This is a genomic window from Bradyrhizobium diversitatis, from assembly GCF_016031635.1.
Taxonomy (GTDB): Bacteria; Pseudomonadota; Alphaproteobacteria; order Rhizobiales; family Xanthobacteraceae; genus Bradyrhizobium; species Bradyrhizobium diversitatis.
In genome coordinates, this window is sequence record NZ_JACEGD010000043.1 from 1 (window position 1) to 55,419 (window position 55,419).

Consider the following 55,419-nt stretch of genomic DNA (forward strand, 5'->3'; position numbering starts at 1 on the left):
CCGTCGATCCAGTCCCAATCGACCTTGCCGGCAAGCTGAACCAGCTCGTGCTTCATATTGATGATCTGGTCCAGCCTGGCCCGGAACAGATCGCCCGATTCCGTCGTCCTGTGCTTCTTCGGTCGCATCGCCACCTCCGATGCGACGACGGAATCATGACTGGCGATTCGACGGAATCCTGAAAATGAAATTGCAAGGTTCCGATGCCCCAAGCATCAAAACCCTGCAATCGCAAAACAGCCCACAAAGACAAATGCGATTCTAGCTCAATCGCTTAGCCGCTCTTCACGGACGACTCTGCAGACCAAGCTCAACCGCATCGTCGTGGTCGAGAATAAATCGGGCGCAGCCGGCGCGCTCGGCGCGGCGCAGGTCGCCAAGAGCCCGGCGGACGGCTCGACCTTCCTGGTCACGTTCGATTCCCATGCGGTGATCCCGGCAATCCTCGACAAGCCGCCGGTCGATGTCGAGCGCGAACTGATGCCGGTGCTGCTGATCGGCACCGCGCCTTACGTGATTGCCGCGGGCGCCGGCCGTCCCTACAAGAGTTTTGCCGACGTGGTCGCGGCCTGCAAGGCGACGCCGGGCGCGGTGAAATATGCCTCGGTCGGCATCGGCACGCTCGGCCATCTCGCCATGACCGTGCTCGGCAGCAAGGCCGGGGTCGAGATCATGCACGTGCCCTATCGCGGCGGTGGCCCTGCGATGAACGACGTGCTCGGCGGCCATGTCGATCTCATCGCGGGCTCGGCCGCGCTGGTCGCCGCCCAGCTCGGCACCAACATGCTGCGTCCGATCCTGCAGCTCGGCCGCGAGCGGCTGCCGGCGCTGCCTGATACTCAGACCGCGATCGAGGCCGGCTTTCCCGACTTCGAGACGCTCGCCTGGTGGGGCATCTTCGTCCCCACGGGCACGCCGCCGGATGTCGTCGCGGCCTTCGCGGCGGCGTCCAAGGAGATCCTGAGCGAGCCCGCGACCGCTGCCCAGCTCAAGGACACCCAGCACATGACGCTGCTGCTCCAGGACGGCGCGGCCTTCAAGACCTTCTTCGACAAGCAAGTCGCCACTTGGGGCAAGGTGGTGAAGGACAACAATATCAGAGCATGAGATGCCTCTGCCCGGGATTGCCATCCCGGGTCCGATGTCAGGTCCGGTGCGCTCGCGCGGGCCTGAGCCTCAGAGCATCCTGCCAACGATCTTTGTCATATCCGCTGCCGAAAACGCGCGCAGCGTTTCGGTGCGGACGTTGCCGAGTGCGCTGATACTAAGGCTGAGCGACATCGCGGCAGCCTCATCTGGAGCCTCGAGAACGGTCACAACGTCATATCGTCCCTGCGTCCAGACGATCTCTTTCACAGTCACGCCGAACGTTTTGGCCATCTCCTTGAAGGCGTCGGCCCGCTTCGGCGAGTCCTTGACGTTGCGGGCTCCCTGATCCGTGAAGTTTCCCAGCACAACATAGGTTACCATGGTCGTCCTCCCTGGTTAGAGCATGAGGAAACCGCGCGGAGCTTGCCACGGCGGCTGAGACAGCGCTAGCTGCGCGTTGGAACGTCAGCAGATGCGACTTATTCGGTCAGGACAACGGCCGTGCGAAACTGAGCTCATGGCCGTCGGGGTCGGTGAGATGGAAGTAGCGCTCACCCCATTCGGCATCACGGGGCGTGGTCGACGGCTGCCATCCCGCAGCGCGCGCCTGCTGATAGGTCGCGTCCACGTCGGCGACATGGAAGATGACGCGGCCCCACCAGGACCAGCGCTTGTCGTCCGGCTGCGCCGTCAGGTTGAGATAGCCGCTGCCGGCGCGAAAGCTCGTGAATGCCGCGGCCTCGCCGCCATAGAGAAGCTCGAACCCGAGCGAGCGGTAGAAGTGCACGGCGCACGCCATGTCATGGGTGCCGAGCGTGATGGCGCTGATGCTCTCGATCATGTGGGCTGCTCCGCCGAGAGGGACCTGGAGGCGATTGTATAGCCGCCCTGTTCAGGTTGACGATGGCTTGGCCCGCCTGACGGCTGGCGAACCGCATTTTGCTCTGCTATGAGGGGGCCGAACCCGCTCCTCCGGGTTCCGCGGTCCCGTAGCTCAGCCGGATAGAGCGACGGTTTCCTAAACCGTAGGTCGGAAGTTCGAGTCTTCCCGGGATCGCCATTCTCATTTTTCCCTCGTATCGCGTATCAGGCGGGGATCCGCGCAAAGCGCTTGCGATATTCGGCTGGCGTCACGCCGACATGGCGGGCGAATGCGCGGCGCAGCGTGTCCGCGTCGGCAAAGCCGCAATGCAGGGCCACCTGCTTGGGCGCTTCGTTTCCAAGCTCCAGCAGGCGTCTCGCGGCGTTGACGCGGGCCTCCTCGACCCAGGTTGCGGGGGTGATTCCGACTTCGGCACGGAATAGCCGCGCAAAGTGACGCGGGCTGATGTCCATGCGCGCCGCGAGGCTCGCGACGCTGTGGTCCAGTCCAGGATTGGCGGCAACCCAGCGCTGTAGTTCCTGCAGTGCGGCACGGCCAGCGGGGACGGTCTCGCCCTTGCGGCTGAACTGCATCTGTCCGCCCGGGCGCTTGAAGAACATGACCAGCTGGCTCGCAACCTTCATCGCCGTCTCGCGCCCGAGATCCTCCTCGACGAGAGCGAGCGCGAGATCGAGCCCCGCAGTGACGCCGGCAGCCGTGCGAAGCTTGCCGTCGGTGACGTAGATCGCGTCCCTGTCCACGGTGACTGACGGGTATTTTTCGGCAAGTCGGTCGGCGACTGCCCAGTGTGTCGTGACTCGTCTGCCGTCGAGGAGGCCCGCCGCTGCAAGGAAGAAGGCGCCGCTGCAAACCGATCCGAAGCGCCGGGTCCTGGTCGCCCGCCGGCGGAGCCAATCGGTCATCACGCCGCCTGCCGGCACGTCGGCGGCGTGCGGGCATCCCGCGATCAGCAACGTGTCGATACTCTCCTGGAAACCGCGATCGATGATCCGGTCCGGCATCAGTCGCACGCCTGAAGAGCTGTGGATCGGGCCGGGCGCCGCCCCCGCCACCAAAAGCACATAGGCCTGATGGCCGGCCTGCACGTTGGCCTCGGCGAAAACGTCGAGCGGCCCCGCCACGTCGAGAAGCTGCACCCCGGGCAACGCTACGATCACAACTGTCCTCGGTTTCGGCTTCCCGCTCATGTCCGCCTCGGTCGGTATTTGTCCGCTTTAGACGTATTACGTCAATTGAAGACAGAATAGCGCGGATTTAGCTTGCGGGCGACCAGAGATTTTCAGGAGACCCTCATGCCGCAGATTGCCAAAGCCGCCGCCATTCCCGACAGCAAGCTCGCGCGCGCCATCACCGACTACATCCGTGACACCGAGACGGACCTGCTCTTCAATCATTCCAGCCGCGTCTATCATTTCGGCGCGCTGGCCGGCATTCGCCGCGGGCTGAAATTCGACCGCGAGCTGCTCTACGCAGGTGCGATGTTCCACGACATCGGCCTGATGCCGGGCCATGGCAGCAAGCACGAACGGTTCGAAGTGGACGGCGCGCACGCCGCTCGTGACTTCCTGCGCAGCCATGGCATCTCCGAAGCCGACGCCTACACGGTCTGGACCGCGATCGCGTTGCACACGACGCCGGGCGTGCCGCAGTATATGCATCCCGTCGTCGCTCTGGTGACCGCCGGCGTCGAGATGGACGTTCTCGGCCTCAGCTACGAGGATTATTCCAACGACGAACGCGAGGCGGTGGTGAAGGCGTTTCCGCGAACGCCGCACTTCAAGGAGGACATCATCCAGGCGTTCTACGACGGCATCAAGCACAGGCCGGAAACCACCTTCGGCAACGTCAAGGCCGACGTCATCGCCGACAAGGAGCCGCATTTCCATCGCGGCAATTTCTGCAGCGTCATCCGCGGCTCGCATTGGCACGGTTGAGCCGGCGCTCGGCGCTGCCGCGCGGCCCCACCGCCTCTTTCTCCAAATCACCGATCGGGAATCATCACATGAGCGACAAGCCACCCCATCTCACGCACGCGACCGGCGCTCCCGTCAGCGACAACCTGAACATCATGACCGCGGGCCGTCGTGGCCCCGCTCTTCTCCAGGACATCTGGCTGATCGAGAAGCTGGCTCATTTCGACCGCGAAGTGATCCCCGAGCGGCGGATGCATGCCAAGGGATCGGGTGCCTTCGGCAGCTTCACCGTAACCCATGACATCACCCGCTACACCAAGGCGAAGATCTTCTCGAAAGTCGGCAAGCAGACGCCGATGTTCGCGCGGTTCTCGACCGTCGCCGGCGAGCGCGGCGCGGCCGACGCCGAGCGCGACATCCGTGGCTTTGCGTTGAAATTCTACACCGAGGAAGGCAACTGGGACATGGTGGGCAACAACACCCCCGTATTCTTCTTCCGCGATCCCTTGCGCTTCCCCGATCTCAATCACGCAATCAAGCGCGACCCGCGGACGGGGATGCGCAGCGCCGACAACAACTGGGATTTCTGGACGTTGCTGCCGGAGGCGCTGCATCAAGTCACCATCGTCATGAGCGAGCGCGGCATTCCCAAGAGCTATCGTCACATGCACGGGTTCGGCAGCCATACCTACAGTTTCCTCAACGCTGCCAATGAGCGGACCTGGGTGAAGTTTCACTTCCGCACGCAGCAGGGCATCGAGAACCTGACGGATGCCGAGGCCGAGGCGCTCGTCGGCAAGGACCGCGAGTCTCATCAACGCGACCTGTTCGGGAGCATAGAACGTGGCGATTTTCCGCGCTGGACCATGTTCGTGCAGGTCATGACGGATGACGAAGCCAAAGCGTTTCCGTTCAACCCGTTCGATCTGACCAAGGTCTGGCCCAAGGCGGATTTTCCGTTGATCGAGGTCGGATATTTCGAGTTGAACCGGAATCCGGAAAACGTCTTCGCCGAGGTCGAGCAGGCGTCCTTCTCGCCGGCCCATGTCGTTCCCGGCATCGGCTTCTCGCCCGACAAGATGCTGCAGGCTCGTCTGTTCTCCTATGGAGACGCGGCGCGCTATCGCCTCGGCGTCAACCATCACCTGATTCCAGTCAATGCCCCGAAATGTCCGTATCACAGTTACCACCGCGACGGCGCAATGCGGACGGACGGCAATCTGGGGAGAACGCCGACCTATTTCCCCAACAGTCACGGCGAGTGGACCGATCAGCCCGATCTCAACGAGCCTCCGCTGGAGATCGACGGCGCCGCCGCCCACTGGGATCATCGGGTCGACGACGACCACTATCAGCAGCCCGGAGACTTGTTCCGCAAGATGAACGCGGCGCAGCGGCAGGTCCTGTTCGACAATACGGCACGTGCCGTCGGCGGTGCAGCCATCCACATCCAGGAGCGCCACATCGCGAATTGCACGAAAGCCGATCCGGCCTATGGCGCCGGCGTCCGCAAAGCGTTGATGCGTCTTGCCACGGTTCGCTCTGAATAGGTGCATCGACAGCATCCCCGGGGTTGCTGATTTGTCATGGGTCTCGTCTCGATTTGCCAAGGGACTTCGGCGCAAAAATTGCTAGAGGTGTGGGGATTCCTTCCTCTCGGCTGACCAGTCGGCCGCCCCTTAGCCACATCCCGGAGACCACGATGCCTTTCGACTTGATCCTGCGCGGGGGGCGGGTGATCGACCCGTCCCAGAAGCTCGATGCCGTGACCGATGTCGCCTTTGCCGGCGGCAAGGTCGCTGCGATCGGCAGTGGGCTCAAGGCCGATCCTGCCACGCAGGTGCGCGACGTTTCTCAGTTCATCGTGACGCCGGGGCTGATCGATCTGCACACCCATGTCTATTGGGGCGGCACCTCGCTCGGCATCGATGCCGAGGAATTCTGCCGTCTCTCCGGCGTCACCACGGCGGTCGATACCGGCAGCGCCGGGCCCGGCAATTTCGCCGGCTTCCGCAAGCACGTGATCGAGCCGAGCCAGGTCCGCATTCTCGCTTATCTGCACGTCTCGCATGCCGGCATCTTCGGCTTCTCGCACCGGATCATGGTCGGCGAGAGCGAGGAGCTGCGGCTGATGAATCCGATCGAGGCGGCCAGGGTGGCCGATGCCAACCGCGATCTCATCGTCGGCATCAAGGTGCGCGTCGGCTTGCACTCCTCGGGCACCTCAGGGGCCGTGCCGCTCGACATCGCGCTGGAGGTTGCCAACGAGGTCGGCATGCCCCTGATGGCGCATATCGACCACCCGCCGCCGAGCTATGAGGACGTGCTCGCCCGCCTGCGCCCCGGCGACGTGCTGACCCACGCGTTCCGTCCCTTCCCCAACACGCCCGCGACCGCGCAGGGCACGGTGAAGAAGGCGGTGCTGGATGCGCGCGAGCGCGGCGTGCTGTTCGACATCGGCCACGGCAAGGGCTCGTTCGCCTTCAAGACCGCGCGCGCGATGCTCGCCAACGGCTTCTATCCCGACACCATCTCCTCCGACATCCATCAGCTCTGCATCGACGGCCCGGCCTATGACCAGGTCACGACCATGTCGAAATTCCTGTGCATGGGCATGGAGCTGCCGGATGTGATCGCGGCCTCGACGGTGAACGCGGCGATGGCGCTGCGCCGCCCCGAGCTCGGCAGCCTCAAGCCGGGCAGCGTCGGCGACGCCACGCTTGTTACGGTGAAGCAAGGTCAGTTCGACTACGAGGACGTCGTCGGCGAGCACCTGATCGGTGACCGCAAGATCGTCTCCGAGGGCGTCGTCATCGGCGGCCGCTGGTGGCATCCGAATTGAGCGCCAGGGATCGAGAGGTGCATCAGGGCGCGCTGTCAGTCGCGTCCCGCTTCCATGATCGCCTTGGCGAGCCGTGCCGGATCGGAGAAGCACAGCTCATGGCTTCCCGGCACCTGCACCAGGCGGAACAGGCCGAGCTTTTCCGACAGCCGCGGATGCCAGGGATGGCTGTGCGGCATCGCGACGTCCTCGGTGCAGTTGATGTAGGATTTGGCCAGCGGCATCTCGGCCGGATTGGCCTTGAGCGCGATCTTGTCGGTGAACGTCGCGAGCGGATGCGGGTTGAGGACGTCGTAGGCGCGCTGTGCCATCTCCAGATCGGCATCGTTGATGAACGCCTCGCGCCAGATCGGGAACGGCAAGACCACCGAGCCGTCGCCGCGTTCGGCCGCGATTGCGTCGAACAGCCCGATATAGTGCGGCGGCACCATGTCGTTGAGGCATTCGCCGTTGTTGGGCACGAAGGCATTCCAGTAGACCAGGCGGCGGATGCGCTCGGGCGCGAGATCGGCGACGCCCGTGATGATCATGCCGCCATAGGAATGGCCGAGCAGGATGACGTCCTTGAGATTGTTTTCGGCGAGATAGTCGGCGATCGACTGGATCGCCTCCTTCAGCCCGGTCGTCTTGGCATCGCCCGGGCGGTTGCCCTTGATGGTGGGGGTGTGAACCTGATGGCCGGCCGCACGGATCGGTGCGGCGACGGGCTCGAACTCGGCACCGGTGTGCCAGGCGCCATGGACGAGAACATAGGTCGACATGTTGTGACTCCTCCCGAGGGTGTGATTAGATCGGCGCATAATGGCCTTGGCTGGGCAGCGTGGCCGCGCGGCAAATCTGGACCGGTCACGAATTCGTTGCTTGGCTGGGAGTGAACCGGATTGGTCTCGGAGTGAACCGATGCAGCAGATCGAGCGCGCCATTCCGTCACGCCAATCCGCCTGGAATACTGCGGGTGTGCGGCCAACCGAGCAATTCGCCTATTATCGCGAGGCGATCTGCCAGGCCTTCATGAATCTGACGCCGGAGCCGGCGGCCGCAGCCGGCTTTCCGGCCAGCGTCGAGCACATCCGCCTCGGCGATGCCGCGATCAATCGCGTCAGCTTTCCCGAACACGTGGTGCGGCGCTCTGCGGCCGACATCGCGGCATCCGACCGCAGCTGCTTCTACCTCAACCTGAAGCTGGCGGGCCGCTGTCGCATCCAGCAAGGGGATCGCGAGATCAGCCTTTCGTCGGGACAGGTCGGCATCTTCGACAGCGATCGGCAGTTCGCGCTTCTGCACGACCGCGGACCACAGTTGCGCGTTGCCTCGTTCTGGGTGCCGGCAGAAGCCTTGCGCGAGCGCTTGCCGGCCTCCTTCGACGTCGGAGCAGCGCGCGTCTCCGACGATCCCTTCGTCGGCCATCTCATCGTCGAGACCGCGCGCACGCTCAGCGAGAGCGCGCTGCGCATGACCGAAGACGAGGGCGTGCGGCTGTTCCGGGTTCTGATCGAGCTGGTCGCCGTGAGCCTGTCGCGGCGCAGCCGGGCAGGCGCTGCGGAGTCCGAGAGTCTTGCCGATGCAACCACGCTGGCGCTGAAGCGCGCCATCCGCCGGCGGCTCCGCGAGCCCGGCCTTGCGGTTGCCGATGTCGCCGAGGCCGTCGGCATCAGCGAACGCTACGTCCACAAGCTGCTGGCGCGATCAGGCTCCAGCTTCACCGACTACGTCATTGACCACCGGCTCGACGGCGCGGCCAGGGATCTCGGGGATCCCGCGATGGCGGATCGTGCGATCGGCGCCATCGCGTTCGACTGGGGCTTCTCGGACCTCTCCCACTTCACCCGACGCTTCAAGCAGCGCTTCGGCTGCCGGCCGCGCGACTGGCGCGCGCGGTGAGGAAGTTCGCGTGCGGGCCGCTCATGGCAACGCCGCAGCCCCGATCTCCGCTCGTCGTCCCGGATCGGCGCTCCGCTTCGCTTGTCCGGGACGACGGGTTGGGATTGCCGTGCAAGCGTGCGTGCCTCTCCCCGACAGCAATCTGATTACAGCGATCTCGCGATCAAGAGCTTCATGATCTCGTTGGTGCCGCCATAGATCTTCTGGATGCGGGAGTCGATGAAGATGCGCGAGATCGGGTATTCCTGCATGTAGCCGTAGCCGCCGAACAGCTGCAGGCATTCGTCGGCGGTCTCGACCTGCTTCTCCGAGCACCAGTATTTCGCCATCGACGCCGTGACGGTGTCGAGATCCCCGGCGATCAGGCGCTCGATGCACCAGTCGACGAAGACGCGCGCGATCATCGCCTCGGTCTTGCGCTCGGCCAGCGTGAAGGCGGTGTTCTGGAAATCCATCAGTGGCTTGCCGAACGCCTTCCGCTCCTTGGTGTACTCCGTCGTGAGCTTGACTGCCCGCTCCATCGAGGCGACGGCGCCGACCGCGAGCGCGAGCCGTTCCTGCGGCAATTGCTGCATCAGCTGGACGAAGCCCTGGCCTTCCTCCTTGCCGAGCAGGTTGTCCGGCGGAACGGTCACGTTGTCGAAAAACAGCTCCGACGTATCGGACGCATGCAGGCCGATCTTGTCGAGGTTGCGCCCGCGCTTGTAGCCGTCCGCGCCCGCGGTCTCGACCACGATCAGCGAGATGCCCTTGGCACCGGCGTCGCCGGTGCGCGTGACTACGATGACGAGGTCGGCGGCCTGGCCGTTGGTGATGAACGTCTTCTGGCCGTTGATGACGTAGGAATTGCCCTGCTTCTTCGCCGTGGTCTTCACGGCCTGCAGGTCCGAGCCGGTACCGGGCTCGGTCATGGCGATGGCGCCGACCATCTCGCCGGAGGCCATCTTCGGCAGCCAGCGCTTCTTCTGCTCCTCCGAGCCGTAGTTGAGGATGTAATGCGCGACGATGGCGCTGTGCACGGAGACGCCGGTGGTCAGTTCCGGCACCGTGCTTTCGAGATCGTCCAGTACGGCCGCGTCATAGGCGAAGGTGGCACCCAGGCCGCCATATTCCTCCGGCACGCTCGCCAGCAGCGCGCCCATCTCACCGAGCCCGCGCCAGGCGAAGCGGTCGACCATCTTCTGCTCGCGCCATTTCTCGGCATGCGGCGCCAGGTCCTTGGCGAGATATTTCCGGAACTGGTCGCGGAAGGTGTCCAGCTCTTCGGTCATCCACGACGATCGGTATTGCATCAGCGCCTCGCTCTCAGACAATCAGGCCGCCGCCGGCGACGACCACCTGGCCGCTGATATAATTGGATTCCGGGCTGCAGAACAGATAGACGGCGTCGGCTGCCTCTTCCGGCGTGCCACCGCGGCCGAGCGGGATCATGCGCGACATGGCCTCCAGCATGTGCGGCTGCACACCCACCTTGATGTCGCGGCCGGCGACGTCGATGGTCTTCTGCTGCGCCTCGATCGGCTGGGTCAGACGGGTGTTGATGAGACCGAAGGCAACGCAATTGACGTTGACCTTGTAGCGGCCCCACTCCTTGCACATGGTCCGGGTCAGCCCGATCAGCGAGGCCTTGGCCGACGAATAGCTCGCCTGTCCGGCGTTGCCGTAGAGGCCCGCGATCGAGGAGATGTTCACGACCTTGCGGAACACCTCGCGCCCTTCCTCGGCTTCCTTCCTGGCAAAGACGCGGATCGGCTCGGCGGCCGCACGCAGGATGCGGAACGGGGCCACCAGATGGACGTCGAGCATGGCCTGGAACTGCTCGTCCGTCATTTTCTGGATGGTGGAGTCCCAAGTGTAGCCGGCATTGTTGACGATGATGTCGAGCCCGCCGAACTTGTCCAGCGCGGCGCCGACGAAGCGGTCGGCGAAACCCGCCTCCGCGACGCTGCCGTTCACGGCGGCGGCGGCGCCACCGAGCGCCTTGATCTCCGCCACCACGGCGTTGCCCGGTTCGGCATCGAGGTCGTTGACGACGACCCTGGCGCCTTCGCGCGCGAGCTTGAGTGCGATCGCACGTCCGATACCGCGGCCCGAGCCGGTGACGAGCGCGACCTTTCCTTGTAGCTTTGCCATGTGGTCTCCCTGGATTCTGTTACAGCGCGATGACGGCGCTGCCGTCGAGCTTGACCTCGCCGCGTTCGTCCCTGGTGGTGAGCGCGAGCCTTGCGCGCCGCTCGCCGGCTTCGGCGAAGAGCTCGGTCACGGTGCCTTCGCAAGTCAGCCTGGCGCCGAGCTGAGTTATCGAGACGAAGCGGGTCGCAAAGCTGCGGAGCTTCGGCGGCGGCACCGCGTCCGTGAGCGCCTGTCCGAGATAGGCCATGACCAGCATGCCGTGGGCGAACACGTCAGGAAATCCGGCCGCCTTGGCAAAGTCGATATCGACGTGGATCGGATTGTGATCGCCCGATGCGCCGCAATAGAGCGCGAGGGTGTGGCGGGTGATCGGCGGAAAGACCTTTTGGACGATGCGGTCGCCAGGCTTGATGTCTCCGGACGCCGTCATGACGCCACCTCGTTGCGGACGACGATGGTGCGCGCGGTATCGGCGACGTGCACGCCGTCCTGGTTGGTCACCTCGCACCGGATGCCGATCAGCGTCATTGCGCCGCCCTTCTTCTCCGTCACGCTGGCCACGCGTGGCCGGAACGTCAGGGTGTCGCCGACCAGAACCGGCGCGTGATAGACGAAGCTCTGCTCGCCATGCAGCACGCGGGCGAGATCGATGCCGAGCGCGCTGAACATCTCGAAGGGGTCGTCGACGTCCATCATCTCCAGGCAGAACAAATAGGTCGGCGGCACCGGCATGCCGGCAAATCCGGCCGCGCGCGCAGCATCTGCGTTGCGGTAGACCGGATTCTGTTCACCCAGCGTATTCAGGAAGTAGCGAAGACGACCCGGCTCCACGCGCGCGGTGACGGGCGTGAAGCTGCGCCCTACGGCGGACTGATCGACCATGCGGATATCAGTGCCGCTTGTAGAGCGTGACGACGCAGGCGCCGCCGAGGCCCAGATTGTGCTGGAGCGCGACCTTGGCACCCTCGACCTGCGTGGAACCGGCCGTGCCGCGCAGCTGCCGCGTCAGCTCGTAGCACTGCGCAAGCCCGGTGGCGCCGAGCGGATGTCCCTTCGACAGCAATCCGCCGGACGGATTGGTCACGATCCGGCCGCCATAGGTGTTGTCGCCGTCATTGATGAACTTGCGCGATACGCACTTGCTTGCCGATGCCATGCTGGTCCGCAAACCGCTCGGACACCAGCACGGCGGCAGCGCCGCCGCAGGTCGGCGGGCACGCCATCAGGCGCGTCATCACGCCCGGCCAGATCACCTGGTCGTTCATCACGTCCTCCGCGCTGACTTCCTTGCGGAAGAGTGCGAGTGGATTGTTCCTGGCATGGCGGCTCGCCTTGGCGCGCACCTTGGCGAAGGCGTCGAGCGGCGTGCCGTATTTCTTCATGTGGCTGAGCCCGGCGCCGCCGAAATAGCGTAGCGCCAACGGAATACCGGGAGCGTCGATCAGCTGGTCCGCAGCCGCGTCGAACTCCTCGAACGCGCTCGGGCGATCGGTATAGACGCTGCCGAGCGCGCCCGGCTTCATCTGCTCGAAGCCGACCGCCAGCACGCAGTCCAGTGCGCCGCTCGCGATCATTTGCCGCGCCATGAACAGTGCGGTCGAACCGGTCGAGCAGTTGTTGTTGACGTTGACGATCGGGATGCCGGTCATCCCGACAGGGTAGAGCGCGCGCTGCCCGCAGGTGGAATCGCCGTAGACGTAGCCAGCATAGGCCTGCTGCACCTTGTCGTAACCGAGGCCGGCATCGGCGAGCGCCAGCTTGACCGCCTCCGTCCCCATCTCGTGATAGGGCGCGCTGGCGCCCGGCTTGGCGAAGGGGATCATGCCGACCCCTGCGACGATCACCTCAGACATGGCTTCCTCCAGAAAATTACCCATTGGACTTTTTCTTACCCGTGGGTAACATATCGGTCGATGCCCACGAGAGTCAACCGACCGAGCATGGATTCAGCGCCGCCCGCTCCGCCCTCATCGCCGTCGCCCTGGCTGCCGTTCGAGAGCCGCCGCCGCGCCCGGGACGAGAAGCGCGAGGCGGTGCTGCGCGCCGCCGTGCAGCTGTTCCTGGAGCAGGGCTATCATCGCGTGACGCTGAACGAGGTCGCCGAGCGGCTGAACATCACCAAGCCCGCGCTCTATAATTACTTCCGGGGCAAGGACGAGATCCTGTTCGAATGCTGGTCGATGGGCGCCGAGCTCGTCGACAGCGTCATCACTGAGATCAACGCCGGCGGTGGTTCGGGCCTCGCCAAGCTGCGCAAGCTGGTGCACGCCTATGCCGGGCTGATGGCGACCGATTTCGGCGCGAGCCTGGTGCGTTTCGATCTGCGCGACCTGACCGAGCGGAACGCTGGTGTCGCGCGCGCCGCCAAGAAGCGCATCGATACCACGTTCCGGAAGTATATCTCCGGGGGCATCGACGACGGCTCGATCAGGCCTTGCGATCCCAAGCTTGCAGCGTTCGCGATCGCGGGCGCGCTCAACTGGATCGGCCATTGGTATCGCCGTGACGGCGGACTGTCGCCGAGCGAAATCGCCGACGAGTTCACGGTTCGGCTGACGGAAGGCCTGGCGACCGAGGGCCGGCAGCAGATGACAAAGAAGACGCCGAGAGCGCCGCAACGGCGCAACTCAGGTCGCGCCACGACAGGGAAGAAGCGCACAGGAGGAGGAACGCGATGAACATCACGCACGGGCTGCGGCGCGCGCTGCAGATCAACCCGAACGGGCTCGCCACCGTCTATGGCCAGCGGCGGCGCAGCTGGGGCGAGCTCGGCGAACGCGTTGCCAGGCTGGCCGGCGGCCTGCGCATGCGCGGTGTCAAGGATGGCGATCGCGTCGCCGTGCTGTCCTTCAACTCGGACCGCTATCTCGAGCTTTATCTGGCGACCGGCTGGGCCGGCGGCGTGATCGTGCCGCTCAACATCCGCTGGAGCGCCCTCGAAAACGAAGATGCGCTGCGCGACTGCCGTGCCTCCGTGCTGCTGGTCGACAAGGCCTTTGCGCAGGTCGGCGCGCAGCTCGCCGGCGCCATTCCGGGGCTGAAGCTGGTCTATGCCGACGACGGCGAGGTGCCGGCCGGAATGGAAAGCTATGAGGATCTGGTCGCGGGCAACGCTCCGGTCGCCGATGCTATGCGCAAGGGCGAGGATCTCGCCGGCATCTTCTACACCGGCGGCACCACCGGGCGTTCCAAGGGCGTGATGCTCAGCCACCAGAACCTGATGGCCAACGCGCTCAATGCTCTCGGCGAAGGACTGTTTCCGGTGAGCACGACCTATCTGCATGCTGCGCCGATGTTTCACCTCGCCAACGGTGCGGCGATGTATTCGCTGCTGCTCTCCGGCGGCTCAAACGTGATCGTTCAGGGCTTCACCCCTGAAGGGGTGATGGCCGCGATGCAAAACGAGCGCGTGACCGACGTGCTGCTGGTGCCCACGATGATCCAGATGTTCGTCGATCACCCCGCGATCGGCAACTACGATCTGTCTTCGCTCAAGCACATCATCTACGGGGCCTCGCCGATCAGCGAGGCGGTGCTCGACCGTGCCGCGCGCGCACTGCCGCATGTGCGTTTCACCCAGGCTTATGGCATGACCGAATTGTCGCCGATCGCGACGCTGCTGCACGCCGGTGAGCATGTCGGGGAGGGGCGCCGAAAGGGACGTCATCGCGGTGCCGGCCGTGCCACGCTCGGTTGCGAGGTCCGGATCGTCGACGAGAACGACCGGCCGGTGCCGGCAGGGGCCGTCGGCGAGATCGTGGTGCGCGGCGACACCGTGATGATGGGCTATTGGGAGCGGCCGGAGGAGACCGCGCGTGCCGTCGTCGATGGCTGGATGCACACGGGCGATGGCGGCTACATGGACGAGGACGGGTTCATCTATGTCGTCGACCGCGTGAAGGACATGATCATCTCGGGCGGCGAGAATGTGTACTCGGTCGACGTCGAGAACGCGCTGGCGCAGCATCCGTCGGTGCTGCAATGCGCCGTCATCGGGATTCCCAATGAGCAATGGGGAGAGCAGGTCCATGCCGTCGTGGTCAGACGCAGCGGCGTGGAAGTTTCGGCCGGCGAGCTCATCGAGTTCACGAAGACGTTGATTGCCGGCTACAAATGTCCCCGCAGTATCGAGATCACGGAGACACCGCTGCCGCTGTCGGGCGCGGGCAAGGTGCTGAAGCGCGAGCTGCGCCGGCCGTTCTGGGAGGGGAGGGAACGGCGGGTCAGCTGACGGCTTCCGCGCGTTACGGCATGCGCGTCGAGGACGCGTGAAGATTGATGTTTCCAGATCGCGGTCGCGCGAGTATCTCTTGCAGGACTCATCGGGAACATCCAATCTTGATCCAGAGGCGAGAGCTCAAGTTCGACATCGAGCGCATCGGTACGGTCTCGGCGATCCTGACTCAGCCGGGCCGTGCCCGCGCCTGTTACGTGCTGGCGCACGGTGCGGGCGCCGATATGCGGCACTCCTTCATGGAGAAGGTCGCAGAAGGTCTCGCGAGCCGCGGCATCGCGACCTTCCGCTTCAATTTCCCGTACATGGAAAAGAAGCAGGGGCGCCCGGACCAGCCCGCGGTCGCGCACGCCGCCATCCGCGCGGCGGTCGAGGAGGCGGCGCGACTGTGCCCCGGGCTAAAGCTCGTCGCCGGCGGAAAGTCGTTCGGCGGGCGCATGACCTCGCAGGCGCAGTCCAAGGCTGCATTGCCTGATGTCAAAGGGCTCGCCTTCCTCGGCTTCCCCCTGCATGCCGACAAGAAACCGTCGAGCGAGCGCGCCGAGCATCTCGCCGGCATCGTAATCCCCATGCTGTTCCTGCAAGGCACGCGCGATGGCCTTGCCGATCTCGGTCACCTCAAGCCCGTGATCGAGAGGCTCGGCGCGAGGGCAACGCTGCATGAAATCGCAGGCGGCGATCACTCCTTCGCGGTCCTGAGAAAGTCGGGCCGCAGCAACGACGAAGCGCTGACGGAAGTGCTGGACGTGCTTGCGGCCTGGATCGACGAGCTCGCCTGAGCTTCACGCCGCATAAAGCCCCTTGTCGCGCGCCTTCTGAATCGCCAGCGCGGCGATCAGGTCGAGCGTCGGCGTCGACAGGCCGGCGGTGCGCGCGAAGGCTTGGGGCGCCCTTACCAGTACGTCGATCTCCATGGCGCGGCCAAGCTCGTAGTCCTGGAGCAGCGACGGCTTGTGGTTGGGGGCGGGGCCGCTGCGGGTCACGCGCTTGACCTCGGGAATGAAGTGCTGGGCGATCTCGTTGGCCTCGTTGAGCATGCGCGGAATCACCTCCGCGAAGGCGGGGTCGTCGCGCACGCCGCGCGCGGTCTGGCCGGTGAGCAGGCACAGCACCGAGAGCGACATGTTGGTCAGCAGCTTTGACCAGATCGCTTCGCGGATCTCGGCCACCGGCGGCGATTCCAGCCTGGCATCGTTGAGGACGTTGCGGAGCCTCGTGATGCGCTCGCAATTGCGATCGTCGCATTCGCCGATCAAGACGCGATTGCGGTCCGGCGTCAGGTTCTGCACCACACCCGGCGCGGTCACTTCGTTCGAGGAGAAGATCACGCCGCCGATGATCCGCTCTTTCGGGATGCAGGCGCGCAAGCGTCCGCCGGGATCGAGGAAGGAAATGTCCGGCGGCGTCGGGTGCCGCGGCGGCAGGCCGATGCCATACCACCAGGGAATGCCGTTCTGCGCGAACACGATCGCGGTGTCGTCCTGGAGCAACGGCTTGATGCTGCCGACCAGCCCCGGAAGCGCGGTGGCCTTCAGCGTCGAGATCACGACATCCTGCGGGCCGAGCTGGGCCGGATCGCCGGATGCGTTCACCCTGGCGCCGACCTCGGAATCGCCGACGCGCAGCTTGAGCCCGCCTGCGCGAGCCGCCTCCAGATGCGCCCCCCGCATGACGCACGAGACCTCGTGGCCGGCGCGCGCCAGCCGGACCGCAATGTGGCTGCCGACGGCGCCCGCGCCGAAAATGCAGATGCGCATGATGAGTCCTGTCCCTTGATGCCGCCCCGGCGCCAGCATGACACAAGCCGCCATGCGATGGGCGCGGCCGCCCCACGCCGGAAAGCTATGGATCAAGCGACGCGGCCTCGGCCATAGTGCGGGGCAAACAAACGACCGGAGGGACCGCCGATGACTGCAAACCCCGTGCTATGGGCCCTCGATGAGCGTGGGGTCGCGACCGTCACGTTGAACCGGCCGGAGGTCAACAACGCCTATGACGGCGCGCTGATCGCGGGCGTGCTCGCGGCCATGGACGATCTCGGCAGAAAGCCGGCGTTGCGCGTCGTCGTGCTCAGGGGCAACGGCAGGCATTTCCAGGCCGGCGCCGACCTCAAATGGATCAACGGCGTGCGGCCGCAATCGGCTGAAGCGAACGAAGCGGCGTCGCGGGCCACCTTCGAGGCGGTGCAACGGCTCAACACGCTGCCGATCCCGACCGTCGCGTTGGTGCAGGGCGGCTGCTTTGGCGGCGGCACCGGCGTGATCGCGGCCTGCGATGTCGTGATCGCCGCGGACAACGCCCTGTTCTCGATCACCGAAGTGCGCTGGGGCCTGACCGCGGCGATCATCATCCCGCAGCTCTGCGACGCCATCGGCGTCCGGCAGGTGCGCCGCTACGCGCTGACCGGCGAGCGCTTCGGTGCCGAGGACGCCCGTCGCATCGGCCTCGTCCACGAGGTGGTGCCGCTCGCCGATCTCGAGGCCGCAGGCAGCAAGGTGGTCGAGCAACTGCTCGCCAACGGGCCCGAGGCGATGGCCGAGACCAAGAAGCTCGCGCTGGAGAGCTCGTTCGGCGGCATGGCGGTGGACGATGCCGCTTACACCCGGCTCGTGCAACTGCACTCGCTCAAGCGCCAGAGTGCGGAGGCGGCGGAGGGGCTGGCATCGTTCGCGGAGAAGCGCGCGGCGAATTGGAACGGCGGCTAGGCCGCCCGCTCTTTCGTCTGAAGCGACTGACGAGCTTTCATGAGCGCAAAACCCAGCAGATTGAGCCCGGGCCAAGCATGCGGGTCTCCGGCTCGCTTGTCGTCGGCGGCAAGACCAATTCCCCAAATGCTGTCGACGGGACTGGCTTCCACAAGGACGGTCTCGCCGGTCGCGAGCAGCCAGTCTCTGAGTTCGGGATTTTGGCCGAACTTCGCCAGATTCCCGCGCACTGCCACATCGAAGCGATGAGCGATCCAGCGCTCATCGTCGTAGTTTTTCACCAATCGACCGAGCTTTTTCGCCTGCGATGGAGCAGGTGCAGCAAGGATGGCGTCGAGGGTGTCTCGATCCCCAAAGAGTTCGGCTTTCTGCGCCATCATGTAGTGTTCGGCCGTTGCATAGGCCTGGCCATCAATGATGAACGTCGCTGGCCACCACTGGCTGAGCACGTGCTTGTCGACCCTGTGATCCTTGGGCGTGTGTCCCCAGAAGAAAAGAAACTCCGCAACCCATCCAGAGCTGACGGCACTCTTCAGTGCGTCCAACCCGTCGATTTCCATTCATCCTCTCCTTCCATCATCATGGTACGCTCAGCAGCCGCGGCAGATGTTGTTGATGCTGCGGTAGACTGCGTCGTCATCCTGCCGCAGCTGGCGCATCGTTTCGAGTGTCTTGCTCTCGTCCGCCGCAGGTGCAGGTTTGCGCTTTGTAGCCAGCTCTTCCTCCTGACGCTTGTAGCAGGCCTCGCGATCAGGCTTGGCCTGGATGAAGCGGCAGTTCTGCTCGAGGGCTGCGGCGGGTGTGGTTGAGAGCGCGAGGACGACGACGGCGGGCAGGGCATGTTTCAAGAGCATCGAATCCGTTCGTTGAGATGAGCGCGGCACATGTAGCCCGGATGAGCGAAGCGACATCCGGGAATGCAGCGGGCGGTCCCGCATATCGCTTCGCTCATGCGGGCTACGGCCTCCGCCTACATGGTGTACCTTCTCTCAGGTCCATTCTGCGAGAGCAACCGCCATCTTGTGACACCTTCGCGACGCAGCCTACAGCGACCGCGCCAGTAACGTTTTCAGGAGGGTGAGCAGCGCCTGCACCGCGGCGGCATTGCGCCGCCGCTCGGGAATCGCGGCCTTCACCCACAATTCGGGAATCGGAAAGTCGCGCAGCACCGGCTTGAGCGTGCCGTCGCGTAATGAGTCCGCGACGAGATAATGCGAGAGCAGCGCGATCCCGTTGCCAGCGATGGCGCTGCGCGCCAATACATGGCCCTCGTTGGACGACAGCAGCGGGCTGACCTGGACGCTGATGCGGCCGCGCGGTCCGTCGAAGACCCATTCGGGGCCGGTCGGCATGAAACTGAGGCAGCGATGCTCGACGAGGTCGCGCGGATGTTTTGGTGTGCCGTGCTTCTTCAGGTAAGCCGGCGAGGCGCAGAGCAGCCGCTTCAGCGGGCACAATGGCTCGTCGATGACGCCGCCGAAGGAATGCGGGAAGGCGCCGATGGCGATGTCAAAACCTTCGGCCACAGGATCGACCGGACGATCGATCAGCACGATCTCGAGTTTTAGCCGCGGGTTCTGGGTCTGGAAGGCGCTGAAGGCATCGGCGAGGCGCGCCACGGTCAACGAGGTCGGCGCCTTGATGCGCAGGTGATCGACGAGGTCGTGGCCCTTCTCGCCCATGCGCGAGAGCAGGTCGGTGGCGTCGGCCACGACGCCACGCGCGCGATGCACATAGCGCTGCCCGGCTTCGGTGAGCCGCAATTGCCGCGTCGAACGATGAAACAGCGGCGTGCCGATTCGGGCCTCCAGTTGCGTGACGCGCTTGGCGACGACCGAGGTCGAAACATTGAGCTTTCGTGCAGCGGCGGAGAAGCCGGCCGCATCCGCGGTGGCGAGGAAGGCCTGAAGGTTCACCAGGATGTCCATATCCACCTTTCTCGATTCGCGAAAGCTGATCGCGTATTTTGGTAGATTGTAGCTTGCTGCGCGTTAATTCATAGTCGCCCTCAAGCAAGAGATTTCGGGAGCGGACGCGCCATGCGGGCCACGATGATCGAAGAGCCGGCACGACAAGTGCCGCTCTATGGCGAATACGAAGTTGTCGTGCTCGGCGGCGGACCGGCCGGCATCGTGGCGGCAGCGTCAGCGGCGCGCGCGGGACGGAAGACGCTGCTGATCGAGCGTTACGGCTTCCTCGGCGGCATGGGCACCGCGGCCGGCGTCACCAATTTCTGCGGCCTGCATGGCAATGTCCATGGCGAGCACCGGCGGCTGGTGCAGGGCATGGCGTCGGATCTGTTGGCGCGGATTGATCGGCTGAACGGCCTCAACACGCCGCATCTGATCCTCGGCAAGGTCTTCGCGCAGGCCTATGACACCGCCGCGTACAAGATCGCCGCTGACCAGCTTCTCGCCAGTCACAAGGTGCACATCCTCTTTCATGCGCTCGGTGCCGGCGTCGTGATGGGCGATGACCGCCGCGTTGACGCTCTGCTGGTGGAGACCAAGGGCGGCCGGCAGGCGGTGCGATCAGAAATCTTCATCGACTGCTCGGGCGATGGCGATCTCGCCGTGTGGGCCGGCGCGCCGTTCGAGATCGGCGACGAGCAGGGGCATCCGCTCTATCCCTCGATGATGCTCCGCCTCAACGGCATCGATCCCGGGAAGGCGGGCGAGGCCTGGCGGACCATCCCGCAACTGATGGAGAAGGCGCTCGCGGCCGGCACGCACACATTCCCGCGCAAGAGCGCCATCGTGCGGCCGCAAAAATCCGGCATCGAATGGCGCGTGAACTTTACGCAGGTTGCGCGCGAGGACGGCCACGCCATCAACGGCATCGAGCCCGACGATCTCACCCGCGGTGAGATCGAGGGCCGCAAGCAGGCGCTCGCCGCGTTCGAATTCCTGCGCAGCACCGTACCGGGCTTTGAAAAATCCTACATCGTCGACCTGCCGCCGCAGCTCGGCATCCGCGAGACCCGCCGCATCGAGGGCGGTTATCAGCTCAGCGGCGAGGACGTGCTCGGCTGCGCCTCGTTCGAGGATTCGATTGGCGTTAACGGCTGGCCGATCGAGGCCCATGTTCCCGGCGACGTCGTCTTCACATTTCCGCCAATTCCGGAATCGCGCGGCTACAATGAGCTGCCCTACCGGATGCTGGTGCCCCAGGGCGTCGACAATCTCCTGGTCGCCGGCCGTTGTGCCTCGATGACACATGAAGGCCAGTCGGCGGCGCGTGTCTCCGGTGCCTGTTTCGTGATGGGCGAGGCTGCCGGTTCCGCCGCCGCGCTGGCGCTCTCCGGAAACCGAATCCCGCGTGACATCCCCATTGAAAAGCTGCAGGAAACGTTGAAGCAACAGGGCGCCTTCATCGGGCGGGACCAGGCCGTCTCCGAAGGGCTGTAGCGGACTGCAGGACAGCGGCGGCGGAGGAAATTGAATGATCGGGATGGCGCGGCTCGCGATAGCGGGCCTGGTGGCGATCATGGCGATGGGCACGGCGCGGGCCGAGGATGTGCTGAAGGCCAGGATCGGCGTGCTCCGCCTGTCCTCCTCCGCGCCCGTTTTCATCGCGCAGGACAAGGGCTATTTCCGCGACGCCGGCCTGGAGGTCGAGCTGAAATTCTTCGACGCGGCGCAGCCGATCGCGGTAGCGACGACCTCGGGCGATGTCGATTTCGGCGTCACCGCCTTCACCGCGGGCCTCTACAATCTCGCCGGCAAGGGCGTGCTGAAGGTGATCGGCGGCATGAGCCGTGAGAAGCCCGGCTATCCCCTGATCGGCTATTTCGCCAGCAACAACGCCTATGCCGCCGGGCTGAAGACGCCGAAGGACCTCGCCGGCAAGCGCGTGGCGGTAACCCAGGTCGGATCGAGCTTTCACTATTCGCTCGGCCTGCTCGCCGATAAATACGGCTTCAAGCTCTCTGAGGTGAAGATCGTTCCGCTGCAATCGCTGTCGAATGCGGCGGCTGCGCTGAAGGGCGAGACTGTCGACGCCGCGCTGCTTCCGATCTCCACGGCGCGAAAGCTGATGGACGAGGGCGGCGCGAAGTTCCTGGGCTGGGTCGGCGACGAGACGCCGTGGCAGCTGGGGGCGGTGTTCGCCTCGCCGAAGACGCTGGCCAGCAAGACGCTGGTGACGAAGCTGCTCGGCGCGCTCGCCAAGGCCGATCGCGAATATCACTATGTCATCCTTGCCGCGATGAAGGACGGTGTCGCCCCGATCAACGAGCAGACAAAGCCGCTGCTGGAGATCATCGCCAAGTACACCAATTTGCCGGTCGAGCAGGTGGTCGGCAATTGCGCCTATGTCGATCCCGACGGCAAGCTGGACGTCAAGAATGTCGACAACCAGATCAAATGGCTCCAGGAGCAGGGCTTTGCCGACAAGGGTTTTGACGTGAATGCGATCATCGCCAAGGACTATGTGAGGGCGGATTGATCGATGCGAGCACGTCTCTCTCCCCGTCATCCTGAGGTGCGAGCAGCGCAGTGCATCGGCTCGACTTGCGGCGCGCCGCAAGTCGAGCACCTCAGGATGACGGAGATAGAGTGAGAGGACGCAGCTCATGGACCTGATTGCCAACCACATCTCCCATCGCTTCGGCGATCTCGCCGTGCTCGACGACGTCTCCTTCACCGTCAGCGCCGGCGAGGTGGTGGCGATCGTGGGGCCATCGGGATGCGGCAAGAGCACGCTGCTGTCGATCCTGGGCGGCCTCTTGCTGCCGACCTCCGGCGCGGCGGAGCTGCGCGGGGCGCCGCCGGCGGACAGTCTCAATCCGCTGACCTTCGTGTTCCAGGATTTTGCGCTGCTGCCCTGGGCCACGGTGGAGGAGAACGTCGAATTCCCGCTGCTGCATGCCCAGCTTGGCGCTGCGCAACGCCGTGCGCTGGTCGAGGACGCGCTGCGCCGCACCGGCCTGACCGATTTCCGCACCACCTATCCAAAGCAGCTCTCCGGCGGCATGCGCCAGCGCGTCGGCATCTCACGCGCGCTTGCGGTGAGACCTGCGATCCTGCTGATGGACGAGCCGCTCTCGGCGCTGGATTCGCAGACCCGCGAGCTCCTCATGGAAGACTTTGTCCGCCTGCTCGCCGATGGCGGCATGGGCGCGGTCTACGTCACCCACAATCTCGAGGAAGCCGCACGGCTTGCCGACCGCATCGTGGTGCTGTCGCGGCGGCCGGGACGCATCCGCGAGGTCGTAACCGTGCCGATGACGCGCGCGGCCCGCGGCGAAATTGCTGCGCGTGAACGGCTGCTCGCGCTTCAGAACCAGATCTGGTCGCTGATCCGCAACGAGGCGATCGATGCCGAGCGCGAGGTCCAGCATGCTTGACCGCGCGCCGGCGGAGATTGCGAAGGACACTGCGACGCGCCGCGTCCGCTTCCGCGGCGCGGGCTTCGTGCCGGACTCGAGCCGCCACGGCGGTTGGATCGCGCTCGCCCTCGTCATCGCGATCTGGCAGGTCGCGGGCAGCGACGGCCTCGTCAATCCGTTGTTTCTGCCGCCGCCTTCCGCCATCGCCCGCGCGATCTACCAACTCGCGGTGTCGGGCGCGCTCTGGCAGCACGTCTCGGCCTCGCTGCTGCGCATCGGCGTCGGCTGGCTGCTCGGCACCGCGGCCGGTGTCGCCGTCGGCTTTGCCATCGGCCTGTCGCGGCTGGCGCGTAGCGTCGGCATCACCTTCATCTCGGCGCTGTTCCCGATTCCCAAGATCGCGCTGTTGCCGCTGTTGATCCTCTGGCTCGGCATCGGCGAAGAGCCGAAGATCGCGACCATTGCGCTCGGCGTCTTCTTCTCGACTGCGATCTCGGTCTATAGCGGCGTCGATGCGGTACCGCGCAACCTCATCCGCATGGCGCAGAGCTTCAACGTTCCATTTGCCACCATCGTGCGCAAGGTGATCTGGCCGGGCGCGCTGCCCGCGATCCTCGCCGGCTTCCGCATCACCGCCTCCGTGGCGCTGCTGCTCGTCGTCAGCGCCGAGATGATCGGCGCGCAATACGGCATCGGCGCCTTCGTGCTGCAGGCCGGAAATCTGATGCAGACCGATCAGCTGCTCGCGGGCGTGGTGATCCTGTCGGTGTTCGGGCTCGCAGTCGGCAAGGTGATCGGCTGGCTGGAGACGCGGCTGTTGCACTGGCGATAGCTACCGTCACAACCGTCGTCCCGGGCAAGCGCAAGCGCAGACCCGGGACCCATAACCACAGGCAATCGTGATTAAGGGGACTCGGAGTTATTCGCTTGGCGCCCTCATTACTCCCTATGGCTATGGATCCCGGATCGGCGCGCGCTTAGGGCGCGCTTGTCCGGGACGACACCGGGTATTGCTCAATACCCGCCTCACGCGTTCCCGCGATCTTCCCTGAACAAATCCAGCTTCTGCTGCACGGGCCGGTCCGAGAAGCTGAACAGCACGGCGTCGTCGTCGGCCTCGTGCGTCACCCAGTGCCAGCTCGGCACCACGAACAGATCGCGCGGGCCCCACTCGAAAACGGCATCGCCGATCCGGCTGCAGCCCTTGCCTTCGATCGGGCAGAACACCGTCGCGTCGGTCGCGCGATAGCGCGCGGTCTTGAATCCCCTGGGCAACAGCTGAATGAAGGTGCCGATGGTCGGCATGGCGAAATCGCCGGTCTCGGGGTTGCTGAACTTCAGCTTGAGCCCGTGACAGGCGTCCCACTCCTGGCTCGCGCGGGCCTTCTCCAGCGCCTCGCGGGTGTAGGCATAGGGATAGCTGAAGATCGGCGAGGTCTTCGAGCTCCGCTTCAAATCGACCGGCAAGAGGTTGTGGCCGTAGCGCGCAAAGCTGTCGCCGGCAGGTTTCGTGATCTTCTGCTGGTCTTCCTTCGATCCTTCCGCGAAGGAGCAGTCGAAGAACTGCACCAAGGGGATATCGAGGCCGTCGAGCCAGAACATCGGCTGGTCGGTCTCGTTGGAATGATCGTGCCAGGTCATGGACGGCGTGATGATGAAATCGCCGGGCTCCATCGCGGTGCGTTCGCCATCGACGGCGGTGTGGGCGCCCTTGCCTTCGAGCACGAAGCGCAGCGCGGACTGGCTGTGCCGGTGCGCAGGGGCGACGTCGCCGGGCACCACCATCTGCACCCCCGCGTAGAGCGAGGTCGTGATCTTGGATTGGCCGCGCAACCCCGGGTTCTCCAGCACCAGCACGCGCCGCTCGGCTTCCTTGGCGGTGATGAGCTTGCCGGCCTCCGTCATGTAATCGCGGATGACGTCGAACTTCCAAAGGTGCGGCCGGCAGGCGCTCTTCGGCTCCGGCGTGATCAGGTCGCTCATCACCGTCCACAGCGCGGTGAGATTCTCGCCGTCGATCTTCTTGTAGAACGCCTCGCGTTCCGGCGTCTTGGTCACGGCTTCCATGGTTGCTGCTCCCGATCGTTTGTTGATTGACAGTATACTGACGATCTGGCTAGCGTCAACGTGACGGATGACATACAAGGTCGTCATTCCGGGGCGACGGGACCGCGCAAACGCGCGGCCCGGAGAGCCCGGAATCCATAACCACGATCGGGAGTATGGATTCCGGGCTCTCGCTGCGCGAGCCCCGGAATGACAGAAATAACAGGGAGGCCCAATGAAGCTGCACGGCTATTTCCGCTCCAGCGCCGCCTATCGGGTGCGGATCGCGCTGAACCTCAAGGGGCTCGGCGCCGAGCATCTGCCGCATCATCTTCGCAAGGGCGAACAATGCGCGCCCGCTTATCTGGCCATCAACCCGCAGGGCCTGGTGCCGGCGCTGGAGGATGATGCGGGTACGGTGCTGACCCAATCGGTCGCCATCATCGAATGGCTCGACGAGACCCACCCCAATCCGCCGCTGCTGCCGAAGGATCCGCTTCGCCGCGCCAGCCTGGGTCAATCGCGAGGGCCTGTCAGCCTGCGAGACCCTGATCCGAGACGAGAAGGGGCCGTTCTGCTTCGGAAATGCGCCGACGCTGGCCGATCTCTGCCTCGTACCGCAGCTTACCAATGCGCGCCGCTTCGGCGTCGACGTCCCCGCCTATCCGCGCCTGCTCGAAGCCGAGGCTGCCGCCAAGGCGCTGCCCGCCTTCGCCGACGCCGCACCGGAGAAGCAGCCCGATGCCGAGTAAGCCTGCCGCTCCGATCACCATGGACGCGGTCTATGCCGCGCCGGGCTATCTGTTCCGGCGCATGCAGCAGATCGCGGTCTCGATCTTCATGGAGGAGTGCAAGGCGTTCGATCTCACCCCGGTGCAATATGCCGCTTTGGTCGCGATCCATACCCATCCCGGCATCGACGCGACGCGGCTGTCGGCGGTGATCGCCTTCGACCGCTCTACGCTCGGCAGCGTGATCGAGCGGCTTCAAGCCAAGGGCTATATCGAGCGCAAGCCGGCGCCGGAAGACAGGCGGATCAAGTTGCTCCACCTGACAAAATCGGGCGGCGCGATCCTGCGCGACATCATCCCCGCCGTCGAACGCGCCCAGGCGCGGATGCTGGAGCCGCTGAAGCCCGCCGACCGCAAGGCGCTGATGGGGCTGTTGGTGCAGCTCGTCGATCTCAACAACGAGGCCTCGCGCGTGCCGCTGCGGGCGGAGGATGCACTGGAGCATCTGGGGAAGAGCGGCTGAGGGGATGTGAGTGAGCGGGTCTCCGCTCGCGCCTCATTCATCGCCGTCGTCCCGGATCGGCGCGCGCTTAAGGCGCGCTTGTCCGGGACGACAGCGAATGTGTGGCGGCGCCGTCGCCTCACATCCGCAGCAATGCCTGCCGCTCGATCTTGCCCGTGCCCGTCTTCGGCGGCTCGTCGATGAAGATCACCTCGCGCGGATATTTGTAGGGAAGCAGCTCTCCGCTCGCGCCTCATTCATCGCCGTCGTCCCGGACAAGCGGAGCGCAGATCCGGGACCCATTACCACAGGAAGGAGTTGGGCGCGAGCAGATAACTCCGCGTCCCCGTAACCACGTTCGCCTGTGGCTATGGGTCCCGGATCGGCGCGCGCTTAAGGCGCGCTTGTCCGGGACGACACCGAATGTGGGCAGCATCCTCGCCTCAGATCCGCAGCAATGCCTGCCGGTCGATCTTGCCCGTGCCCGTCTTCGGCAACTCGTCGATGAAGATCACCTCGCGCGGATATTTGTAGGGCAAGAGCTTGCCCTTCACATAGTCCTGCAGCCTGCGCGTCGCCTCACCCTGGTCGACGGCGCGGTTGTTCATCACCACGACTGCCTTCAGCGTCATGCGCCGGTCCGGCAGTTCGGCAGCGAACACCGCGCATTCGCGAATGTCGGGGTGGTCGGCCAGACACAGCTCGACTTCGAGCGGATAGACCCACTGGCCTGAGATCTTGATGAGATCGTCGGCGCGGCCGCGGAAGAAGTGGAAGCCGTCGGCATCGCGGATGAAGCGGTCGCCGGTGTAGATCCAGCCGCCCTCGCGAATCGTTTCCGCGGACTTGTCCGGCCGGTTCCAGTACAGCGGCGTGTTGGAATCGCCGCGCACCCACAGGATGCCTTCCTCGCCGTCGCCGACCTCGTTCCCGTCCTTGTCGCGCAGGGCAACCTCGTAGCCGGGCACGCGCAGGCCGGCGGCGCCGAGCTTCTTCTGCTCGGGCCTGTTGGAGAGATAGATGTGCAGCACCTCGGTCGAGCCGAGGCCTTCGACGATTTCGAGCCCCGTGAGCGTCTTCCAGCCGTTGAAGACCTCCGCCGAGAGCACCTCGGCGGCGGAGAGCGCCATGCGCAGCGACGAGAAGTCCGTCCTGTCCGCGCCGTCGGCCTTGGTCAGCGATGTATAAAGCGTCGGCAGGCCGAAGAAGAGCGTCGGCTTGTATCGCGCGATCGCCGCGAAGATCGACGCAGGCTTGGGTTGGCCCGGCAACAGCAGCGTCGCGGCGCCGGCCGAGAACGGGAAGGTGACGGAGTTGCCGAAGCCGTAGGCAAAGAAGATCTTCGGCACCGAGAAGCAGATGTCGTCAGGCGTCAGCTTCAGCACGTTCTGCGCAAAGGCGGCATCGCTATAGGCCATGTCGTGCTGCAGATGCACGATGCCCTTGGGCCTGCCGGTCGAGCCGGAGGAGTACATCCAGAACGCCATCTCGTTGCGATGCGTGTCGGCTTCGGCGAGATCAGCCGGGAATTGCGCGAGCCAGTCCGCTGCCGCCAGCGCCGCAGGCGCGGCATGCTCGCCCGCTGCCCCATTGACGACGATCAGCGTATGGAGCGTCGTATCCTTGCACGCCTCCGCGTTGAAGCGCGCCGCGAACTCGGCATCCGCGACCGCGACAGCCGCGCCGGAATCGGCCAGATAGAATTGCAGGAGGTCCGGCGGCGTCAACGTGTTGATCAGGAGCGGCACGAAGCCGGCCCGCACCGCGCCGAAGAAGGCGGCCGGGTAGGCCGGCGTGTCGTCGAGGAACAGGAGCACGCGATCGCCGCGCTTCAGGCCAAGCGAGGCAAGACCGTTGCCCCAGCGGCAGGCTTCGCCGCACAGCTCGGCATAGGTCCGCGTGCCTGCCGGGCCCATGAGCGCGATCTTGTCGCCGCGGCCCTTGCCGAGATTGTCGAACAGCACGCGGCTGGCATTGTAGATTTCAGGAACGGCAAAGCCGATTTCGCGTGCGCCCGGGCTGTCCGCGGGCACCTGGTCGCGGATCTCGTCGCTCATGCCGCATCCCCGCCGTTCTTGGCCGCCTCGTAGCGGGCCATGAAGGCCGGCGACATCGCGCGCAGCCGCGAATCGTCGATGCGGCCGGAGCGGGTGATGTAGCTGTAGGCGAAGTCCATCAGGGGAAGCTTCATGTGTTCGGCGAAGTGCTCGTACCAGAACGCGCTCGTGCGCGCGGCATCGACGAGCTTCTGCACGATGGGCTTGCGAACGGCCTGATAGCGATGCAGCGCGGTCGCAAGATGCGCATCCGACTCCAGCGCCTTGACCAGCGCGATCGCGTCCTCGATCGCGAGCCGCGTGCCCGAGCCGATCGAGAAATGTGCCGAATGCAGGGCGTCGCCGAGCAGCACCATGTTCTTGAACGACCAGTGCTCGTTCCAGACCCAGGGAAAGTTGCGCCAGACCGATTTGTTGGAGACGAGGCAGTGGCCGCCAAGCGTGTCGGCGAAGACCTCCTCGCAGACACCCTTGGACTGCTCGACGTCCTTGTAGGCGAAGCCATAGGCCTGCCAGGTTGCGTGATCGCATTCGACCAGGAACGTGCTCATGCCCGGCGAATAGCGGTAGTGATGGGCGTTGAAGGCACCGCGGTCGGTCTTCACGAAGGTCTGCGACAGCGTGTCGAAGCGTTTCGAGGTGCCGTACCAGACGAACTTGTTGGAGGAGTAGGACAGCGACGTCCCGAAATCGCCTTCGAAGGCGCGGCGGACCAGCGAGTTCAGGCCATCAGCGGCGACGATCAGATCGTGGCCGTTGAGCTGGTCGATGCCCTGGATCGGCGTGTCGAAGCGCGGCGTGGCGCCGACATCGAGCGCACGCTGCTGCAGGAACCTGAGCAGCTCGAGGCGCCCGATCGAGGAGAAGCCGACCCCGTCGATGGCGACGCTGTCGCCGTGCAGGTTCAGCGTGATGTTCTCCCAGCTCTCCATATGCGGGGCGATCGCATCGACCGTCTCGGGGTCGTCGGCTCGCAGGAATTCCAGCGCCTGGTCGGAGAACACGACGCCAAAGCCCCAGGTCGCGTCGGCCGGGTTCTGTTCGAACAGGTCGACCTGATCCTCGGGATGACGCTTGTTCCAAAGATAGGCGAAGTAGAGCCCACCGGGCCCCCCGCCAATCACGGCGATCCGCAACGTCTGCCTCCCTGATTGACAGTATACTTACTATCTAGGGATAGACTAATGTGCTCCGGCGCTCGGCGCCAGCGGAATTATCGGCAAGGCCGGCACGCGAAAGCTCGCCTTCGAACACCCGTTTCGCCGGTGTCCGAAACCTCAGGTGCGAACCATAGCCAAACCGGGGCGAATTGGCCACCGGGGGCGTCAGACGCAGCGCTTCACATAGACCCCGTTCACCAGCACCCTGGTGCAACGGACCGCGGGCACGGGCTTGCGGACCACGACGGCCGCGTTCGGACCGGCGCAGCCGGCGCGATACACGCCGCGGGCGCATACCACCGCATTGGCATCGGTGGCCTCGAACGTCATGGTCGCGGCGAAGGCGAAGAGAGCAGAACCAACGAGCAGCAATGAACGCATGTTGTCCTCCCGATCTTGTCGTTATCGAAATGGTGCTTGCAAAAGGCTTGTCGTTGCGGGCGTGCAGCAGCTCATTTTCGCACGCCGACCATCATCGCCGCGCGGCGCGCCGCCTCATCGTGCCGCGAACGGGGCGAGCACGTCCTTGCACGCGGGCGACAGCGAGGCGGCCCTGTTGGAAATGCATTGTATGATGCGGCCGCCGCCGGGCGCGACACCGGCGCAGAGCGTGCGGATGTCGGCGCCGCAGGCGGACCTCACGATGAACAGCTCCTCTCGCGGCAGCAAGGGGCGCAAGACGATGACGGCTGGCGCGGCCGTTGCCGCCGCTGCAGCCGGCGTTGTGCCCGCAGGCGCTGTCGTTGCTGCTGCGCCGCCGCCGGCTGCGGCGCTCACGGCCTTCTCGCAGGCCGGCGAGACCTTGGCCTTGTTCTTCTCCAGGCATTCGAGCGCCGCCGCGCCGCCCGGCGTCACGCTGGCGCAGACCTTGGAATAGTCGGCGCGGCACGCGCTCTTGACGGCCGCAACCTGCGCGCTGCTGGGCTGCTTGGCGGCAGCGGCCTTCGGCGTCGGTGCAGCGGCGGGCTGCGCTGCGGGCGCGGGCTCAGCCTTGGACGCAGCAGGCGGCGCCGTTTCCACCTTGGGAGCGGCTTCCTTGGGCGCAGCCTCGGTCTTCGGCGCGGCGGGCGCGGCTTCGGTCTTCGGAGCCGCAGCGGGCTCGACGGCGCGAACCGCGGTCTGGCATCCCGATGACAGGCTGGACATGTTTTTCGCCAGGCATTGAAACGCTTCCGTGCCGCCGGGCGTCACGCTCGCGCAGTGCGCGATGAAATCCGAGCGGCAAGCGGAGCGAATGGCGCTCTTCTGGGCCTCGGTCGGCGCTTGCGCGGCTGCCGATGTCGCGGCTGCAAGGAGTGCCGCCGCCAGCAGCGCCTTGCGCCGCGATGCATGCTTCAACGTGTTGAACATCTGAATGATTTCCTGCCCGTCGGGTGAGCCGAGGATTCTTGAAATGTAATGTAATCGCAATCGTCGCGAGTAACGCCTCGCAAGGCAGCATCATTCGCCGCTTTGACCTCACCCGCAAGTCAATTGTGCCAGCGCCGACCGCGTCTCAGAGCCTGACCATGCGCTTGCCGCGGTTCTCGCCCGCGAGCAGCCCGATCAGCGCCTTCGGTGTGTTCTCGAAGCCGTCGATGATGTCCTCCTGCACGCTCAGCTTGCCGGACTTGACCCACCTCTGGAGGTCGGCGAGCGCACGCTGGCTCTCCTTCATGTAGTCCATCACGATGAAGCCCTGCATGACGAGCCGCTTCACCACGATCAGCCCGGGCACGCCGCGCGGGCCGTGCGCGGCAGGAGCGCCGTCATACTGCGAGATCGCGCCGCAGCAGGCGATGCGGCCGTAATTGTTCATCTGTGGCAGGCAGGCTTCGAGGATGTCGCCGCCGACATTGTCGAAATAGACGTCGATGCCCTTCGGCGCCGCTGCGCGCAGCGCCTTGAACACCGCGCCGTCCTTGTAGTCCACCGCGGCATCGAAGCCGAGCTCGGAGGTCAGCCATCTGCACTTGTCCGCGCCGCCGGCGATGCCGATGACGCGGCATCCCTTGATCTTCGCGATCTGTCCGACGATCGAGCCGACCGAGCCCGCAGCGGCGGAGACCACGACCGTCTCGCCTTCCCTGGGCTTGCCGATCTCCAGCAGGCCGAAATAGGCGGTGAGGCCCGCGATGCCGAACACGCTGAGCAGGTGCGTCATCGGCTCGAGCTTGGGCATCTTGGTGAGATGCTTGGCCGGCACCGCGGCAAATTCCTGCCAGCCGGTGTCGCCAAACACGATGTCGCCAGGCGCAAGATCCGGCGCCTTCGAGCTGACGACCTCGGCGATGGAACCGCCGGCCATCACGCTGTTGGCCTCGACCGCGGAACGATAGGTCGCGCCGTGCATCCAGGCGCGGTTGGCGGCATCGAGCGAGATGTAGCGCACGCGCAGCAACGCCTCGCCGTCCTTCGGCTCCGGCATTGTGCCCTCGACCATCTTGAAATGCTCGGGGCCGAGCTTGCCGCTGGGCTTCTCCACCAGCAGAATCTGGCGATTAACGTTGCCGTTCATGGCGTTCCCCTCTTTGATTCCTTGACGACCATTAATGCAGCCGCCGCGAACAAGACCTGCAGGCCGCATTTGCTGTGCGCGGCTCAAGGCTAGAGCGCTGCGTTCCATTTCACAACTGGAACATCCGCTCATCTTCCCCGAACACCCGGTCCAGCGCCGCGTCATATGTTGCCTGCACCAATTCCGGATGCAGCTTGCCCAGCGCTTCCATCATCACGCCGGAATTGATCTCGAGCACTTTCCATTCGCCGTCGACACGCACCACGTCGATCGACGCGAAGACGATGCCGATGGCGCTCGCGGCATCGGCCGCGAGCTTCACGCAAGCCGTTCGAACCTCGCCGTCCTCCAGCAGCACGGGTTTTGCGGTGGCATCGAGATTGTGCCGCCAATCCGAGCCACGCTGCTTGCTGTAGACGACGAGGGGCAGATCGCCGAGTTGCACGACACGGACCTCGTCCTCGATCGCCAGATAGGGCGAGATCGCAAGTCCGGCGCTCATCGAGAAAACGTCGTCAACCGCGTGATCGAGTTCCGCCTCGGTCGACACCTTGAACACCGACCGTCCCGACGTTCCCTCGTTCGGCTTCACCACCACGCCTTGCGGATGGTCGCGAAGCAGTTCGAGCATGGCATCGCGCCAGGTGGGGCCAACGACATTCCTGCCGAGCCTCGGGTTGAGGAATAGCCGATGGGGAACGCATGGCACACCGGCCATCTCCAGCGCCTCGGCGGTGGCCGATTTGTCGTTGGCGAGGCGGTGGGCGATGGCGCTGTTGAGGCCGATGTCATAGCCGAAGGCGAGGTGGCGCCTGTCGTCCCGGCGCATCGCGATCAGCCAGCCGCCGGGGCGGACATCGACCGTGATCCCGTGCTGGGCGCAATAGCGCCTGATCGCCTGGACGAAGATCCGCTCGCCGTCTGCCATCTGCTCCCGTCGCTCTTCAGTCGCCCCTGCGCCAAAAGCCGCAAAAATGCGGGAATCGGCGCCACACCGGGGTAAAAATCAGAGCTATTCTTAATGAAATTCTCGCGAGCGCGACGGAAATTAAGTGCTGCCATCGAGCCCCACAGGGAAAAGAAATTGCCTGCCTCCCGCCGCCGGCAGCAGATTCATTGATGATCTGACCAGTTCTGCTGCAAATGCCGGTTTGACCGGCATCAATTGCATCCGAAACGAGGTTGATTATTGGTCTCAATGGCGTAGATCACACACGCGAAATCCTCCGCCATGGCAGATGGTGCCCGCCCAGCGTCAGGGGCCGGGCAGTGCTTTTGCCCTAAAACCGCAGTTATTCGGAATATCGAAAATCATGAGCGCGTTTTACCGAGAGAAGGTTCTTTCCGTCCACCACTGGACCGACACGCTGTTCAGCTTCCGCGCCACCCGCGATACCGGCTTCCGCTTCCAGAACGGCCAGTTCGCCATGATCGGCCTCGAGGTCGACGGCCGTCCGCTGCTGCGCGCCTACAGCATGGCGAGCGCCAACCACGAGGAAGAACTCGAGTTCTTCTCGATCAAGGTTCAGGACGGCCCGCTCACCTCGCGCCTCCAGAAGATCAAGGAAGGCGACACCATCCTGGTCGGCCGCAAGGCGACCGGCACTCTGATCACCGACAATTTGCTTCCCGGCAAGCGGCTGATGCTGCTCTCGACCGGCACGGGCCTCGCGCCCTTCGCGAGCCTGATCAAGGATCCCGAGGTCTACGACCAGTTCGAGTCGATCGTCCTGGTGCACGGCTGCCGCCAGGTCTCCGAGCTCGCCTATGGCGAGAAGCTCGTCGCGACCTTGCGCGAGGATGAGCTGTTCGGCGAGCTGCTCGCGGACAAGCTCGTCTATTATCCGACCGTGACCCGTGAGCCGTTCAAGAACCGCGGCCGCATCACCGACCTCATCAGCTCCGAGCAGATCTTCAACGACATCGGCCAGGGCCCGCTCGATATCGAGACCGATCGCATCATGATGTGCGGCAGCCCGGCGATGCTCGAAGAGCTCAAGGCGATGTTCGAGAGCCGCGACTTCGTCGAGGGAAGCGGCAACAAGCCTGGCCATTTCGTGATCGAGAAGGCCTTCGTCGAGCGGTAAGCTCTGTCGAGGAAGTGGCGTGATCGCGCGCCACACCCAACTCGTCGTCCCGGACAAGCGCGCCTAAGCGCGCGTAGATCCGGGACCCATAACCACAGGCCGTGATTATGCGACGAGTCGGAGCGGACAGCTTTCCCAGCCCCAAAATCTCGTGGTTATGGATCCCGGGTCTGCGCTGACGCTTGCCCGGGACGACGGCTGAGCTTGTGGATCCAGTCTGGCCCGCTCGCGGCCTCCTAGGAGCCTTGCGGCCTGCGGTCTCTTCCCCCAACCCTTCTGTTGCGGTGCAGCAGCCCGCGATCGAGGCTGATTGATTTGTCTCCGCCGAATTCGCTAGCCTGAAACAAGGGCCACGTCATATCCGTATGACAGGCGCAGGCGTATCGTACCGCCTTCTGCTGGCGAGAGGATGGGAATCGTGGCCGACGACAACAAGACGCGGGAATCGCCCGAACACTCATCCCCCAAACGCCTGCCGCTGGCGGAAGAAGGGATCATGGAAACCCTGCTGCTGCCCTTCTCGCCGCGCTACATCGTGCTGACGATTTGCGCGGTGGTCACCGCTCTCCTGATCGGCATCGGCCTCGCGGATCGCAAGATCTTCGACATCATGCTGGTCCCGATCCTGATCTTCGGCGCGCTGACGCTGCTCGGTGTCCGCGATCTCCTGCAGAAGAGCCACGCGGTGCTGCGCAATTACCCGATCTCCGCGCATATCCGCTTCCTGCTGGAAGAAATCCGGCCCGAGATGCGGCAATATTTCTTCGAGAGCGAGAAGGACGGCATGCCGTTCTCGCGCGACACCCGCGCGGTGGTCTATCAGCGCGCCAAGATGGAGCTCGACAAGCGTCCCTTCGGCACGCAGGAGGACGTCTACCGCGACGGCTACGAGTGGATGCATCACTCGGTCGCGCCGAAGACGCATGCCACGGAGAAATTCCGCATCACCATCGGCGGCCCCGATTGCACCAAGCCCTATTCGGCTTCGGTGTTCAACATTTCGGCGATGAGCTTTGGCGCGCTCAGCCCGAACGCGGTGCGGGCGCTGAATGCCGGCGCCAGGAAGGGCGGCTTCGCGCACGACACCGGCGAGGGCGGTGTCAGCCCCTATCACCGCGAGATGGGCGGCGACATCATCTGGGAGATCGGCTCGGGCTATTTCGGCTGCCGTCGTCTCGACGGCACGTTTGATCCCGAGGCGTTCGCGCGCGTCGCCGGCGACGACCAGATCAAGATGGTCGAGCTCAAGATCAGCCAGGGCGCCAAGCCCGGCCATGGCGGCGTGCTGCCGGCGGCCAAGGTCTCTGAGGAGATCTCCAAGATCCGCGGCGTCGCCATGGGCGAGGATTGCATCTCGCCGGCCTCGCACCGCGTCTTCTCCACGCCTGTGGGCATGATGCAGTTCATCGCCGAGATGCGCCGCCTGTCCGGCGGCAAGCCGGCCGGCTTCAAGCTGTGCATCGGCCATCCCTGGGAGTTTCTGGCGATCTGCAAGGCGATGATCGAGACCGGCATCTACCCTGATTTCATCGTCGTCGACGGCAATGAGGGCGGCACCGGCGCCGCACCGCTGGAGTTTATGGATCATCTGGGCATGCCGATGCGCGAGGGCGTCAACTTCGTCCACAATGCGCTGGTCGGCATCAACGCGCGCGATCGCATCAAGATCGGCGCCTCCGGCAAGATCGCGACCGCGTTCGACATGGCGCGCGCCATGGCGATCGGCGCCGACTGGTGCAATTCGGCGCGCGGATTCATGTTCTCGCTCGGCTGCATCCAGTCGCTGAGCTGCCACACCGACCGCTGCCCGACCGGGGTTGCGACGCAGGACCCGACGCGGGCGCGCGCGCTCTATGTGCCGCTCAAGATCGACCGCGTACAAAATTACCATCATGCGACGCTGCACTCGCTGACGGAGCTCATTGCCGCCGCCGGCCTCGAACATCCGCAGCAGCTGCGCCCGATTCACTTCAGCCAGCGGACGTCGACGACCCAGGTGCAATCCTTTGCGCAGCTCTATCCGGCACTGCGCCCGGGCGAGCTGCTCGAAGGTACGGAAGACCCGCGCTTCCGCGACGCCTGGCGCATGGCGCGCGCCGAGACGTTCCAGCCGGCGCTGTAGAATTCTGGTCGCGTAATTTCATCGCGATCGCGGCTGGTGCGGATCGGGGTGAGGTTCGGGTGACGCTCGCTGTGTGACGCGCGCTCGAGCCACAACTCAGCTGTCGTCCCGGACAAGCACCAGCGCAGATCCGGGATCCATACCGCGTGATCTGGCGTGCGGCTGGTGGCAGTACCGAACTGCGGGTCTTCGCCAAACCCCTCCCTGTGGTTATGGGTCCTGGATCGGCGCGCGCTTGAGGCGCGCTTGTCCGGGACGACAGCTTGCTATTGCTCAATTCACCCCGTCTCGACCTCACTCAACCGGCTCGCCAGGATCTTGTCGATCCTCCGCCCGTCGAGATCGACCACCTCGATGTGCCAGCCGCGGAAATCGAAGGCGTCGCCGGGGCTGGGGAGCGCGTTGAACTGTTGCAGCACCAGCCCCGCCACCGTGTTGTAGCGGTGCGGCGGCAGTTCGACGCCGAGCAGCTCGCCGAATTCGTCGGCCGGCATCCAGCCGGAGATCAGGAGCGAATCGTCGGCGCGCCTGACATAGGCCGGTTCCGGCGGCCCCGCCTCGGAATGGAAGGCGCCGACGATCGACTCGAGGATGTCGGTGGCGGTCACCACGCCTTCGAAGGCACCGTATTCGTCGTAGACGAAGCCGACGTGAACCGGAGCCGCTTTCAGGATGGTCAGCACGTCGCGCGCATCGGCCGACACCGGGATGCCGGGTGCCTCGCGCACGAGCGCGCGCAGATCCGGCGTGCGTTCGTTCATATAGGCCACCAGCAGGTCCTTGGCCTGGAGCACGCCGATCGGCTTGTCGCGGTCGCCGTCGGAAACGGGAAAGCGCGAATGCGGGCTGCCCGCAATGATCTCCTGGATGGTGGCGGGATCGTCGTTCAGGTCGATCTCGTCGACCTCCGTGCGCGGCGTCATGACGGCGCCGACAGGACGATCGCCGAGCCGCATCACGCCCGCGATCATCTCCTTCTCGCCCGGCTCGAGCACGCCCGCGCTCTCGGCCTCGCTGACGAGGTGATGGATCTCGTCCTCCGACACCTTCTCCTCGGCCTTGCCGCCGCGGCCGAGCAGCGTGAGGATCAGCCTTCCGGAGACGTCGAGCAGAAAGACGAGCGGCAGCGATATCTTCGCCAAGACATGCATCGCCGGCGCGACGCGGACCGCGATGCTTTCGGGATCGCGCAGCGCCACCTGCTTCGGCACCAGCTCGCCGACGATGAGGGTGGCGTAGGTGATGAGCGTGACCACGATGCCGACGCCGACGATGTCGGCAATGCCCTTGGAGAGGCCGAGCTCGAGCAGCCATTGCGTCAGCCGCTGCCCGAGCGTCGCGCCCGAGAACGCGCCGGAGAGCACACCGACCAGCGTGATCCCGATCTGCACCGTCGACAGGAACTTGCCGGGATCGGCGGCCAGCGTCAGCGCCCGCTCGGCGCCGCGCACGCCCTTGGCCGCGAGCAGCGACAGCCGCGCCGGACGCGACGAGACCACGGCCAGCTCGGACATGGAGAGCAGGCCGTTGATGACGATCAGGATGACGACGATGACGAGTTCGAGCGAGAGCATTGACCTTCCGGAGGTAAGCAAGTGTGGCGCAGATGACAGCGCAAGCCATCGATATAGGTATTCGGTGAGGAGATGCTGGCGATTCCGCGCATTCGAGCACTGAAGGAACTGGCGTCCGGCAGTGTTCCCGAGGCCTCCGCGACGACCTGACACTCCGCGGAACTACGGATCGTTGCTTAACGCCCCCTTAGTGGCCGCCCGCTAGATTTTCGACATTGCAGAAATCAATTGGGGGAAATCAGGATGCGGATCGGGAAGCTCTTCGCGCTGTCGATGCTGACGGTGACGGTATTTGCGGTCATCCTTGGCGCCGAGGTGCTGATACCCCAGACGCGCATCTTCGCGAACCGCTCCGACGCGATCAAGACCGTCGATGCCTTTGGTGCGACCCTGATGGCCAGCCAGCACGTCGCCAGCCTTCGCGCACCCTATATCGGACCGATCTTCCAGGAGGGCGCCGCGACCCAGGCGCAGCTCGACGCTGCCACGAAGGCTACGAAAACGGCCGAGGCGGGCTTCGAGGCGGCAAGGCGGGCCGTGATGGTGCTGGATGACGGCGGCGCGATTGCGGAGAATCTCGATCGTGCTGCGCGGCGTCTGAAAGACATCACCGCCGCTGCCGATCGTGCGATGAGCGTTCCCCTCGCGATGCGCGATAGCGCCGCGACAAAGGGCTTCCTGCCCGGCGTTGCCGAGGTCCTCGCCAATCTCGAGCCTGTCATGAACCGGCTCGAGGCGAAGGTGATCAACGCCGATTCCTCGCTTGCGGCGCTGTTGAACCTGGCGCGGACGGCGCAGGATCTGCGCGTGTCGGCCGGCAGCCGTGCGGCCACGCTGTCCCCGGCGCTCTCCGCGCGCCGCCCGCTCACCGCTGCTGAACTGACGCTGATGGACCGGATGCAGGGACGCGTGGAGGCCGACCGCGAGCGTATCGAGGCCGGGATCGACCAGCTCGGAAAGCCCGCCCGTATCGCTGCCGCGTTCAAGGCGGCAACGGACTCCTATTTTGGGCAAGCAGCGGTTGCCGTGGACAAGGAGCTTCCTGCGGCCCGGAGTGACGGCAAGTACGGTGGCACCGCGGACGAGCTGGCGAAGGTCATCGTGCCGGCCATCCAGATGTTCTACGGCGTGCGCGACGCCGCGCTGGCGGAAGCCGCCGAGCGTGCCTCGGCCGCGCGCGACGGCGCGCTGGCGATGCTCGCGCTCGCCGGCGTCGCCGTGTTGGCCCTGCTCGGCACGCTGGGTGGCGTGACCATGATGCTGCGCAGGCGCGTGGTGACGCCGCTCGGCCGGATCGCCGACGTGATCGGCGCCCTCGCCGCCGGGCAGCACGAGGTCGAGATCCCGGCGACGGGCCGCAACGACGAGATCGGCCAGGTCGCAGGCTCGCTCCAGCACTTCAAGGATTCGCTGCTTGCCAAGAAGGCCGCCGACGAGGCTGCCGCGGTCGAAGCGGAAGCGAAGCTCAAACGCAGCCAGCGCATGGACCAGATCGCGCGCGAGTTCGAAGCCATGATCGGCGACGTGATCAACACCGTCTCGTCGGCCTCCTCGGAGCTGGAAGCGTCCGCGGGAACGCTGACGAGCACCGCCGCGCAATCCGAAACGGTCACCGCGACCGTCGCGGCCGCCTCCGAACAGGCCTCCACCAACGTGCAGACCGTTGCAGCGGCGGCCGAGGAGATGGCCTCGTCGGTCGACGAGATCAGCCGTCAGGTCCAGGATTCCGCGCGCATCGCCGGCGAGGCGGTGCAGCAGGCCGGACGCACCAACGACCATGTCGGCGAGCTCGCCAGGGCCGCGGGCCGGATCGGCGACGTCGTCGAGCTCATCAGCCAGATCGCGGGCCAGACCAATCTTCTGGCGCTCAATGCCACCATCGAGGCGGCGCGCGCCGGCGAGGCCGGTCGCGGCTTCGCCGTCGTCGCTTCCGAGGTCAAGGCACTGGCCGAGCAGACCGCCAAGGCCACCGGCGAGATCAGCCAGCAGATCGCAGGGATTCAAGCTGCGACCGAAGATTCCGTCGGCGCCATCAAGGCGATCGGCGACACCATCTCCCGCATGTCCGAGATCGCGTCGGCCATCGCCGCGGCGGTCGAGGAGCAGGGCGCGGCGACGCGGGAGATCTCCCGCAACGTGCAGCAGGCCGCGCGCGGCACCCAGCAGGTCTCCGCCAGCATCGTCGACGTGCAGCGCGGCGCGAGCCAGACCGGATCGGCTTCCTCCAACGTGCTCGCGTCGGCAAGGTCGCTCTCGGGCGAAAGCAGCCGTCTCAAGACCGAGGTCGGAAAATTCCTGGACGCGATCCGTGCGGCGTAGAGGTCCATTGCGAATGGAAGCAGCTTCACCTAGACTTGCATCACGGGGATGTCGCAGCCTCCCCGTCAAGTGGTGATCCCACGCAAGCGCTGCTCGCTGACGTATGGAGCGAGCAATGGACGGGATCGCTGTCGAGCTTCCAATCTTCCTGTTGGCCACTTTTGCCGGCGCATTCGTGGCCGGACTTTCCGGCTTCGCCTTCGGCCTGGTCGCAGCGTCGCTGTGGCTCTATGTGCTGACGCCGTTGCAAAGCGCCAGCCTCATCGTCGGTTTCGGTCTTCTGGTGCAAGGCTACTCGGTCTGGAAGCTGCGCGCCGCAATCGATTGGCGCAGGCTGCTGCCCTTTTTGCTCGGCGGCGCCGCGGGAGTGCCGGTCGGCGTGTCGTTCCTGACCTGGGCCGACCCGAAGAGCGTCCGCATCGCGGTTGGCGCGATCCTCATCGCCTACAGCCTCTATGCCTCCTTCAGACCGCAGCTCAACGTGGCGACCGTCGTGCCGCCGGCCGCGGAGACGACGGTCGGCTTCCTCAACGGCCTGCTCGGCGGGCTGACCGGCCTTGCCGGCATCGTCATCACCATCTGGTGCAATCTGCGAGGCCTGCCCAAGGACATCCAGCGCGCGACATTCCAGCCGGTCGCAGTCGCGGTGTTCGCCATGGCGGCATTGCTGCTGGGTACGACGGGGGCGCTCACGCTGGACACGGCAAGGCTCTTTGCGCTCGGCCTGCCGTTTCTGTTTGCCGGGACGTGGCTCGGGCTGAAGCTGTTCGGCCGGATCGACGAGACCACGTTCCGCCGGATCGTGCTCGTATTGCTGTTCGTCTCGGGCGTCGCGCTGCTGTTCTGAGCCGCGGTCACCCGGATCATGGCAGGCGGAAATCAGGCGCTTTCGCCCGGATTCTCCAGGCTGAACGTCTCGGACTGCTCGTCGTAGGCGAACAGCTCGGCGTAGCGTCCCCAGGACACGACCGTCTTCAGCGTCTCGTCCGCATAGTCCTCGGACATGTAGTCCTCGAGTTCGTTGCGGAAACGCGCGGCCGGTGCGGTGTGCGAGGGACGTTCGTCGAGCACACGGCGGATCAATCCGATGACCGGCACATAGGAAACCAGATGCTCCGCGAACAATCGCTTGCGTGCGTCGGTCTCGAGATAGGCGAAGCGCCGGCCGGCATCGGTGAGCATCAAATCGCCCTCGCTGAGCTGGGCGAAGCGCAGCAGCTGCAAGGACTCGCCGAGATGCAGGATCTCGTCGGCCTCGAACTGGAGCTGGCTTGCGAGCACGGGCAGATCGGCGTGTCCGTGATAGGGTGGGCTCGCCAGGGCCTCGATCAGACCGGACAACACGTTCGACGACACGTGGTGCAGCGTCATGCCGACGCCGGTGCCCGGGATCCCGTCATGGGAGGGCATTTTGGGCTCGGCGCGCTGGGTCATGCGCGCGTAGATGTTGTCGACGAGCTGCCGGAAGGAGGGGTCGAGCCGGTTGCGCGGATGCGGCATGTCGACCTTGATCTCGGCGGCAACGCGGCCCGGATTGGACGAGAACACCAGGATGCGATCGCACATCAGAACCGCTTCCTCGATATTGTGCGTCACCATCAGGACCGACTTGATCGGCAACCGGCCCTCGGTCCAGAGGTCGATCAGGTCCGTGCGCAGCGTCTCGGCGGTGAGGACGTCGAGTGCGGAGAATGGCTCGTCCATCAGCAAGAGATCGGGGTGGACGACCAGCGCACGGGCAAAGCCGACGCGCTGGCGCATGCCGCCCGACAATTCCTTGGGGTAGGCGGATTCGAAGCCGTCGAGGCCGATCAGGTCGATCGCGGCGAGCGCGCGCTTGCGCCGCACGGCGGAATCGACACCGAGTGCCTCCAGTCCGAGCTCGACGTTCTGGAGCACCGTCAGCCAGGGAAACAGCGCGAACGACTGGAATACCATGGCGACGCCGTTCGGCGGACCGACGATGGTCTCGCCGCGGCATGCCGCGCTGCCCGAGGAGGGTGTGACGAGGCCCGCGATGATCCGCAGCAAGGTGGACTTGCCGGATCCGGAGCGGCCGAGCAGGCCGACGATCTCACCGGAATGGATGGTGAGGTCGACCTGTTCGAGCACCAGCAGCTGCTCGCCGCTGCCCTTCGGAAACGACCGGCAGACGTTCCGGATGTCGATGAGGGCGGATGGCTTTGGCTGGTCAAGCATGTATTCCTCCTCATCAGCCGAGACGAAGGCGGCGCTCGCCGTAGGCATAGAGTGGCCGCCAGAGCAGTCGATTGAAAAGCGTCACCATGATACACATCGTGGCGACGCCGAGCACGACCCGCGGAAAGTCGCCGGCCTCCGTCGCCGCGGCGATATAGGCTCCCAGCCCGGTGGCCTGCAGATGCGTGTCGCCCCAGCTGGCGACCTCCGCGACGATGGACGCGTTCCAAGAGCCGCCGGACGCCGTGATCGCGCCGGTGATGTAGTAGGGGAAAATGCCGGGCAGGATCACCTTGAACCACCAGCGCCATCCGCCGAGATGGAAGCTGCTCGCGGCCTCGCGCAAATCGCCTGGAAAGGCGCTCGCACCCGCGATCACGTTGAACAGGATGTACCACTGCGTGCCCAGGATCATCAGCGGGCTCAGCCAGACATTGGCGCTCAACCCGTAGTGGACGATGAGGGAGACGAAGACCGGAAAGGCGAGGTTGGCCGGGAAGGCGGCGAAGAACTGCGCGAGCGGCTGCACACGCTCGGCAAGCTTCGGGCGGAGCCCGATCCACACGCCGACGGGCACCCAGATCAGCGTGGCGAGGCTGATCAGCACGACGACGCGCAACAACGTGACGAGCCCGTCCCCGATCACGACGAGAACGTCGGACATTCCGAGGCTGGCCGAGAGGTAGCGATAGGTCAGCCAGGCGGCATAGGCCGTGCCGGCGAGGATCAGCACGATCCACAGCGCGTCGACGAGGCGAGACGGGCGGCCCTTGCCGCTTCCCGCAGGAGACAGTCTCGGCAGGGGGATGCGCAAATTCGAAATCATCCTGTTCGCCGCGGCGAAGGGGCGCGTGAGGGCGCGCAGCGCGCGGGTGCGACGGAACAGGTCGAGCATCCAGGAGGTCGGCGCGTCGCCGGAGGCGGTCTGCTCGAAGCGGAATTTGTCCGCCCAGGCGACGATCGGGCGGAACAGCAGCTGATCATAGGCGATGATCACGAGCAGCATGGCCAGGATGGCATAGAGGATTGCGGACAGGTTCTGCTGCTGGATGGCCAGCGCAACGTAAGAGCCGACACCCGGCAGCGTCACCGTGGTGTTGCCGACGGTGATCGCCTCCGAGGCCACCACGAAGAACCAGCCGCCCGACATCGACATCATCGCGTTCCAAATCAGGCCCGGCATCGCGAAGGGCACGTCGAGGCGCCAGAAGCGCTGCCAGCCGGAGAGGTGGAAGCTCCGCGTGGCCTCCTCGAGATCCTTCGGCACGTTGCGCATCGACTGGTACATACTGAAGGTCATGTTCCAGGCCTGGCTGGTGAAGATCGCAAACACGGACGCGAGCTCGGCGCCGAGCACCTGGCCAGGAAACAGGTTCATGAAGAACACGACGGTGAAGGTCAGAAAGCCCAGGATCGGCACCGATTGCAGGATGTCGAGCAGCGGGATCAACACCATCTCGGCGCGCCGGCTCTTGGCGGCGATCGCCGCATAGACGAAGGTGAAGATGGTGGAGCAGACGATCGCGAGCAGCATCCGCAACGTCGTGCGCAGCGCGTAAAGCGGCAGGTTCGACGGGTCGAGCGATACCGGCATCAGCTCGAGCTCCGACAGCGGCGCCGTGGTCTGCTCGCCGCCATAGACGATCAGCACCAGGGCGCCGACCACCAGGATCAGCGCGGCGATGTCCCAGACATTGGGACGTAGCGCCTGCCCGATCGCGGCGCCACGAAAATCCTGGAGTCTCATGCGGCCTGCCGTTCTGGAAGGTTGGGCTGAAGTGCTGGGCTAGAACTCGGCGTGCAGGCGGCCCGAGAAGATCGAGACCGGGCCGCGGTCGGCGTTATAGGCCGGGTTCGTGATGAACTGGTAATCGAACGTCATCGTCGTCCAGGAATTGAGCTTCCAGGCATAGTAGGCTTCGAGGATGCGTTCCGGACTGTAGTTGAGCCGCCCGTCGCCGATCAGCAGGCCGGTGCCGCCGGCGGCGAGAAAATCGCGATGCGCGTCGGAAAGTCCGTTGACGGCGCCGCCGATGCCGATCGTATCGTCCGGCCGCCCCCAATGGCTGCCCTTGATCGACAGGCCGCCCGATACGCTGCGGTCGATGTCGGTGAAGGACAGGATCTGGTTCTGGCCGTCATTCCAGCTTGCGCGCGCGAACAGCCCGACGTCCTTGACGATCTGCTGCTCGAGGTTGACGTAGAAGCCGTATTTCGAACGGTCGCGCTGGTTGGCGATCGTGATGTCGTTGATGTCGAGCGCAGGGTTGGCAGCGGCGATCGCGACCACCTGGCGGTAGTTGGCGGTATTGCCGCTGTTGTAGAACGTGCCGACCCGCAACTTGCCGGGTTGGTCGAAGATCGAATGGCGCTCTTCGAGCTCGACGACGGCGCCGCCGGTCTTGAAGACCAGCACGTCGCTGTTGGGCGCATCGGGGACCTGGAACAGCCCGGCGCGCACCGCCCAGTCCTTGCGGTTGAGCTCGACCACGGCGCCACGGGTGTAGCCGGGCAGATCGGCGGGGAAGTCGTAAGCGGCCGACGACCACATCGCCCAGTTCATGAAGTCGGCGCGCGGATCCTTGGCGTAGGCATTGCCGTCGAAGAAATCGCCGACGGCGAAGCGGCCGACGATCAGAGTGACGCGGTCGATGTCGCGCTTGCCCGCGAGCTGGTTCGGGGCGTCGGGCACTTCCTCCTGCTCGCCGCCGAGGCCAAATGTCTGCCTCAAATAGTAGCGCTGTGCACGGATCTTCGGGAATGGCGCGCCGGCCTTTTGTGCCTCGCCGTTGGAGAAGCCGGCGAGACCGAGCGTGCCGTTGAGGCCGGAACCCTGCGCCAGTTCGGGATTGAAGTAGAACTCGCCGCCGTCCCACAGCCGTGCGCCGAGAAAGGCCGTGGTCGTCCAGGTCGCCTGAAACTGGCCACGGCCGGGAAGGCTCAGCGGGCTCGCATAGGGCGAGCGGATCGGCCCGTAGCCCTGCGGCAGCATGGTGGTCTGGGCGTGGACGTTCCAGTCGCCGGACTCCGGGAGCTTCGTCTTGCCGTTGACCGGCGCCATCCAGGGCGTGTCGCCGAAATTGTAGTTGAGGCCGAGCTTGAACAGATGGATGCGCGGATCGACGTCGACGTTGGCCATGCCGAAGGTGCCGAGATCGTAGGTCCGGCGCGACAATGCGACGTAGTCGTATTCGGCCTTCGCGCTCCAATTGCCGCTGACGGCGAATTCGAGGCCAAGTCCCGCCGTCCATCCGGTCTGGTAGTGGCCGACCGGAGAAAGCTCGGTGACGCCATCGGCGTCGTTGACGTTGATATGCGTGTGACCCCAGGCGAAACCGCCGGTGACGAAGGGCATGAAGCGATCGAAGGCATAGCCCAGACGGCCGCGCACGGTGCCGACATAGTCGATGGTGGTGTTGAACGGAGCCGGTGCGCGCTCGTGCGCGGGAAAATCGAGCGGACTGGTGAACGTGGCGTCCGCTTCGACGCCGAGAACGACGCGGTTCGCAAGCTGGCGGTTGTAGCCGAGCTGGTAGCCGCCGGTCAGGCCGGTGGCGCTGTGCGGCAGGCCCGCGCCCTGCAAGGGCAGCGGGTTGGTGCCCGGTCCGAAGCCGGCGTCGCCATAGCCGAAATGACCGCCCACATAGAACCCGGTCCAGTCATAGACGGTTTTCGCCGCGCGCGCCTTCAGCGGCAGGTCGGCTGCCAAGCTTGCACACGGCAGTGCCAGTACGCCCGTGGCAATTGCCGCGGCCGTCCGCAAGTACCGGTGTCGGTAACCCCTCAACGTCAAACGCACGCCCCCAAACGCGAATGTCCAACTCGCCGCACGATCCCTGCCGATTCGCAACGGCTTTGTCTCAGGTCTCGCCTGCTCCCACGCAAGATGATTTCGATCCCGCGTGACCACTTCCTTATTGCAATTAATTCGCAATAGCAACTAGTGCGCTGTCGTTGAGAATAGTTGGCATTGCTCTGTGACGGGACTGTTACATGGCAGGGACGTCTGGAATCCGGGGCAGCCGAGCGGATGCTTGGGACCGATCCAAGGCAGGGACGAGCGCGGGAGGCGGCGGAATTGCGTAAATCGACGGTCGGTTGCCCGCCAGCGGAAGCACTTAGCAGCCGTGGCAGATGCCCTTGATCTTCTTGTTGAGCAACGCGTCATCATTGCTGGCCGCACTGCTCTTGTCCTTGGCTGGCGTGTTCGTTTCCGAGCCGGGACCGTTCGTGGCCTTGGTCGCTGGACTGGCCGAGCCCAACCGTTGCTGCCAGAGCTTCTCGCCGATCATGGATGACCCCGCCCGGGGGGACAGCCGGGCGGGGTCGGGGGCACGACACGGGGTGGATGAGGCGCCCGTGTCGGACGCAGGAGCCAGGAGAGATCGGCCTCAGATACCCAGATCAGTAGCAGGTACGAACGCGGCCGACGTACTGGCCGAAGGCGTTGTACTGGGCGACCCAGCCGCAGCGGTGATAGCCGTGGTAATAGGGGTCGTTGCTGGCGGCGATTGCGGAGCCGACGACGGCGGCGGTGGCGATGCCGGCGCCGACACCCCAGACCCAGCCGGGCTGCTTGGCTTCGGCAGAAGAGGTGGTGGACACGATGCTGCCGGTGACGGCGAGGGCAGCGAGAGCTGCGGCGGCAATCCTGGTCTTGATCGACATGTGTGAAACTCCATCCGGGTTGAGGCGGTCCGTTGTGGCCCGCATGCCCAGTTGGACGGAGGCTCTTCGCATCCGGTTCGAAGATCGCAGATGTGGCCGCGAAGACTCGACCTTTCCCGAATGAATCCAGGAGGATGCCGGCTAGCCGAGGGGGCCCTTGGCGAGCCTGTTCACGTCGAAGTTATCGACTTCACTCAGCAGCTCGCAGAAGGCGCGCGCACCCTGGTCGATCAGCCGCTCGCCCTTCTCGGCCACGGCCAGCGTCGCATTGCCGACCGCGCCGCTGGGGTTGAGATCCTGCGCCTGCCAAGCGAATGGCGCGGGGCGCTGCGTCGAGAGCCAGCGATACTGCTGCTCCATCGCGACGCTGCTCGCAGGGAAATCCGCGATCGCATCCATGCGCACCTGATCGGGATAGCGCGCCAGCATGATCGAGGTCTCGACCGCACCGCCGTGAATGCCGTGGCGCACTTCCTCGGCCGGGAACAATCCGTCCGCGCCGGAGAGCCGCGACCATGACGTCGTCACCACGAAAAGCTTGTGATGCGCGCGCAGATCTTGCGCGACCAGCATCATGGCCGCGCTGTTGCCGCCATGGCTGGTGACGATGACGAGCTTCTTCACGCCGCGGCGTGCAACGTCCTCGCCGATCCCTGTCCATTTCTTCAGCGCAATTTCGGTCGGCAGCGTCTGCGTGCCCGGATAGTCGATATGCTCGGTGGAAATCCCGACCGGTTCAACCGGCAGAAATCCGGCGGGAATGCTCTCAGGCAGCAGCTCGCGCACGCGCGCGAGATAGGCCTCCGCGATCAGTATGTCGGTCGTGAGCGGCAGATGCGGACCGTGCTGCTCGGTCGCCGCCAGCGGCAGCACCGCGATCCAGCGCGACACCTCCGCAGGACCCGCATCGGGCCAGTTGATATCGATCCAGTCGCGGGAGGGCGTCTTCAAGGTTTCTTTGCCCGAATTTGTCACGTAATTTGGAGTATGAGGGGGCGCGGGCCTGGCCGGTTCGCGTCCCCTCATGTCATGCGGTTCTATCGCGTTGCCTTCCCTTGAGCCAGACACGATTGGGCCAGCCACGATCGACGGAGTGCCATCATGACCCCCTCTCATCTGCGGCGAGCGCTAATTGCGGGCTTGCTGGCCGCTTTCGCCTCCCTTGCACCGGCGCGCGCCGAAACGCTCGACAAGGTCACCTTCGGCACCAACTGGGTCGCCGAGGCCGAGCATGGTGGCTTCTTTCAGGCGGTCGCCGACGGCACCTACAGGAAATACGGGCTCGACGTGACCATCGTCCCCGGCGGTCCCAACGAGAACAACCGCATGCTGCTGATTGCCGGCAAGATCGATTTCTTCATGGCCGCGAACACGCTGATGTCGTTCGACGCCGTCGCCAACAACGTCCCCGTCGTGACCATCGCTGCGATCTTCCAGAAGGATCCGCAGGTGATGCTGACGCATCCCGACGCCAAGGTCACGAAGATCGAGGATCTCAAGCCGCTGACGCTGTTCGTCTCCAAGGAGGGCATGGGCAGCTACTTCCAATGGCTGAAGTCCGAATACGGTTTCAACGAGAAGAACGTCCGCCCCTATAATTTCAATCCGCAGCCCTTCATCGCGAACCCGAAGAGCGCCATGCAGGGCTACGTCACCTCCGAGCCGTTCGCGGTCGAGAAGGCCGCCGGCTTCAAGCCCAACGTGCTGCTGCTCGCCGATTACGGCTTCAACACCTATTCGACCCTGATCGAGACGCGCCGCGACATCGTCGAGAAGAAGCCCGATCTGGTCCAGCGCTTCGTCGATGCCTCCATGATCGGCTGGTACAATTACATCTACCGCGACAATTCCGCCGGCAATGCCCTGATCAAGAAGCTGAATCCGGAGATGACCGACGATCTGCTCGCCTATTCCGTCGCCAAGATGAAGGAACACGGCATCGTCGATTCCGGCGACAGCTTGAAGAACGGCATCGGCGCGATGAGCGACGAGCGCTACACCTCCTTCTTCAACAAGATGGTGAAGGCCGGCGTCGTGAAGGCGGATCTCGACTTCCGCAAGTCCTATACGCTGCGCTTCGTCAACAAGGGCGTCGGCATCGAGCTGCGCCCGAACAAGCCGTAACGGATGTTGAGATCAGGCACTGCGGTGCGGCTGGGGCCTACCCCCTCTCCCCGTCGGGGACAGGGCTATCGCATATTAGATGTAGCCATGGGCACCGACTGTATCCACGGCGTCATGGCCGGGCTTGACCCGGCCATCCACGCCTTTTCACGCAGCACAAAGAACGTGGATGCCCGGGACAAGCCCGGGCATGACGACCTCTGCAAAATTCAAACGCGATTGCCCTGCCGTCGGGGAGAGATGAAGGGGGCCCGAAACACAGCAGCCCGCTCTCAATGGTAGAGCGCAACACCCCGCCCACCGTCGAGGCCAGCCTGACGGCTCTTGCCGTCAGTCTGCGCGGCGTGACGAAAGCCTATGACAACGGCATCACGGCACTCGGCCCGTTCGACCTCACTGTGCGCAAGGGCGAGTTCATCTCGCTGCTCGGCCCGTCCGGCTGCGGCAAGTCGACCGCGCTGCGCATCATCGCCGGGCTCAGTGCGCCGTCATCGGGCACTGTGCGGGTGGCGCGTCACAAGGGCTCGGTGCAGCCCGGCCATGTTCAACCAGGTCATGTTCAACCAGGTCATGTTCAACCAGGTCATGGCATCGGCTTCGTGTTTCAGGAGCCGACCCTGATGCCCTGGACCAGCGTCCGCGAGAACGTGCGGCTGCCCTTGAGGCTCGCACGCGTGCCGAAGGCAGACGCGCGCGCGCGTGCCGACGAGGCGCTGGCGAGCGTCGGGCTCGCCGATTTCGCCGATGCCTATCCGCGCGAGCTCTCCGGCGGCATGAAGATGCGGGTATCGCTGGCGCGCGCGCTCGTCACCGACCCCGAGATCCTCCTGATGGACGAGCCGTTCGCAGCCCTCGACGAGATCACGCGCTTCCGCCTCAACAACGATCTGCTCGCCCTGTGGCGCCGCCTTGGCAAGACCGTCATCTTCGTCACCCATTCGGTGTTCGAGTCCGTCTATCTGTCGCAGCGCGTGGTGGTGATGACGGCCCGGCCCGGCCGCATCCAGGCTGACATCCGCATCGAGACGGTCGAGCCGCGCGGGGAGGAGTTTCGGACCTCAGCCGCCTATTCCGATTACTGCCGAAGAGTGTCAGCCGCGCTGGCGCCGTCGTATTCGGGACAGTCGACGCTATGAGCGCGCAAGCGCCCATCACCGCGGGATCGTCCCGCGCGCAGCGCGCGATGCGCTACGTGCTTCCCGTCATGGTGTTCGCGGCCGGCCTCGTCGCCTGGGAACTCGTGGTCCGCATCAAGGGGATCCCGCCTTACGTGCTGCCGGCGCCGTCCGTCATCGTCCTGACGCTGATCAGGGACTGGGCGGTTCTGTCACAATCGCTCGCCACCACGCTCCTGACCACGCTCGAGGGGTTCCTAGCGGCGAGTATCGGCGGCATCGCGCTGGCGCTGCTGTTCAACCAGTCGAAATGGGTGGAATATTCGCTGTTCCCCTATGCCGTGGTCCTGCAGGTGACGCCTGTCATCGCGATCGCGCCGCTGCTGCTGATCTATCTGGAGCAGCAGACCGCGGTCGTGGTCTGCGCCTTCATCGTCGCCTTCTTTCCGGTGCTGTCCAACACCACGCTCGGGCTGAATTCGGTGGATCGCAATCTCGCCGGCCTGTTCCAGCTCTATGGTGCCTCGCCACAGCAGACGCTGCGCTTTCTCAAGCTGCCCGCGGCACTGCCCTACATTCTCGGGGGCCTGCGCATTGCCGGCGGCCTGTCGCTGATCGGCGCGGTCGTGGCCGAGATCGCGGCGGGAACAGCGGGCGCCGGCTCCGGCCTCGCCTACGGGATCGCCGAGTCCGGCTATCGCCTGAACATACCCCGCATGTTCGCGGCGCTGCTTCTGTTGTCGCTGGCCGGGATTGTCATCTATGGGGTGCTGGCGCTAGTTTCCCACCTCGTTTTACGGCGCTGGCATGAGAGCGCGCTTGGAAAGGAAAACTGATGGCTGCCGGTTCGATTTCGTCCGAAAAGATCGACCTCCTGATCTATGGGCCGGTGCGGCCGATCCTCGAGAACGGCTTTTCCGATCATTTCGTCGTGCACAAGGCGGAGACGCGCGGCGATCTCGAGCGCCTGACGCCGGCGGTTCGCGACAGGATCCGCGGCGTCGCCGTGACCTATCACACCGTGCGTGCGGACAGGGATTCGCTGTCACAGCTGCCGAAGCTGGAGATGGTGGCGAGCTTCGGCGTCGGCTACGACCATGTCGACGCCAAATACGCGGCCGAGAACAATATCGTCGTCACCAATACGCCCGACGTGCTGACCGAGGAGGTCGCCGACGTCGCGATGGGTCTTCTGATCGCGACCTTGCGCGAGTTCGTCAAGGCCGACCGTTACGTCCGCTCCGGCCTCTGGCAGACGCAGAACTATCCGCTCAGCGTCGGCTCGCTGCGCGACCGCAAGGTCGGCATCGTCGGCATGGGCCGGATCGGCCAGGCCATCGCGCGCCGGCTCGACGCCTCGCTGGTGCCGGTGGTGTACCACTCGCGCAATCCGTCCAAGGACGTCTCCTACAAGCACTACCCTGACCTGCTCGAGATGGCGAAGGCGGTGGACACGCTGATGGTGATCGTGCCCGGAGGCGCCGCCACGAACAAGATGATCAATGAAGAGGTGCTGAAGGCGCTCGGTCCGCGCGGCGTGCTGGTCAACGTGGCGCGCGGCTCGGTGGTGGACGAGCCGGCGCTGATCCAGGCGCTGAAATCCGGCACCATCCTCGCCGCCGGCCTCGACGTGTTCGCGGCCGAGCCGAACGTGCCGGACGAGCTCAAGACCATGCAGAACGTCGTGCTGCTGCCGCATATCGGTTCGGCCTCGGTGGTGACGCGCAACGCGATGGACCAGCTCGTGGTCGACAATCTCAAGGCCTGGTTTGCCGGCAAGGCGCCGCTGACGCCGGTTGCGGAAACGCCGGTCAAGGGGCGCTGATGAGAGCTCTTCGGGTCGTTGCATCCGCCGTCGCGGCCTCCTTGGCCGCGATCGGCGCCGTAGCGGCCTCCCTGGCCGCGATCGGCCTTGCGCATGCACAGGATGCGACGAGCCTGAAGAAGCAGATGCCCGGCCAGTGGGAGCTCTCGACCACCGAGCGCAGCAAGACCTGCGTCGTCACGCTCAAGAGCGACGCGGCGGCGCAGGGCTTCAAGCTGGAGCTGGAGCCGGCCTGCAAGACCGCGCTGCCCTTCACGAAAGATATCGTCGCCTGGAACGTCAGGGGCCTCGACATCGTCCGCTTGCAGGACGCGACCGGGGAAGCCGTGATCGACTTCACCGAGGTCGAGGCCGGCATCTTCGAGGGCCTGCGCCAGGGCGAGGGCGTCTATATCCTGCAGGATCTCGCGGCCGCGCGTTCGATGGCCAAGTCGATGGACCAGATGATCGGCGACTGGTCGATGGTGCGCGGCAACGGCCAGCCGGTCTGCGGGCTGACGCTGACCAACACCGAAGCGGACTCGGACAATTTCCAGGTCTTCCTCAAGCCGAAATGCGACGCGACGATCGCGCAGTTCAACCCGACGCAATGGCGCCTCGAACGCGGCCAGATCATCCTGATGTCGAAATCAGGCGAGGCCTGGCAGTTCGAGGCCGACGACCACGCGCAGTGGCGGCGCGTCCCCGACACCGCCGATCCCCTGATCATGCTGCGTCAGTAGGCGCGGGCAGGCCGCAGGCTCTCCGGCCTTCCCCCGCAAGCGCAGGGCAATCGCATATGAAGACTTACAAGAGGTCGTTATGCCCGGGCTTGTCCCGGGCATCCACGTTCTTTGTGCCGTGTAGCCAGGCGTGGATGGCCGGGACAGGCCCGGCCATGACGCTGTGGAAACTGTCGACGTCCCTCGCGCCTCATCCGTGTTCTACGTCGTCACTCTCGGTGGCGGTGCGGTGCCTTGCGACCATTTCTCCATCTTGCCGAGCACGCCCCAGACGGCGAGCGCGAGCGAGATCGGCATCGCGAACTGGCTGATGCCGGGCACGGCGGTCACGATCGTTCCGAGCAGTCCGGCGAGGCCGCCGGCGTTGGGGCTCGCCGTCACCGACGAGAGCAGCGCCGTGAGCAGCGAGCCGCCGATGCCGAGCGCGGTCTTCTTGCCGTCGAGCAGCTTGCCGACGGTCTCGCCGAGCGCGCCGTTGACCTGGCCCAGCATCGGCTTGCCTCTGCCCGTGTTGAGGAGAGTGCTGAGCAGGTCGACGACCTGCTTCAGTTGTTCGACGGGGGCGGGGCTCGCCGGGACGACCGGTCCCGGCACGGGCGCCGTCCTGTTGATGAGCGAGAAAAGCCGCTCGAACAGGCTGATCGGGTCATTCGTGGCAGGCAACGTCCTGCTCGGCACGGTCGTCGGCAGCGTCGCGCCGCCGGCCGACGGTCGCAGCAATTGCGCGAGGTCCTCCAGCCGCTTCAGGATCTGCGACAGGTCGACCGCCTGCACCGGGCCTCCAGCCTGCGTCGCGCGCGTGATCGCGGCGACCGTGGCCGCATCGAGAAGCCCGGTATCCCTCAGGCCGTTCTGTTCCTGAAACTGCGAGACGGCGGCCCTGGTCTTTGGTCCGCTGATGCCGTCCTCGGCGAGCGGCGGATTGGCACCGAGCTTGTTGAGCGCCTGCTGCATGAGAATGACCGTCGAGGCCACGTCGTCCTCGGGCTCGCCGCGGCCGGCGAATTGCGGGTTGCCGTCGAGCGTGATCGAGGAGTCGAGTGACATCATCGCATGCAGGATCACCGCCGTGCCGAGCTGCGAATCGACGTGATCGGAGTCGAACACGTGGTCGCGAACGAATTTTCCTGCCCTTGCCTCCGGCGGGCCGTACAGCGTCGAGCCGCCATAGAGATAGGGCGAGTTGACGCCCTTGGCGTGATAGCCGAAGCCGTTGAACGCCTCAAGCCGGAACATCATCCGCGCGATGCTCCAATCGTTCGCACCAATGAAGTTCTGGATTCTGAACGCGTCCACGGCGCCGTCCACGAACGTGGCAAAGGGGCCGCGCCCCTTCGGAACGAGCTTCGTCACGCGATGAAGCGACTCACCGTTGCCGAGATAGGTGTCGAAATCGAAGTTGGACTCGCGGTAGTGGCAGAGTGCGGTGAAGAACCAGGGGACGCCCGTCAACCGCTCGATCTGTTGATACGTCGCCTTGCCGTTGAGGGCCTTGCGGGCGACAGCATTCGCCTCGGCCATGCGTCCGGCCCGGATCTCGAGACCGGCCCAATTCCGCTCATACTCGTTTTTCAATCTTTCGAATGAGATCATTTTCCGCTCCCGCAAATTGACTGAATGATCGCCTCTCCGTGCAAGCCAAAGTGAACCAGATGCCGTGATCAGCGTAACTCCAGCGTGATCTCCCGAAATCTGGCAGGTCGCCGGCCCGGCGCATGTGAAATGGCTTACAGCTTCGGCGGGAAATCATTGGTAGAACCGGGAGCGCGTGCGACCACCGTTCGGGGGAACCGGCTCGGCCCTCCACCCGTTAGCGATGAGACGGTCCGGCAAGGGAATCCTGCATGGCCAAGCGCGTCCTCGCGATCGGCATCGAACCCGGCAATGCGGACTACAGCGCGTTTCCGCAGGTCACGCCGGCGCTCGTGCGCGGCCATATCGAGGCGCAGCTGTTGCGCCTGCGCGATCTCGGCTTTGAGGTCACGAGCTGCCTGATCGATCTCGACGCGACAGCCGAAGCCGCCGTCACGGCGGCGCTGCAGGAGGAGCGCTTCGACTGCATCGTCATCGGCGCCGGCCTGCGCGAGCCGAAGGAGCGCCTGCTGCTGTTCGAGAAGGTGCTCAACCTCGTCCATCGCATGGCGCCGAACGCCGCGATCTGCTTCAACACCACGCCGGCCGACACCGCGGAGGCGGTGCAGCGCTGGGTCGAGCCGTGAAGTCAATCCGCTTTAGGAATAACCCCGCCCGTGCGGCAATCCGTCGAAAACATGGGGAAAGACTATTGAGGCGAGAGCGAGGATAACGGCAGCCCAAAAGGCAGCGTGCTCAACGTAAGTCCAGTACTCGGCCTTCATTTTCCTACACCAGGCGGGTCCGATGGACGAATCCCAGAATTTTTTATAGCTGCTAAAGCCGGGAATGCTGCTAGCAATAATACCTCCAGCGCCGCCCGCTATGCACACCAACACAGCGGAGCACAGGAGAAGTACGGGGCTGAAACGGATTGGGGCTTTGTCACTGGCCGCGAATAGCGCACCAAAAATCGTTGCTATGGTGGTGTACAGCCCGATGTGAAACTTCGTATAGTCAAACAAGAGCTTTAATTGCTCAAACTCGATATTCGCATCGTGAGGTTCCCCATCCGTGTCCACGGTTGCCT

At 65.0% G+C, this 55,419-nt stretch carries 52 protein-coding genes, 1 tRNA gene and 2 pseudogenes (1 of these 55 only partly in view); 26 read left to right on the top strand and 29 right to left on the bottom strand.

The window, feature by feature from the left end; genetic code table 11:
• Positions 1-258: 258 nt before the first annotated feature.
• Positions 259-1,107, top strand: a complete 849-nt coding sequence (locus H1B27_RS33655) for a tripartite tricarboxylate transporter substrate-binding protein (RefSeq protein ID WP_311977465.1) — start codon at positions 259-261, stop codon at positions 1,105-1,107.
• 69 nt (positions 1,108-1,176) lie between these two features.
• Here the strand turns inward: H1B27_RS33655 and H1B27_RS33660 are convergent, their stop codons facing one another.
• Together H1B27_RS33660 and H1B27_RS33665 are read right to left on the bottom strand one after the other, a co-directional pair.
• Positions 1,177-1,470, bottom strand: coding sequence for a GYD domain-containing protein (locus H1B27_RS33660; protein WP_197968994.1), 294 nt, complete (start codon positions 1,468-1,470; stop codon positions 1,177-1,179).
• 106 nt (positions 1,471-1,576) lie between these two features.
• Positions 1,577-1,930 (bottom strand): VOC family protein, encoded by a 354-nt coding sequence (locus H1B27_RS33665; RefSeq protein WP_061882580.1) that lies wholly within the window; start codon positions 1,928-1,930, stop codon positions 1,577-1,579.
• Positions 1,931-2,072: 142 nt separating this feature from the next.
• On the opposite strand from H1B27_RS33665, the gene H1B27_RS33670 reads away from it, so the two are divergent.
• A tRNA-Arg gene (locus H1B27_RS33670) sits at positions 2,073-2,149 on the top strand.
• A 26-nt stretch (positions 2,150-2,175) separates the two neighbouring features.
• On the opposite strand, the gene H1B27_RS33675 is transcribed toward H1B27_RS33670, so the two are convergent.
• Positions 2,176-3,159: a GlxA family transcriptional regulator gene (locus H1B27_RS33675; protein ID WP_197968995.1), complete on the bottom strand. Its 984-nt coding sequence runs from the start codon at positions 3,157-3,159 to the stop codon at positions 2,176-2,178.
• Between the two features lie 105 nt (positions 3,160-3,264).
• Here H1B27_RS33675 and H1B27_RS33680 point away from each other — a divergent pair, with 105 nt between their 5' ends.
• From H1B27_RS33680 to H1B27_RS33690, 3 genes are all read left to right on the top strand, one after another.
• Positions 3,265-3,906 carry an HD domain-containing protein gene (locus H1B27_RS33680; protein WP_197968996.1) on the top strand — a complete coding sequence of 214 codons (642 nt, stop codon included), beginning with the start codon at positions 3,265-3,267 and terminating at the stop codon, positions 3,904-3,906.
• A gap of 68 nt (positions 3,907-3,974) precedes the next feature.
• The gene (locus tag H1B27_RS33685) at positions 3,975-5,435 is read left to right on the top strand and encodes a catalase (protein WP_197968997.1); all 1,461 of its coding nucleotides are present in this window, start codon (positions 3,975-3,977) and stop codon (positions 5,433-5,435) included.
• A 152-nt stretch (positions 5,436-5,587) separates the two neighbouring features.
• Positions 5,588-6,727, top strand: coding sequence for an amidohydrolase/deacetylase family metallohydrolase (locus tag H1B27_RS33690; protein WP_197968998.1), 1,140 nt, complete (start codon positions 5,588-5,590; stop codon positions 6,725-6,727).
• A gap of 35 nt (positions 6,728-6,762) precedes the next feature.
• On the opposite strand, the gene H1B27_RS33695 is transcribed toward H1B27_RS33690, so the two are convergent.
• Entirely contained in the window at positions 6,763-7,488 is a 726-nt protein-coding gene (locus tag H1B27_RS33695; protein WP_197968999.1) for an alpha/beta hydrolase, read from the bottom strand.
• 139 nt (positions 7,489-7,627) lie between these two features.
• On the opposite strand from H1B27_RS33695, the gene H1B27_RS33700 reads away from it, so the two are divergent.
• Positions 7,628-8,608, top strand: coding sequence for a helix-turn-helix domain-containing protein (locus H1B27_RS33700; protein ID WP_197969000.1), 981 nt, complete (start codon positions 7,628-7,630; stop codon positions 8,606-8,608).
• 146 nt (positions 8,609-8,754) lie between these two features.
• On the opposite strand, the gene H1B27_RS33705 is transcribed toward H1B27_RS33700, so the two are convergent.
• From H1B27_RS33705 to H1B27_RS33725, 5 genes and pseudogenes are all read right to left on the bottom strand, one after another.
• Entirely contained in the window at positions 8,755-9,900 is a 1,146-nt protein-coding gene (locus tag H1B27_RS33705; protein WP_197969001.1) for an acyl-CoA dehydrogenase family protein, read from the bottom strand.
• 13 nt (positions 9,901-9,913) lie between these two features.
• Entirely contained in the window at positions 9,914-10,741 is an 828-nt protein-coding gene (locus H1B27_RS33710) for an SDR family NAD(P)-dependent oxidoreductase (RefSeq protein ID WP_197969002.1), read from the bottom strand.
• Between the two features lie 19 nt (positions 10,742-10,760).
• Positions 10,761-11,171: a MaoC family dehydratase gene (locus tag H1B27_RS33715; RefSeq protein WP_061882572.1), complete on the bottom strand. Its 411-nt coding sequence runs from the start codon at positions 11,169-11,171 to the stop codon at positions 10,761-10,763.
• Positions 11,168-11,623: a MaoC family dehydratase N-terminal domain-containing protein gene (locus H1B27_RS33720; protein ID WP_197969003.1), complete on the bottom strand. Its 456-nt coding sequence runs from the start codon at positions 11,621-11,623 to the stop codon at positions 11,168-11,170. Before H1B27_RS33720 ends, H1B27_RS33715 begins: the two co-directional genes overlap by 4 nt.
• Before the next feature lie 7 nt (positions 11,624-11,630).
• Positions 11,631-12,594: pseudogene (locus tag H1B27_RS33725) on the bottom strand (thiolase C-terminal domain-containing protein).
• A gap of 87 nt (positions 12,595-12,681) precedes the next feature.
• On the opposite strand from H1B27_RS33725, the gene H1B27_RS33730 reads away from it, so the two are divergent.
• The 3 genes from H1B27_RS33730 (at position 12,682) to H1B27_RS33740 (ending at position 15,754) form a co-directional block, all read left to right on the top strand.
• On the top strand, positions 12,682-13,419 hold the full coding sequence (locus tag H1B27_RS33730) for a TetR/AcrR family transcriptional regulator (protein WP_197969004.1): 738 nt from the start codon (positions 12,682-12,684) through the stop codon (positions 13,417-13,419).
• The gene (locus H1B27_RS33735; RefSeq protein ID WP_197969005.1) at positions 13,416-14,972 is read left to right on the top strand and encodes a long-chain-fatty-acid--CoA ligase; all 1,557 of its coding nucleotides are present in this window, start codon (positions 13,416-13,418) and stop codon (positions 14,970-14,972) included. Before H1B27_RS33730 ends, H1B27_RS33735 begins: the two co-directional genes overlap by 4 nt.
• A 107-nt stretch (positions 14,973-15,079) precedes the next feature.
• Positions 15,080-15,754 (top strand): alpha/beta hydrolase family protein, encoded by a 675-nt coding sequence (locus H1B27_RS33740; protein WP_246515873.1) that lies wholly within the window; start codon positions 15,080-15,082, stop codon positions 15,752-15,754.
• Positions 15,755-15,757: 3 nt separating this feature from the next.
• On the opposite strand, the gene H1B27_RS33745 is transcribed toward H1B27_RS33740, so the two are convergent.
• A complete protein-coding gene (locus tag H1B27_RS33745; RefSeq protein ID WP_197969006.1) occupies positions 15,758-16,732 on the bottom strand; it encodes a ketopantoate reductase family protein in 975 nt (324 codons plus the stop codon).
• Positions 16,733-16,882: 150 nt separating this feature from the next.
• Between H1B27_RS33745 and H1B27_RS33750 the strand changes: the two genes are divergently transcribed.
• Positions 16,883-17,680 (top strand): enoyl-CoA hydratase-related protein, encoded by a 798-nt coding sequence (locus H1B27_RS33750; RefSeq protein WP_061882567.1) that lies wholly within the window; start codon positions 16,883-16,885, stop codon positions 17,678-17,680.
• Here the strand turns inward: H1B27_RS33750 and ybiA are convergent.
• The 3 genes from ybiA to H1B27_RS33765 form a co-directional block, all read right to left on the bottom strand.
• Complete coding sequence (gene ybiA / locus H1B27_RS33755; protein ID WP_197969007.1) at positions 17,677-18,240, bottom strand: riboflavin biosynthesis intermediates N-glycosidase; 564 nt, start codon at positions 18,238-18,240, stop codon at positions 17,677-17,679. The genes H1B27_RS33750 and ybiA overlap by 4 nt on opposite strands.
• A gap of 30 nt (positions 18,241-18,270) precedes the next feature.
• On the bottom strand, positions 18,271-18,534 hold the full coding sequence (locus H1B27_RS33760) for a hypothetical protein (RefSeq protein WP_131872531.1): 264 nt from the start codon (positions 18,532-18,534) through the stop codon (positions 18,271-18,273).
• Between the two features lie 189 nt (positions 18,535-18,723).
• The gene (locus tag H1B27_RS33765; RefSeq protein ID WP_197969008.1) at positions 18,724-19,608 is read right to left on the bottom strand and encodes a LysR family transcriptional regulator; all 885 of its coding nucleotides are present in this window, start codon (positions 19,606-19,608) and stop codon (positions 18,724-18,726) included.
• A gap of 111 nt (positions 19,609-19,719) precedes the next feature.
• Between H1B27_RS33765 and H1B27_RS33770 the strand changes: the two genes are divergently transcribed.
• The 4 genes from H1B27_RS33770 (at position 19,720) to H1B27_RS33785 (ending at position 23,841) form a co-directional block, all read left to right on the top strand.
• Positions 19,720-21,087, top strand: coding sequence for an FAD-dependent oxidoreductase (locus H1B27_RS33770; protein ID WP_197969009.1), 1,368 nt, complete (start codon positions 19,720-19,722; stop codon positions 21,085-21,087).
• A gap of 34 nt (positions 21,088-21,121) precedes the next feature.
• Positions 21,122-22,126 (top strand): ABC transporter substrate-binding protein, encoded by a 1,005-nt coding sequence (locus tag H1B27_RS33775; protein WP_197969010.1) that lies wholly within the window; start codon positions 21,122-21,124, stop codon positions 22,124-22,126.
• Between the two features lie 127 nt (positions 22,127-22,253).
• Positions 22,254-23,027, top strand: a complete 774-nt coding sequence (locus tag H1B27_RS33780) for an ABC transporter ATP-binding protein (protein ID WP_197969011.1) — start codon at positions 22,254-22,256, stop codon at positions 23,025-23,027.
• Positions 23,020-23,841 (top strand): ABC transporter permease, encoded by an 822-nt coding sequence (locus tag H1B27_RS33785; protein ID WP_197969012.1) that lies wholly within the window; start codon positions 23,020-23,022, stop codon positions 23,839-23,841. The genes H1B27_RS33780 and H1B27_RS33785 overlap by 8 nt, the downstream gene beginning before the upstream one ends.
• Before the next feature lie 194 nt (positions 23,842-24,035).
• On the opposite strand, the gene gtdA is transcribed toward H1B27_RS33785, so the two are convergent.
• Positions 24,036-25,076: a gentisate 1,2-dioxygenase gene (gtdA, locus tag H1B27_RS33790; protein ID WP_197969013.1), complete on the bottom strand. Its 1,041-nt coding sequence runs from the start codon at positions 25,074-25,076 to the stop codon at positions 24,036-24,038.
• Positions 25,077-25,290: 214 nt separating this feature from the next.
• Between gtdA and H1B27_RS33795 the strand changes: the two are divergent.
• Together H1B27_RS33795 and H1B27_RS33800 are read left to right on the top strand one after the other, a co-directional pair.
• Positions 25,291-25,807, top strand: a pseudogene (locus tag H1B27_RS33795) (glutathione S-transferase N-terminal domain-containing protein).
• Entirely contained in the window at positions 25,797-26,309 is a 513-nt protein-coding gene (locus tag H1B27_RS33800; RefSeq protein ID WP_197969014.1) for a MarR family winged helix-turn-helix transcriptional regulator, read from the top strand. Before H1B27_RS33795 ends, H1B27_RS33800 begins: the two are co-directional and overlap by 11 nt.
• A gap of 422 nt (positions 26,310-26,731) precedes the next feature.
• Here H1B27_RS33800 and H1B27_RS33805 read toward each other — a convergent pair whose 3' ends face one another.
• The 6 genes from H1B27_RS33805 to H1B27_RS33830 form a co-directional block, all read right to left on the bottom strand.
• Positions 26,732-28,345, bottom strand: a complete 1,614-nt coding sequence (locus H1B27_RS33805; RefSeq protein ID WP_197969015.1) for a benzoate-CoA ligase family protein — start codon at positions 28,343-28,345, stop codon at positions 26,732-26,734.
• On the bottom strand, positions 28,342-29,481 hold the full coding sequence (locus H1B27_RS33810) for an FAD-dependent monooxygenase (protein ID WP_197969016.1): 1,140 nt from the start codon (positions 29,479-29,481) through the stop codon (positions 28,342-28,344). Before H1B27_RS33810 ends, H1B27_RS33805 begins: the two co-directional genes overlap by 4 nt.
• Before the next feature lie 189 nt (positions 29,482-29,670).
• Entirely contained in the window at positions 29,671-29,886 is a 216-nt protein-coding gene (locus H1B27_RS33815; protein WP_131872512.1) for a hypothetical protein, read from the bottom strand.
• A gap of 114 nt (positions 29,887-30,000) precedes the next feature.
• Positions 30,001-30,855, bottom strand: coding sequence for a hypothetical protein (locus H1B27_RS33820; RefSeq protein ID WP_197969017.1), 855 nt, complete (start codon positions 30,853-30,855; stop codon positions 30,001-30,003).
• A 145-nt stretch (positions 30,856-31,000) separates the two neighbouring features.
• Positions 31,001-32,002: an NADP-dependent oxidoreductase gene (locus tag H1B27_RS33825; RefSeq protein ID WP_197969018.1), complete on the bottom strand. Its 1,002-nt coding sequence runs from the start codon at positions 32,000-32,002 to the stop codon at positions 31,001-31,003.
• A 109-nt stretch (positions 32,003-32,111) separates the two neighbouring features.
• Positions 32,112-32,930, bottom strand: coding sequence for an ATP-grasp domain-containing protein (locus H1B27_RS33830; protein WP_197969019.1), 819 nt, complete (start codon positions 32,928-32,930; stop codon positions 32,112-32,114).
• Between the two features lie 385 nt (positions 32,931-33,315).
• Here H1B27_RS33830 and H1B27_RS33835 point away from each other — a divergent pair, with 385 nt between their 5' ends.
• Entirely contained in the window at positions 33,316-34,089 is a 774-nt protein-coding gene (locus H1B27_RS33835) for a ferredoxin--NADP reductase (RefSeq protein ID WP_194391116.1), read from the top strand.
• A 409-nt stretch (positions 34,090-34,498) separates the two neighbouring features.
• On the top strand, positions 34,499-36,211 hold the full coding sequence (locus H1B27_RS33840) for an FMN-binding glutamate synthase family protein (RefSeq protein WP_197969020.1): 1,713 nt from the start codon (positions 34,499-34,501) through the stop codon (positions 36,209-36,211).
• A 278-nt stretch (positions 36,212-36,489) separates the two neighbouring features.
• Here the strand turns inward: H1B27_RS33840 and H1B27_RS33845 are convergent, their stop codons facing one another.
• Positions 36,490-37,785, bottom strand: coding sequence for a hemolysin family protein (locus H1B27_RS33845; RefSeq protein WP_197969021.1), 1,296 nt, complete (start codon positions 37,783-37,785; stop codon positions 36,490-36,492).
• Between the two features lie 243 nt (positions 37,786-38,028).
• Between H1B27_RS33845 and H1B27_RS33850 the strand changes: the two genes are divergently transcribed.
• Both H1B27_RS33850 and H1B27_RS33855 read left to right on the top strand, forming a co-directional pair.
• Complete coding sequence (locus H1B27_RS33850; protein ID WP_197969022.1) at positions 38,029-40,104, top strand: methyl-accepting chemotaxis protein; 2,076 nt, start codon at positions 38,029-38,031, stop codon at positions 40,102-40,104.
• Between the two features lie 115 nt (positions 40,105-40,219).
• Positions 40,220-40,951 carry a sulfite exporter TauE/SafE family protein gene (locus tag H1B27_RS33855; protein WP_197969023.1) on the top strand — a complete coding sequence of 244 codons (732 nt, stop codon included), beginning with the start codon at positions 40,220-40,222 and terminating at the stop codon, positions 40,949-40,951.
• A gap of 32 nt (positions 40,952-40,983) precedes the next feature.
• Here H1B27_RS33855 and H1B27_RS33860 read toward each other — a convergent pair whose 3' ends face one another.
• The 6 genes from H1B27_RS33860 to H1B27_RS33885 form a co-directional block, all read right to left on the bottom strand.
• The gene (locus H1B27_RS33860; protein WP_197969024.1) at positions 40,984-42,303 is read right to left on the bottom strand and encodes an ABC transporter ATP-binding protein; all 1,320 of its coding nucleotides are present in this window, start codon (positions 42,301-42,303) and stop codon (positions 40,984-40,986) included.
• 13 nt (positions 42,304-42,316) lie between these two features.
• On the bottom strand, positions 42,317-44,050 hold the full coding sequence (locus H1B27_RS33865; RefSeq protein WP_197969025.1) for an ABC transporter permease: 1,734 nt from the start codon (positions 44,048-44,050) through the stop codon (positions 42,317-42,319).
• Positions 44,051-44,089: 39 nt separating this feature from the next.
• Positions 44,090-46,012, bottom strand: a complete 1,923-nt coding sequence (locus H1B27_RS33870; RefSeq protein ID WP_246515875.1) for a carbohydrate porin — start codon at positions 46,010-46,012, stop codon at positions 44,090-44,092.
• A gap of 409 nt (positions 46,013-46,421) precedes the next feature.
• Positions 46,422-46,595, bottom strand: coding sequence for a hypothetical protein (locus H1B27_RS33875; protein ID WP_156505427.1), 174 nt, complete (start codon positions 46,593-46,595; stop codon positions 46,422-46,424).
• A 112-nt stretch (positions 46,596-46,707) separates the two neighbouring features.
• Entirely contained in the window at positions 46,708-46,971 is a 264-nt protein-coding gene (locus H1B27_RS33880) for a hypothetical protein (RefSeq protein ID WP_061882546.1), read from the bottom strand.
• 141 nt (positions 46,972-47,112) lie between these two features.
• A complete protein-coding gene (locus H1B27_RS33885) occupies positions 47,113-47,922 on the bottom strand; it encodes a creatininase family protein (RefSeq protein ID WP_246515877.1) in 810 nt (269 codons plus the stop codon).
• Between the two features lie 150 nt (positions 47,923-48,072).
• On the opposite strand from H1B27_RS33885, the gene H1B27_RS33890 reads away from it, so the two are divergent.
• The 5 genes from H1B27_RS33890 (at position 48,073) to H1B27_RS33910 (ending at position 52,757) form a co-directional block, all read left to right on the top strand.
• Positions 48,073-49,095: an ABC transporter substrate-binding protein gene (locus H1B27_RS33890; RefSeq protein ID WP_061882544.1), complete on the top strand. Its 1,023-nt coding sequence runs from the start codon at positions 48,073-48,075 to the stop codon at positions 49,093-49,095.
• A gap of 275 nt (positions 49,096-49,370) precedes the next feature.
• Positions 49,371-50,231: an ABC transporter ATP-binding protein gene (locus H1B27_RS33895; RefSeq protein ID WP_197969028.1), complete on the top strand. Its 861-nt coding sequence runs from the start codon at positions 49,371-49,373 to the stop codon at positions 50,229-50,231.
• Positions 50,228-51,046 (top strand): ABC transporter permease, encoded by an 819-nt coding sequence (locus tag H1B27_RS33900; RefSeq protein WP_197969029.1) that lies wholly within the window; start codon positions 50,228-50,230, stop codon positions 51,044-51,046. Before H1B27_RS33895 ends, H1B27_RS33900 begins: the two co-directional genes overlap by 4 nt.
• Positions 51,046-52,035, top strand: coding sequence for a 2-hydroxyacid dehydrogenase (locus H1B27_RS33905; RefSeq protein WP_197969030.1), 990 nt, complete (start codon positions 51,046-51,048; stop codon positions 52,033-52,035). Before H1B27_RS33900 ends, H1B27_RS33905 begins: the two co-directional genes overlap by 1 nt.
• The gene (locus H1B27_RS33910) at positions 52,035-52,757 is read left to right on the top strand and encodes an AprI/Inh family metalloprotease inhibitor (protein WP_061882540.1); all 723 of its coding nucleotides are present in this window, start codon (positions 52,035-52,037) and stop codon (positions 52,755-52,757) included. The genes H1B27_RS33905 and H1B27_RS33910 overlap by 1 nt, the downstream gene beginning before the upstream one ends.
• A gap of 201 nt (positions 52,758-52,958) precedes the next feature.
• Here the strand turns inward: H1B27_RS33910 and H1B27_RS33915 are convergent, their stop codons facing one another.
• Complete coding sequence (locus H1B27_RS33915; RefSeq protein WP_197969031.1) at positions 52,959-54,350, bottom strand: peptidoglycan-binding protein; 1,392 nt, start codon at positions 54,348-54,350, stop codon at positions 52,959-52,961.
• Between the two features lie 251 nt (positions 54,351-54,601).
• On the opposite strand from H1B27_RS33915, the gene H1B27_RS33920 reads away from it, so the two are divergent.
• A complete protein-coding gene (locus H1B27_RS33920; RefSeq protein ID WP_197969032.1) occupies positions 54,602-54,976 on the top strand; it encodes a hypothetical protein in 375 nt (124 codons plus the stop codon).
• Between the two features lie 12 nt (positions 54,977-54,988).
• Here the strand turns inward: H1B27_RS33920 and H1B27_RS33925 are convergent, their stop codons facing one another.
• Positions 54,989-55,419, bottom strand: partial view of a hypothetical protein gene (locus tag H1B27_RS33925; RefSeq protein ID WP_061882537.1) — the 3' portion only. It continues 46 nt past the right edge of the window; only the last 431 of its 477 coding nucleotides appear in the window; the start codon falls outside the window, past its right edge — the gene reads right to left on this strand; it ends in the stop codon at positions 54,989-54,991.

Excerpts from the sequence above, each read along its gene's own strand:
- H1B27_RS33660 (WP_197968994.1), bottom strand. The coding sequence starts at position 1,470 with ATGGTAACCTATGTTGTGCTGGGAAACTTCACGGATCAGGGAGCCCGC.
- H1B27_RS33665 (WP_061882580.1), bottom strand. The coding sequence starts at position 1,930 with ATGATCGAGAGCATCAGCGCCATCACGCTCGGCACCCATGACATGGCG.
- H1B27_RS33675 (WP_197968995.1), bottom strand. The coding sequence starts at position 3,159 with ATGAGCGGGAAGCCGAAACCGAGGACAGTTGTGATCGTAGCGTTGCCC.
- H1B27_RS33680 (WP_197968996.1), top strand. The coding sequence starts at position 3,265 with ATGCCGCAGATTGCCAAAGCCGCCGCCATTCCCGACAGCAAGCTCGCG.
- H1B27_RS33685 (WP_197968997.1), top strand. The coding sequence starts at position 3,975 with ATGAGCGACAAGCCACCCCATCTCACGCACGCGACCGGCGCTCCCGTC.
- H1B27_RS33690 (WP_197968998.1), top strand. The coding sequence starts at position 5,588 with ATGCCTTTCGACTTGATCCTGCGCGGGGGGCGGGTGATCGACCCGTCC.
- H1B27_RS33695 (WP_197968999.1), bottom strand. The coding sequence starts at position 7,488 with ATGTCGACCTATGTTCTCGTCCATGGCGCCTGGCACACCGGTGCCGAG.
- H1B27_RS33700 (WP_197969000.1), top strand. The coding sequence starts at position 7,628 with ATGCAGCAGATCGAGCGCGCCATTCCGTCACGCCAATCCGCCTGGAAT.
- H1B27_RS33705 (WP_197969001.1), bottom strand. The coding sequence starts at position 9,900 with ATGCAATACCGATCGTCGTGGATGACCGAAGAGCTGGACACCTTCCGC.
- H1B27_RS33710 (WP_197969002.1), bottom strand. The coding sequence starts at position 10,741 with ATGGCAAAGCTACAAGGAAAGGTCGCGCTCGTCACCGGCTCGGGCCGC.
- H1B27_RS33715 (WP_061882572.1), bottom strand. The coding sequence starts at position 11,171 with ATGACGGCGTCCGGAGACATCAAGCCTGGCGACCGCATCGTCCAAAAG.
- H1B27_RS33720 (WP_197969003.1), bottom strand. The coding sequence starts at position 11,623 with ATGGTCGATCAGTCCGCCGTAGGGCGCAGCTTCACGCCCGTCACCGCG.
- H1B27_RS33730 (WP_197969004.1), top strand. The coding sequence starts at position 12,682 with ATGGATTCAGCGCCGCCCGCTCCGCCCTCATCGCCGTCGCCCTGGCTG.
- H1B27_RS33735 (WP_197969005.1), top strand. The coding sequence starts at position 13,416 with ATGAACATCACGCACGGGCTGCGGCGCGCGCTGCAGATCAACCCGAAC.
- H1B27_RS33745 (WP_197969006.1), bottom strand. The coding sequence starts at position 16,732 with ATGCGCATCTGCATTTTCGGCGCGGGCGCCGTCGGCAGCCACATTGCG.
- H1B27_RS33750 (WP_061882567.1), top strand. The coding sequence starts at position 16,883 with ATGACTGCAAACCCCGTGCTATGGGCCCTCGATGAGCGTGGGGTCGCG.
- ybiA (WP_197969007.1), bottom strand. The coding sequence starts at position 18,240 with ATGGAAATCGACGGGTTGGACGCACTGAAGAGTGCCGTCAGCTCTGGA.
- H1B27_RS33760 (WP_131872531.1), bottom strand. The coding sequence starts at position 18,534 with ATGCTCTTGAAACATGCCCTGCCCGCCGTCGTCGTCCTCGCGCTCTCA.
- H1B27_RS33765 (WP_197969008.1), bottom strand. The coding sequence starts at position 19,608 with ATGGACATCCTGGTGAACCTTCAGGCCTTCCTCGCCACCGCGGATGCG.
- H1B27_RS33770 (WP_197969009.1), top strand. The coding sequence starts at position 19,720 with ATGCGGGCCACGATGATCGAAGAGCCGGCACGACAAGTGCCGCTCTAT.
- H1B27_RS33775 (WP_197969010.1), top strand. The coding sequence starts at position 21,122 with ATGATCGGGATGGCGCGGCTCGCGATAGCGGGCCTGGTGGCGATCATG.
- H1B27_RS33780 (WP_197969011.1), top strand. The coding sequence starts at position 22,254 with ATGGACCTGATTGCCAACCACATCTCCCATCGCTTCGGCGATCTCGCC.
- H1B27_RS33785 (WP_197969012.1), top strand. The coding sequence starts at position 23,020 with ATGCTTGACCGCGCGCCGGCGGAGATTGCGAAGGACACTGCGACGCGC.
- gtdA (WP_197969013.1), bottom strand. The coding sequence starts at position 25,076 with ATGGAAGCCGTGACCAAGACGCCGGAACGCGAGGCGTTCTACAAGAAG.
- H1B27_RS33800 (WP_197969014.1), top strand. The coding sequence starts at position 25,797 with ATGCCGAGTAAGCCTGCCGCTCCGATCACCATGGACGCGGTCTATGCC.
- H1B27_RS33805 (WP_197969015.1), bottom strand. The coding sequence starts at position 28,345 with ATGAGCGACGAGATCCGCGACCAGGTGCCCGCGGACAGCCCGGGCGCA.
- H1B27_RS33815 (WP_131872512.1), bottom strand. The coding sequence starts at position 29,886 with ATGCGTTCATTGCTGCTCGTTGGTTCTGCTCTCTTCGCCTTCGCCGCG.
- H1B27_RS33820 (WP_197969017.1), bottom strand. The coding sequence starts at position 30,855 with ATGTTCAACACGTTGAAGCATGCATCGCGGCGCAAGGCGCTGCTGGCG.
- H1B27_RS33825 (WP_197969018.1), bottom strand. The coding sequence starts at position 32,002 with ATGAACGGCAACGTTAATCGCCAGATTCTGCTGGTGGAGAAGCCCAGC.
- H1B27_RS33830 (WP_197969019.1), bottom strand. The coding sequence starts at position 32,930 with ATGGCAGACGGCGAGCGGATCTTCGTCCAGGCGATCAGGCGCTATTGC.
- H1B27_RS33835 (WP_194391116.1), top strand. The coding sequence starts at position 33,316 with ATGAGCGCGTTTTACCGAGAGAAGGTTCTTTCCGTCCACCACTGGACC.
- H1B27_RS33840 (WP_197969020.1), top strand. The coding sequence starts at position 34,499 with ATGGGAATCGTGGCCGACGACAACAAGACGCGGGAATCGCCCGAACAC.
- H1B27_RS33845 (WP_197969021.1), bottom strand. The coding sequence starts at position 37,785 with ATGCTCTCGCTCGAACTCGTCATCGTCGTCATCCTGATCGTCATCAAC.
- H1B27_RS33850 (WP_197969022.1), top strand. The coding sequence starts at position 38,029 with ATGCGGATCGGGAAGCTCTTCGCGCTGTCGATGCTGACGGTGACGGTA.
- H1B27_RS33855 (WP_197969023.1), top strand. The coding sequence starts at position 40,220 with ATGGACGGGATCGCTGTCGAGCTTCCAATCTTCCTGTTGGCCACTTTT.
- H1B27_RS33860 (WP_197969024.1), bottom strand. The coding sequence starts at position 42,303 with ATGCTTGACCAGCCAAAGCCATCCGCCCTCATCGACATCCGGAACGTC.
- H1B27_RS33865 (WP_197969025.1), bottom strand. The coding sequence starts at position 44,050 with ATGAGACTCCAGGATTTTCGTGGCGCCGCGATCGGGCAGGCGCTACGT.
- H1B27_RS33875 (WP_156505427.1), bottom strand. The coding sequence starts at position 46,595 with ATGATCGGCGAGAAGCTCTGGCAGCAACGGTTGGGCTCGGCCAGTCCA.
- H1B27_RS33880 (WP_061882546.1), bottom strand. The coding sequence starts at position 46,971 with ATGTCGATCAAGACCAGGATTGCCGCCGCAGCTCTCGCTGCCCTCGCC.
- H1B27_RS33890 (WP_061882544.1), top strand. The coding sequence starts at position 48,073 with ATGACCCCCTCTCATCTGCGGCGAGCGCTAATTGCGGGCTTGCTGGCC.
- H1B27_RS33895 (WP_197969028.1), top strand. The coding sequence starts at position 49,371 with ATGGTAGAGCGCAACACCCCGCCCACCGTCGAGGCCAGCCTGACGGCT.
- H1B27_RS33900 (WP_197969029.1), top strand. The coding sequence starts at position 50,228 with ATGAGCGCGCAAGCGCCCATCACCGCGGGATCGTCCCGCGCGCAGCGC.
- H1B27_RS33905 (WP_197969030.1), top strand. The coding sequence starts at position 51,046 with ATGGCTGCCGGTTCGATTTCGTCCGAAAAGATCGACCTCCTGATCTAT.
- H1B27_RS33910 (WP_061882540.1), top strand. The coding sequence starts at position 52,035 with ATGAGAGCTCTTCGGGTCGTTGCATCCGCCGTCGCGGCCTCCTTGGCC.
- H1B27_RS33915 (WP_197969031.1), bottom strand. The coding sequence starts at position 54,350 with ATGATCTCATTCGAAAGATTGAAAAACGAGTATGAGCGGAATTGGGCC.
- H1B27_RS33920 (WP_197969032.1), top strand. The coding sequence starts at position 54,602 with ATGGCCAAGCGCGTCCTCGCGATCGGCATCGAACCCGGCAATGCGGAC.